Origin of the sequence: Streptomyces sp. NPDC048506 (assembly GCF_040651315.1) — a bacterium.
In the GTDB taxonomy this organism is placed as follows: Bacteria; Actinomycetota; Actinomycetes; order Streptomycetales; family Streptomycetaceae; genus Streptomyces.
Map to the genome: position 1 here is coordinate 1 of NZ_JBEZIX010000053.1, position 57,450 is coordinate 57,450.

Annotated in this window: 47 protein-coding genes, 4 pseudogenes and 1 riboswitch (1 of these 52 only partly in view); of the genes and pseudogenes, 24 read left to right on the forward strand and 27 right to left on the reverse strand. The window is 70.2% G+C overall.

All coding sequences use genetic code 11. The annotated features are described in order from the left end of the window. The first annotated feature begins 357 nt into the window (after nt 1-357). Both AB0C96_RS33725 and AB0C96_RS33730 read left to right on the forward strand, forming a co-directional pair. On the forward strand, nt 358-1,239 hold the full coding sequence (locus AB0C96_RS33725; protein ID WP_362922819.1) for an LLM class F420-dependent oxidoreductase: 882 nt from the start codon (nt 358-360) through the stop codon (nt 1,237-1,239). A 126-nt stretch (nt 1,240-1,365) separates the two neighbouring features. After that, nucleotides 1,366-1,995, forward strand: a pseudogene (locus tag AB0C96_RS33730) (histidine phosphatase family protein); the annotation flags it as partial. Nucleotides 1,996-2,041: 46 nt separating this feature from the next. Here the strand turns inward: AB0C96_RS33730 and AB0C96_RS33735 are convergent. From AB0C96_RS33735 to AB0C96_RS33760, 6 genes and pseudogenes are all read right to left on the reverse strand, one after another. Further along, a complete protein-coding gene (locus AB0C96_RS33735; RefSeq protein WP_362922821.1) occupies nt 2,042-3,403 on the reverse strand; it encodes an aldehyde dehydrogenase family protein in 1,362 nt (453 codons plus the stop codon). Next, nucleotides 3,403-4,461 carry an AMP-binding protein gene (locus AB0C96_RS33740; RefSeq protein WP_362922823.1) on the reverse strand — a complete coding sequence of 353 codons (1,059 nt, stop codon included), beginning with the start codon at nt 4,459-4,461 and terminating at the stop codon, nt 3,403-3,405. Before AB0C96_RS33740 ends, AB0C96_RS33735 begins: the two co-directional genes overlap by 1 nt. Before the next feature lie 99 nt (nt 4,462-4,560). After that, the gene (locus tag AB0C96_RS33745) at nt 4,561-5,673 is read right to left on the reverse strand and encodes an FAD-dependent oxidoreductase (protein ID WP_362922825.1); all 1,113 of its coding nucleotides are present in this window, start codon (nt 5,671-5,673) and stop codon (nt 4,561-4,563) included. After that, nucleotides 5,670-6,638, reverse strand: a complete 969-nt coding sequence (locus AB0C96_RS33750; protein ID WP_362922826.1) for a hypothetical protein — start codon at nt 6,636-6,638, stop codon at nt 5,670-5,672. Before AB0C96_RS33750 ends, AB0C96_RS33745 begins: the two co-directional genes overlap by 4 nt. Before the next feature lie 197 nt (nt 6,639-6,835). Beyond that, the gene (locus tag AB0C96_RS33755) at nt 6,836-7,390 is read right to left on the reverse strand and encodes a hypothetical protein (RefSeq protein ID WP_362922828.1); all 555 of its coding nucleotides are present in this window, start codon (nt 7,388-7,390) and stop codon (nt 6,836-6,838) included. A gap of 772 nt (nt 7,391-8,162) precedes the next feature. Beyond that, nucleotides 8,163-8,444: pseudogene (locus tag AB0C96_RS33760) on the reverse strand (transposase); the annotation flags it as partial. A gap of 1,816 nt (nt 8,445-10,260) precedes the next feature. On the opposite strand from AB0C96_RS33760, the gene AB0C96_RS33765 reads away from it, so the two are divergent. Together AB0C96_RS33765 and infA are read left to right on the forward strand one after the other, a co-directional pair. Beyond that, nucleotides 10,261-11,058, forward strand: coding sequence for a GNAT family N-acetyltransferase (locus AB0C96_RS33765; protein WP_362922830.1), 798 nt, complete (start codon nt 10,261-10,263; stop codon nt 11,056-11,058). Between the two features lie 200 nt (nt 11,059-11,258). Next, nucleotides 11,259-11,483: a translation initiation factor IF-1 gene (gene infA, locus AB0C96_RS33770; RefSeq protein ID WP_362922832.1), complete on the forward strand. Its 225-nt coding sequence runs from the start codon at nt 11,259-11,261 to the stop codon at nt 11,481-11,483. Nucleotides 11,484-11,739: 256 nt separating this feature from the next. Here the strand turns inward: infA and AB0C96_RS33775 are convergent, their stop codons facing one another. Then, on the reverse strand, nt 11,740-12,294 hold the full coding sequence (locus tag AB0C96_RS33775; RefSeq protein WP_362922834.1) for a hypothetical protein: 555 nt from the start codon (nt 12,292-12,294) through the stop codon (nt 11,740-11,742). 204 nt (nt 12,295-12,498) lie between these two features. On the opposite strand from AB0C96_RS33775, the gene AB0C96_RS33780 reads away from it, so the two are divergent. Beyond that, nucleotides 12,499-12,771 carry a hypothetical protein gene (locus AB0C96_RS33780; protein WP_362922904.1) on the forward strand — a complete coding sequence of 91 codons (273 nt, stop codon included), beginning with the start codon at nt 12,499-12,501 and terminating at the stop codon, nt 12,769-12,771. A gap of 827 nt (nt 12,772-13,598) precedes the next feature. Here AB0C96_RS33780 and AB0C96_RS33785 read toward each other — a convergent pair. The 4 genes from AB0C96_RS33785 to AB0C96_RS33800 all read right to left on the reverse strand — a co-directional run bounded on the left by AB0C96_RS33785 (nt 13,599) and on the right by AB0C96_RS33800 (nt 17,537). Then, on the reverse strand, nt 13,599-14,468 hold the full coding sequence (locus AB0C96_RS33785; protein WP_362922836.1) for an MFS transporter: 870 nt from the start codon (nt 14,466-14,468) through the stop codon (nt 13,599-13,601). Nucleotides 14,469-14,763: 295 nt separating this feature from the next. Beyond that, the gene (locus tag AB0C96_RS33790) at nt 14,764-15,339 is read right to left on the reverse strand and encodes a hypothetical protein (protein ID WP_362922838.1); all 576 of its coding nucleotides are present in this window, start codon (nt 15,337-15,339) and stop codon (nt 14,764-14,766) included. A gap of 404 nt (nt 15,340-15,743) precedes the next feature. After that, on the reverse strand, nt 15,744-16,379 hold the full coding sequence (locus tag AB0C96_RS33795) for a GNAT family N-acetyltransferase (protein ID WP_362922840.1): 636 nt from the start codon (nt 16,377-16,379) through the stop codon (nt 15,744-15,746). A 171-nt stretch (nt 16,380-16,550) separates the two neighbouring features. Further along, nucleotides 16,551-17,537 (reverse strand): helix-turn-helix domain-containing protein, encoded by a 987-nt coding sequence (locus AB0C96_RS33800; RefSeq protein WP_362922842.1) that lies wholly within the window; start codon nt 17,535-17,537, stop codon nt 16,551-16,553. Between the two features lie 52 nt (nt 17,538-17,589). Here AB0C96_RS33800 and AB0C96_RS33805 point away from each other — a divergent pair, with 52 nt between their 5' ends. Continuing rightward, a complete protein-coding gene (locus AB0C96_RS33805; RefSeq protein ID WP_362922843.1) occupies nt 17,590-17,985 on the forward strand; it encodes a cupin domain-containing protein in 396 nt (131 codons plus the stop codon). A 165-nt stretch (nt 17,986-18,150) separates the two neighbouring features. Here AB0C96_RS33805 and AB0C96_RS33810 read toward each other — a convergent pair whose 3' ends face one another. Beyond that, nucleotides 18,151-22,719 carry a cation-translocating P-type ATPase gene (locus AB0C96_RS33810; RefSeq protein ID WP_362922845.1) on the reverse strand — a complete coding sequence of 1,523 codons (4,569 nt, stop codon included), beginning with the start codon at nt 22,717-22,719 and terminating at the stop codon, nt 18,151-18,153. 542 nt (nt 22,720-23,261) lie between these two features. On the opposite strand from AB0C96_RS33810, the gene AB0C96_RS33815 reads away from it, so the two are divergent. Beyond that, nucleotides 23,262-24,023, forward strand: a complete 762-nt coding sequence (locus tag AB0C96_RS33815; protein WP_362922846.1) for an SDR family oxidoreductase — start codon at nt 23,262-23,264, stop codon at nt 24,021-24,023. Between the two features lie 73 nt (nt 24,024-24,096). On the opposite strand, the gene AB0C96_RS33820 is transcribed toward AB0C96_RS33815, so the two are convergent. Beyond that, nucleotides 24,097-25,011, reverse strand: coding sequence for an NAD(P)H-binding protein (locus tag AB0C96_RS33820; protein WP_362922847.1), 915 nt, complete (start codon nt 25,009-25,011; stop codon nt 24,097-24,099). A 593-nt stretch (nt 25,012-25,604) separates the two neighbouring features. On the opposite strand from AB0C96_RS33820, the gene AB0C96_RS33825 reads away from it, so the two are divergent. Genes AB0C96_RS33825 through AB0C96_RS33835 form a run of 3 tightly spaced genes read left to right on the forward strand, consistent with a single transcriptional unit; the run spans nt 25,605 to nt 29,088 of the window. Then, the gene (locus AB0C96_RS33825; protein ID WP_362922848.1) at nt 25,605-27,287 is read left to right on the forward strand and encodes an FAD-dependent oxidoreductase; all 1,683 of its coding nucleotides are present in this window, start codon (nt 25,605-25,607) and stop codon (nt 27,285-27,287) included. After that, complete coding sequence (locus tag AB0C96_RS33830) at nt 27,284-28,741, forward strand: ATP-binding protein (RefSeq protein WP_362922849.1); 1,458 nt, start codon at nt 27,284-27,286, stop codon at nt 28,739-28,741. Before AB0C96_RS33825 ends, AB0C96_RS33830 begins: the two co-directional genes overlap by 4 nt. After that, the gene (locus AB0C96_RS33835; RefSeq protein ID WP_362922850.1) at nt 28,738-29,088 is read left to right on the forward strand and encodes a UBP-type zinc finger domain-containing protein; all 351 of its coding nucleotides are present in this window, start codon (nt 28,738-28,740) and stop codon (nt 29,086-29,088) included. The genes AB0C96_RS33830 and AB0C96_RS33835 overlap by 4 nt, the downstream gene beginning before the upstream one ends. 309 nt (nt 29,089-29,397) lie before the next feature. Here AB0C96_RS33835 and AB0C96_RS33840 read toward each other — a convergent pair. The 3 genes and pseudogenes from AB0C96_RS33840 to AB0C96_RS33850 form a co-directional block, all read right to left on the reverse strand. Next, a pseudogene (locus AB0C96_RS33840) lies at nt 29,398-29,535 on the reverse strand (hypothetical protein); the annotation flags it as partial. Between the two features lie 408 nt (nt 29,536-29,943). Beyond that, entirely contained in the window at nt 29,944-30,672 is a 729-nt protein-coding gene (locus tag AB0C96_RS33845) for a DUF6333 family protein (RefSeq protein ID WP_362922851.1), read from the reverse strand. 308 nt (nt 30,673-30,980) lie between these two features. Further along, nucleotides 30,981-31,412 (reverse strand): annotated as a pseudogene (locus AB0C96_RS33850) (helix-turn-helix domain-containing protein); the annotation flags it as partial. Nucleotides 31,413-31,465: 53 nt separating this feature from the next. Between AB0C96_RS33850 and AB0C96_RS33855 the strand changes: the two are divergent. After that, nucleotides 31,466-32,260 (forward strand): SDR family oxidoreductase, encoded by a 795-nt coding sequence (locus tag AB0C96_RS33855; protein ID WP_362922852.1) that lies wholly within the window; start codon nt 31,466-31,468, stop codon nt 32,258-32,260. A gap of 27 nt (nt 32,261-32,287) precedes the next feature. After that, nucleotides 32,288-32,647, forward strand: coding sequence for a nuclear transport factor 2 family protein (locus AB0C96_RS33860; RefSeq protein ID WP_362922853.1), 360 nt, complete (start codon nt 32,288-32,290; stop codon nt 32,645-32,647). Nucleotides 32,648-32,809: 162 nt separating this feature from the next. Here AB0C96_RS33860 and AB0C96_RS33865 read toward each other — a convergent pair whose 3' ends face one another. Next, nucleotides 32,810-33,457: a cysteine hydrolase gene (locus tag AB0C96_RS33865; RefSeq protein ID WP_362922854.1), complete on the reverse strand. Its 648-nt coding sequence runs from the start codon at nt 33,455-33,457 to the stop codon at nt 32,810-32,812. A gap of 209 nt (nt 33,458-33,666) precedes the next feature. Between AB0C96_RS33865 and AB0C96_RS33870 the strand changes: the two genes are divergently transcribed. The 3 genes from AB0C96_RS33870 to AB0C96_RS33880 all read left to right on the forward strand — a co-directional run bounded on the left by AB0C96_RS33870 (nt 33,667) and on the right by AB0C96_RS33880 (nt 37,261). Beyond that, on the forward strand, nt 33,667-34,131 hold the full coding sequence (locus AB0C96_RS33870) for a pyridoxamine 5'-phosphate oxidase family protein (protein WP_362922855.1): 465 nt from the start codon (nt 33,667-33,669) through the stop codon (nt 34,129-34,131). Nucleotides 34,132-34,410: 279 nt separating this feature from the next. Then, entirely contained in the window at nt 34,411-35,871 is a 1,461-nt protein-coding gene (locus tag AB0C96_RS33875; RefSeq protein WP_362922857.1) for an acyl-CoA synthetase, read from the forward strand. Then, nucleotides 35,864-37,261 carry a carboxyl transferase domain-containing protein gene (locus AB0C96_RS33880; RefSeq protein ID WP_362922859.1) on the forward strand — a complete coding sequence of 466 codons (1,398 nt, stop codon included), beginning with the start codon at nt 35,864-35,866 and terminating at the stop codon, nt 37,259-37,261. Before AB0C96_RS33875 ends, AB0C96_RS33880 begins: the two co-directional genes overlap by 8 nt. 3 nt (nt 37,262-37,264) lie before the next feature. On the opposite strand, the gene AB0C96_RS33885 is transcribed toward AB0C96_RS33880, so the two are convergent. Then, nucleotides 37,265-38,173 (reverse strand): LysR family transcriptional regulator, encoded by a 909-nt coding sequence (locus AB0C96_RS33885; protein WP_362922861.1) that lies wholly within the window; start codon nt 38,171-38,173, stop codon nt 37,265-37,267. 74 nt (nt 38,174-38,247) lie between these two features. On the opposite strand from AB0C96_RS33885, the gene AB0C96_RS33890 reads away from it, so the two are divergent. Then, the gene (locus AB0C96_RS33890) at nt 38,248-39,369 is read left to right on the forward strand and encodes a DMT family transporter (RefSeq protein ID WP_362922863.1); all 1,122 of its coding nucleotides are present in this window, start codon (nt 38,248-38,250) and stop codon (nt 39,367-39,369) included. Nucleotides 39,370-39,716: 347 nt separating this feature from the next. Here AB0C96_RS33890 and AB0C96_RS33895 read toward each other — a convergent pair whose 3' ends face one another. Then, nucleotides 39,717-41,048, reverse strand: a complete 1,332-nt coding sequence (locus tag AB0C96_RS33895) for an aminotransferase class I/II-fold pyridoxal phosphate-dependent enzyme (RefSeq protein ID WP_362922865.1) — start codon at nt 41,046-41,048, stop codon at nt 39,717-39,719. A gap of 35 nt (nt 41,049-41,083) precedes the next feature. Between AB0C96_RS33895 and AB0C96_RS33900 the strand changes: the two genes are divergently transcribed. Next, nucleotides 41,084-41,749 (forward strand): pyridoxamine 5'-phosphate oxidase family protein, encoded by a 666-nt coding sequence (locus AB0C96_RS33900; protein ID WP_362922902.1) that lies wholly within the window; start codon nt 41,084-41,086, stop codon nt 41,747-41,749. A gap of 9 nt (nt 41,750-41,758) precedes the next feature. Beyond that, nucleotides 41,759-42,421 (forward strand): FMN-binding negative transcriptional regulator, encoded by a 663-nt coding sequence (locus AB0C96_RS33905; protein ID WP_362922867.1) that lies wholly within the window; start codon nt 41,759-41,761, stop codon nt 42,419-42,421. A gap of 85 nt (nt 42,422-42,506) precedes the next feature. On the opposite strand, the gene AB0C96_RS33910 is transcribed toward AB0C96_RS33905, so the two are convergent. From AB0C96_RS33910 to AB0C96_RS33920, 3 genes are all read right to left on the reverse strand, one after another. After that, complete coding sequence (locus tag AB0C96_RS33910) at nt 42,507-43,487, reverse strand: DMT family transporter (RefSeq protein ID WP_362922868.1); 981 nt, start codon at nt 43,485-43,487, stop codon at nt 42,507-42,509. Nucleotides 43,488-43,665: 178 nt separating this feature from the next. Then, entirely contained in the window at nt 43,666-44,763 is a 1,098-nt protein-coding gene (locus AB0C96_RS33915) for an EamA family transporter (RefSeq protein WP_362922869.1), read from the reverse strand. A gap of 49 nt (nt 44,764-44,812) precedes the next feature. Then, nucleotides 44,813-45,343, reverse strand: a complete 531-nt coding sequence (locus AB0C96_RS33920; RefSeq protein ID WP_362922870.1) for a Clp protease N-terminal domain-containing protein — start codon at nt 45,341-45,343, stop codon at nt 44,813-44,815. 312 nt (nt 45,344-45,655) lie between these two features. Here AB0C96_RS33920 and AB0C96_RS33925 point away from each other — a divergent pair, with 312 nt between their 5' ends. Next, the gene (locus AB0C96_RS33925; protein WP_362922872.1) at nt 45,656-46,084 is read left to right on the forward strand and encodes an SRPBCC family protein; all 429 of its coding nucleotides are present in this window, start codon (nt 45,656-45,658) and stop codon (nt 46,082-46,084) included. 54 nt (nt 46,085-46,138) lie between these two features. Here AB0C96_RS33925 and AB0C96_RS33930 read toward each other — a convergent pair whose 3' ends face one another. After that, nucleotides 46,139-46,765 (reverse strand): PadR family transcriptional regulator, encoded by a 627-nt coding sequence (locus AB0C96_RS33930; protein ID WP_362922874.1) that lies wholly within the window; start codon nt 46,763-46,765, stop codon nt 46,139-46,141. Nucleotides 46,766-46,952: 187 nt separating this feature from the next. Between AB0C96_RS33930 and AB0C96_RS33935 the strand changes: the two genes are divergently transcribed. Further along, nucleotides 46,953-47,774 carry a PhzF family phenazine biosynthesis protein gene (locus tag AB0C96_RS33935; RefSeq protein ID WP_362922875.1) on the forward strand — a complete coding sequence of 274 codons (822 nt, stop codon included), beginning with the start codon at nt 46,953-46,955 and terminating at the stop codon, nt 47,772-47,774. A gap of 100 nt (nt 47,775-47,874) precedes the next feature. Here the strand turns inward: AB0C96_RS33935 and AB0C96_RS33940 are convergent, their stop codons facing one another. Further along, entirely contained in the window at nt 47,875-48,708 is an 834-nt protein-coding gene (locus tag AB0C96_RS33940; protein ID WP_362922877.1) for a type II CAAX endopeptidase family protein, read from the reverse strand. Between the two features lie 204 nt (nt 48,709-48,912). Here AB0C96_RS33940 and AB0C96_RS33945 point away from each other — a divergent pair, with 204 nt between their 5' ends. Next, a complete protein-coding gene (locus AB0C96_RS33945) occupies nt 48,913-49,185 on the forward strand; it encodes a hypothetical protein (protein WP_362922878.1) in 273 nt (90 codons plus the stop codon). A 37-nt stretch (nt 49,186-49,222) separates the two neighbouring features. Here AB0C96_RS33945 and AB0C96_RS33950 read toward each other — a convergent pair whose 3' ends face one another. Further along, nucleotides 49,223-50,779, reverse strand: coding sequence for a glutamate-cysteine ligase family protein (locus AB0C96_RS33950; protein ID WP_362922880.1), 1,557 nt, complete (start codon nt 50,777-50,779; stop codon nt 49,223-49,225). Nucleotides 50,780-51,327: 548 nt separating this feature from the next. Between AB0C96_RS33950 and AB0C96_RS33955 the strand changes: the two genes are divergently transcribed. Both AB0C96_RS33955 and AB0C96_RS33960 read left to right on the forward strand, forming a co-directional pair. Next, the gene (locus AB0C96_RS33955; RefSeq protein ID WP_362922881.1) at nt 51,328-51,915 is read left to right on the forward strand and encodes a hypothetical protein; all 588 of its coding nucleotides are present in this window, start codon (nt 51,328-51,330) and stop codon (nt 51,913-51,915) included. Between the two features lie 341 nt (nt 51,916-52,256). Continuing rightward, the gene (locus AB0C96_RS33960) at nt 52,257-52,445 is read left to right on the forward strand and encodes a DUF5999 family protein (protein ID WP_362922882.1); all 189 of its coding nucleotides are present in this window, start codon (nt 52,257-52,259) and stop codon (nt 52,443-52,445) included. Nucleotides 52,446-52,548: 103 nt separating this feature from the next. Here AB0C96_RS33960 and gcvP read toward each other — a convergent pair whose 3' ends face one another. Beyond that, complete coding sequence (gcvP, locus tag AB0C96_RS33965) at nt 52,549-55,434, reverse strand: aminomethyl-transferring glycine dehydrogenase (protein WP_362922884.1); 2,886 nt, start codon at nt 55,432-55,434, stop codon at nt 52,549-52,551. A gap of 187 nt (nt 55,435-55,621) precedes the next feature. Then, nucleotides 55,622-55,719: riboswitch (glycine riboswitch) on the reverse strand. A gap of 114 nt (nt 55,720-55,833) precedes the next feature. On the opposite strand from gcvP, the gene AB0C96_RS33970 reads away from it, so the two are divergent. Beyond that, entirely contained in the window at nt 55,834-56,238 is a 405-nt protein-coding gene (locus AB0C96_RS33970; protein ID WP_362922886.1) for a PRC-barrel domain-containing protein, read from the forward strand. Here AB0C96_RS33970 and AB0C96_RS33975 read toward each other — a convergent pair. Beyond that, nucleotides 56,127-57,450, reverse strand: the 3' portion of a protein-coding gene (locus AB0C96_RS33975; protein WP_362922888.1) for a DNA polymerase IV. Its footprint extends 149 nt past the window's final position; only the last 1,324 of its 1,473 coding nucleotides appear in the window; its start codon lies off the right edge, out of view; the stop codon is at nt 56,127-56,129. The two genes, AB0C96_RS33970 and AB0C96_RS33975, sit on opposite strands and share 112 nt — an antisense overlap.

Sequence of the window (57,450 nt, forward strand, 5' to 3'; positions counted from 1 at the left end):
CGCGCCGGCCCCCCCGGCCCGCGGGTACGGGGTCCCCGGCACGACGATCGCATCTGGTGCCGGACACTCGTGGAAGCCGAACGTGGGGTGGGCAACCAGCCGGCCGCACACCACGGTGCCCGCCACCTGCGACAAGATCGCCTTTCCGGCCTCTCGGCTGGGACATGATCTTCGCAGACCCGTTCCCACCAGGGGCTTCACGCATATGTGACGCCCGGTCACCATCTCGACCACCCGCACGCGGTCACGCACCGCAACCATGGCCTTGCCCAGAAGACCTCAATGGATAACTGCTTGAGATGATGTCGTCCCACCCAGCGGAATGACGGGAGAATCATCGCGTGATATACAGTCATAATGTCTTTAACACGCCCCTTCCGCTTCGGTGTCAACATGTTCGTTCCCGGATCGCGACGAGAGTGGATCGCGAAGTGCCGCAGAGCCGAGGAACTCGGTTTCGATGTAGTCGGAGTGGCCGATCATCTGGGGTTCTCCGCACCGTTTCCAGCAATGGTGCTCGCAGCCGAAACGACCGAACGGGTACGGCTGTCTACGTTCGTGTTGAACACGCCGTTCTACAACCCCGTCCTCCTCGCGCGTGACGTGGCGAGCACCGACCAATTCGTCGACGGGCGTATGGAACTCGGGCTCGGCGCAGGCTATGTGAAGGCCGAGTTCGACACCGCGGAGATACCGTTCCCCAGCGGCGGAAAGCGGGTTGAACAGCTGCAACAGACTGTCACCACGTTGCGCCGTCTGTTTGCGGACACGGAATATCAGCCGCGTCCAGCCCAACCGTCCGGGCCACCACTGCTGATTGGGGGCTGGGGCGACCGGCTGCTGCGGCTGGCCGCCACGCACGCCGACATCATCGCCTTCACCGGAGGCTGGGCCAACACCACCGGTGATGTACTCCATGTGGCCGGAGTCGCGCAGACAGAAGAACGGGTCGCCTATGTGCGCGGCCTACTCGGTGACCGCGCCGACGATGTGGAGTTCAATATCATGGTGCAGCAGGTGATTCCGCCCGCCGAACGCAGCACGATACCTGACAGGTTCGATCCGGTGCTGCCCGACGCTGCGGACGGCCCCGAGGACCTGCCCAGCGTGTTGATCGGAACCCCGGCGGAGATGGCGCAACAAATCAAGGAACGCCGCGAACGCTACGGCTTCACCTACTTCACGGTCATGGAATACAACATGGAGAACTTCGCGCCGGTCATGGCCGCACTGCGCTGAACTACACAATTCGCCACAATGCCGCCGACGACGGTGGCCGGGATCGAAAGGGGTGACCCGATTCGCATCGGCGCCAGAACTAGTCGTGGAACGGCCGGCGTGAATCCCGCGCTCGCCGACCAGGAAAGCCCCACGACCCTCATGCTGCTACGCCACGGTGAGACGGCATTGACACCGGAGAAGCGGTTGTCCGGCAGCGGCGGCTCCGATCCGGCGTTGTCGGACGCCGGGCAACGGCAGGCCGAGGCCGCCGCGAGGATGCTCGTGGCACGCGGCGCGGTGCAGGCGGTGGTGTCCTCACCGCTGCGCCGAGCCCGGCAGACGGCCGAGACCGCGGCACGACGGCTGGGCCTGGAAGTCCACGTCGACGAAGGGCTCACTGAGGCGGATTTCGGCGCCTGGGAGGGACTTACGTTCGCCGAGGTGGGCGAGCGCTACCCGGACGAGCTGGCAGCGTGGCGCGCCTCCCCGGCGGCGGTGCCGGGCGGAACCGGGGAGACGTTCACCGCGGTTGCACGCCGGGCCGCGCTCTCGCGGGACCGGCTCCTGGCGCGGTACAAGGGACAGACGGTGTTGGTCGTTTCGCACGTCGGGGTGTTGCGGACGCTGGTTCGGCTGGCGCTGGGCGCACCGCCCGCTTCGCTGTTCCGGATGGAGCTGTCGGCTGCCTCATTGTCGGCCGTGGCCTATTGCGGGGATGGGAATGCGTCGGTGCAATTGCTGAACGACACGTCGCACCTGGCGGACCACCGCTGACCTCGGCAGCCGACGAGGGCGCTGCCCGGCACAGCGCCCTCGTGGGTCAGCGTCGAATCGTCTTGGTGCGCATGAGGAATTCGGCGAGGTAGCCGTCGTGCGGCAGTCCGTGCTCCATCCACGGTGTCGGATGGTCACCGACGTAGACGTTGGCGATGGTCGGCTCGGCAACCAATTCGTCGATCAGGTTCTCGTCGGTGGTGACGGCAGTGAGGACGAGGGTGTCGCGCAGCGGCCGGATCCCGGCGTCGCGGTCCCACGGTGCGACCCACGCACAGGGGAAGCCCAATTCCATCCCGAGCTGTTCGGCGAACGGGCTGTCGAGCTGGTGCACCGCCGGCCGGAGCACCGCGGAACCATCGCCGAGATCGTCGACGATACCGTCACCGCCGAGCCACGCCTTGGTGCCCGCTGCCCGCTGCCGCAGATACCCGTCCCACCGACGGGCGGGACCGACGGGCATCACGGGCAGGACTGCGCGTTCGTCCGTCGCGGGAAGGCTGGGCAGCGCGGCGAGGCGTTCGGCGATCGCCTCGGCCACGGGGGAAGGGTCGCCCTCGACCAGTACGCCGGTGGCGTTGACGCAACCGACGCCCCCACCACTGCTGATCGACTCCACGATGGTGTCGACGATCGGCTCCCACTCGGTTTCGGCAGTGATGAGTATCTTGGAGCGCCCGGGGCCCTGCGGCAGAATGCGTCCATCGCCCGCATATTTGCCCACGACATCCGCACCGCCGTACACCATTCCGAAGTCGGCGTACCGGAGGATGTCGTCGGCCACGTTGTGGTCGGTGGGCAGCAACGCGATTCCCTCGTCGCCGAAACCGGCCTCGCGCAGGGCAGTCACCAGCCGATGTGGGGTGAACGGCTCGCGACGGGAGGGACGCACGGCAACGCGATAGCCGAGCGCGAGAGCATCGAACCAACCCTGGTGCACCGCAGGATGATTGCCCGCCGCATGGACGGCGAACACCTCACCGCGCCGGGTCCACACCGCCGCACCGCCCTCGGCCCGCGGATCGCGCCACGAGCCGACCGCGGCGGCCGGCCGCGCGTTCTCCACGGTCTGGTGGATCCGCTCGGCGGCCCGCGCGATTTCGTCGGTGGCCTTGCGCACCGCCGTGATCGGTATCCCGGTGGCCGCGCTGACGGTGCGCTGATACTCCTCCGGCGTGAGTCCCCCGATCGACTGCGTGGCGAAAGCCCGGCCCGCCCGCGCGAACGCCGCGATCCGTGTGTCGACGGGTAGCGCCGGCGCTCGACGCAGGGCCTTTATCGCGCGGGTGATGTAGAGCGAGGGTACGAGACTCAGTGTCGCGACCGGGTTTCCGGCAAGATCTCGAATGGTCTCCTGGCGCCGGGACCGATAGGGGCCGCCGGGGCCGAGAACGTCCAGGGACAACATCAGTACACGCCCTCGATCACCTTCGTATCGCCGAAGGACGCCACGGGTGCGACGTCGGCGACCGAATCACCGAAGCCGCCATCCCCCGGTGCGATCCGGGTTGCGTAGTCCCGCTCGATGTTGTTGACCAGCAAGGCACTTCGGCTCATGTGATGCACAACGATCTGCCCGCGCTCGCCGTACGGAACAACCCGGCCGGTGTCGGGGTCGATCACCCGGAACGTGGTGTACGGAGCGAAGGAGTCGAACACGCACGGCTCGTCGTCACCGAGGCCGGGCCGCTCCACCGATGTCCCCAGCATCATCGTGCCGCCGTACCCGCCAACCATCTTGGCGTTTGCGAACACCTCGTCGCGCAGCAGATCTCGGGTGTCGGCGTCCAGATGTGTACCGCCCCAGATGATCGCGCGAACCTTCCGGTTCACCAACTCGACCAGATCGTCGTGCTGCGCGAGGCGCTCCAGCATCGGCGGGGTACCGAAGAGTACGCCCACGTCCTGGCCGGCCAGAATGTAGCCGACCTGTTCGATGATGTGATCGGTGTAGGCGTCGGCCATGTCCGTCCGGCCCTGCGCGAGCATCTTCTTCACCCATCGCGGGTCCAGATCGATGCTGAAGTTCAGCCCGCCCCGAGCCATCGCGGTGTCGACCGCCATCGCCCCGACATTGTGCGGCCCGCTGGGCACCGCACTGACCCAGTCGACATTGCGAGGTACGCCGTGAGCATCCAGTCGCTCGCTGAACCATGCGACGCTGCTCCGCTGCCACTCCGCGGTGTACGCCACTCGCTTGGGCTGCCCTGTGGTACCGCCGCTTTCGTAGACGGCCGCCCCGTGCTCGTCACCGTAGCCACGAGGAATCAGGTCACGGACGCCGACATCGCGCAGCTCGTCCACCACATTGGGAAACAAGCCGAGATCATCGAAATCCCGGACATCGATCAGCGGATCGAAGTCGAGGGTCTCGGCCCGTTTCAGCCAGAACGGCGACCCGGTCTCCGGACTGAAGTGCCACCGCATCATCTCCCGAACGAACTCTCCGCCAGTGTGCTCGACCATGGATTTCCCTCTCGAAAGAATTGAACAATGCCAAGGAAACCGGCGCGCAACGTCGGCTCACCGTTCGCGCCCATCTCTCCGCCGCACGCCGGCGCGTTCCTACCCGCTCTCGGCCGAACCACTGGGGCAGCGCGCGGTGGAGAGGCCGGCCGTGTCGATCCAGGATTCCTTGCCGAGCACGAGATTTCGGATGATCTCTCCGGCGGCAGGTGCTTGGCACAGTCCCTGACCGGAGAATCCAGCCGCGTAGAAGAACGGGCGGGAGTGATCGCGGCCGATGAAAGCCATCCCGTCCGGACTGACATCGAGGTCTCCGCTCCACCCTTTCTCGAGGCCGTTGCCGGCGAGGGCCGGGAAGGTCGTGCCGAGGTGGCGTGACACCCTTTGTAGCCAGGTCTGTCGGGTTTCGTCCGGAGCGGGGCGGCCCATCCCGACGAGGATGCGGTCTCCCCAGCTTCGAATCCGCAGGCTGGACGGGTGCATGGTCATCGGCAGAGCGTTGCGCGGGGCATTACCAGGGGTGTCGGTCAGCAGCATTTCGACGGGGTATGTGGTCACAGGAATGCGCACGTCGGCCATGGCGGCGACCGTTCCCGCCCAGGGGCCTGCCGCGCAGACGATGGTGTCGGCGCGGATGCTGCCCGCAGGCGTGTGGACCCGCCCATCCGGGTCGATGCCGGTGACGGGTGTTTCCGTGCACAGGATGGCGCCGGCCTGCTGGGCGGCTGTGGCATAGCCGCGCACGATCGCGGCGGGATCGCAGGCGTAGGCTTCGGGCGACCAGGCTGCCGCCAGGATGGTTCGCTCGTCGACCAGCGGGTTGAGCCGCGCTGCTTCAGCAGCGGTCACGAGTTCGACGTCCACTCCGGCTGCCTGCTGGGCAGCTTGGGTGTCTCGGAAGTCCTGCACCTGGTGTTCGTCGGTGAACAGCACGAGTAAGCCGATACGCCTCAAGCCGAGGTCGTTTCCGGTCCGTTCGGCGAAGGCGTGGTAAGCCGCCAGGCTCCGGACGGCAAGGCTGCTGATGAGAGCGTTGCCGGGGAAGTAGGTGCGGACAACGCCCGCAGTGGTCCCGGACGATCCCGATCCGAGCGCGCCACGCTCCAGCAGGACCGTACCGACGCCTGCCTCGGCGAGCTGGCACGCTATTGAGTTGCCGATGACGCCCCCGCCGATGACGACGGTGTCCGTGCGTTCGGGGAGTTGGCTCACGACTGGCGGACCAATTCATTCGGGCGCAGTTGGCGCAGGTGATCTGCGGTGTCCCACGGGTACAGGTGCAGATTCCAACCGCCCAAACAGTTGACGTAGAGGGCCAGTTGGCCCACCACACTCAGGAAATCGTCGCGATCGAGCTGGTCGAGGCAGGTCAGGAAGCGCTGGGTGAAACTCCAAAGCTGCTCCAGGCCGCAGTAGCCCAGAAACTCGGCCGGAATACCGACCAGCAGGCGCGTCATGTGACGCAATGAATCCATCGGCATGTCCTGGACCGCGGCTCGGACCAGACCACCGTAGGTGGCATACCCCAGCGGGCGGGTCTCACCGTTGACGAACAACAGTGTGGGCAACACCGTCTCAAAACTGCCTGCCCCGGAAGGGATCACCCCATCGTGGAGATCGGCGAGCTCCGGTGGTGCGGACAGCCAAGCGCGCTCGGTCGCGGTGTACACGTCGTGGATGAGACGGTTCGCGTCGGGATCTGCGGCGGTCAATTGCGGAATACGGTGGCCGCCTTCGGCTCCCGCCTTGCGGACCTCTACCAGGATCGGCTTCTTCGTCGAATAGACCGAATCCCAGATCGCCTGCCCGACCTCCAGTAGTGCGGGCATATCTTCCTGCCGGATCTGGCCCACCGGGGATGCCGGCATCGGTTCGGTTAACGTGCCGTACTTGATGCCCAAATGCTGTAGCGCGGAGCAGAACACGGTCCCATCGGGCGCCTCGCGTCGATCTGCGATCCGAGTGGACGCGGACAGGTGCAGCAGCGACGGGATCGGTGCCGCGTGATAGAGATGCTGTCCCGCCACCAGCGCGTGTCCCTGAAGACTCTGGTAGGGCAGCGCCTCCCACAGCGCGTCGGCAAGTTCAGTGTTGCGGCCGTCGAGTTCCGCGGTAACGGTGATACCCAGGTCGGGCCAGGCTATCTCGATATGCCGACCGGAAAACGTTTCAGTCAAGATTTTCTCCTTGTTCAGTGAGATGTCGCCGCTGCTATTTCTCTGGGAAAGAGTCACGGACGGAGTCGCTTTCCTACGTCATCATGGCGATGGTCGTCTCGACGACCTCGGCATCGCCCCCGGCATCCCGTACCACTTCTATAGGCACGGCACGCGCATCCGATGCTTGACCATTTGGTTGGGTGTGTTCAATCCGCTCACCTCGGCTGACAGCAATGGGAGAGCCGCGACACCGGGTCGCCAGCGATGACTAATGGGGTTCGGTGAGCAGATCTGAAGGGCCGCTCTGCGGGGGCTCGCAGGCGTGCAAGGGCGATGGTGGCCGGCTTCTCCCAGCCGTTGCGGCTGCCCTGGGGGCGCTCGATCGGGGTGTGGACGGCGCCGTCGGCGTGGGCGGCGGTCAGGTCGTGCGTGGAGCCGGCCCGGGCCACGCCGAGGAAGACCAACTCCCCCTGGGTGGTGGCCAGCGCCTGCACGTTCATGCCGTGTTCGCGGCGTTTGGCCTGGCAGAGCGGATCCGGGTTGGCCTCGGTCGCCGGGCTGGTGCGGCGCCAGGCGGACATCAAGGCGCCGTCCCGCAGCAGCCGCCGCTCTTCCCCGGAGGAGGCGAGGGCGTCGGCCAGGTTGGGGGCCAGCGCGGCGAGGGTGTCGATGCCCTCGTTGACGTGGCGGCGGGCGGTCTCGGTGCCGATCCCGAAGTGACATCCGAGCTGTTCAAAGGTGTCGCCCTTGGCGAGGAAGACCAGCAGCACGAGCGCCTGGGCCCACGGTGCCAGGGCCCGCCGGATACCGCCCGCGTCATCCCTTCGGGCGGCGGTCAGGTTCTCTCGTCAGGAAACCAGGTCGGAGGGTACATCGAGCGTGGCGCGACGGGTGCGTCGGCGAAACTCCTTGTGTTGCACGGTGATTGACTCTCCATGCGACATCGAGGCGCTTCGTTGCGTTACGAGTCCTACCCTCATCCGAACCGGGCACGATGAGATTCGCTCAATCACATGCCGGGAATTCATCTGGCTTGCGACACGCTTCATTGGCCGTTTACGCCGCTCGGGAATGGGCGTGGGATTTCCCAGCCCTGCATAAATGACGGACTCTGCACAATTCTCGGCAAAACCCTCAAGAATATTGTCGTGCATACCAGCATCGCAAGCCACGTCAAAATGCCCGTAATCCAGATTGCCCGGGCATATCTTTACGCGATCACCCCTCCGACGCATCGAGGGAGGAGTAAGCGATTCAAAAGCTACACGGTCACGGGCGAGCCCCCTAGTGAAACCGTGTAACCCGTAATAGTAAGCATCGTTATAGATATGTGCACTGACAGTAACTGGATAGCTAACTTGCAGCTGCCGACCTAACCGGTATAACAAGGATCCCTCCGAGGTCTTCCGAGGTCTTCCTAAACGATCTCTCAATTAGAGAATACATGCCAGGACCAGCTGGTCAACCCTTCGCATCGGATTCGCCCCAAGGTGCTCATGCAGCGATGGTGGACGGCTGATGCAGTATTAGACCGTGTCCTATGGATGCCACCGGGCCAAACACGTCGGGCTCGGCCCGCAGCATGGCGACATCGGCGAGGCAGTCCCTGCCCAGAGCCGTCGCGAGCGCGACATCCAGCAGGACCTTGCCCAGGTCGTGCACTGTCCGCGGCTTGCGCGACGGCGCCATTGCCGCCGATATCGCGCTGTCCAGGCCGGACTTGCGGACCGTCTCGACCAGCAGCACCGCCCCGGCCTGCGAGACCGCCCCTCTGCCGCCGCCCTCGACGCGAACCCGCGGGTACTACCCGATACGCCTGCTCACCTGGAGAGTGCTTCTTTCCGTGCAGCCAACAGGACCCTGAAAAAGTCTCATCGTTGCAGGTCAGCAGCGCTCTCCGTCTATTTGGTCAAGGCATGGGCGAGCACGCCCATGAAAGCGCGAGGCCAGACAGAGAACCTTGTCCTGGCGACGGTTCCTGTCGTGATGCTGATACCGACGCTTACCGCCGCCCAGAACCGGCCGTCACCAGGAAGCGTCGGGCGAAACCCTCGCATTTCTACCAAGGGTTGATCCGGACTCAGGGCGGACCGGGCTCGCAAATGATCGAGCGCTTCACCGATTCGGGCAGCAGACGCCCAACCGTCCCCGCAAGTAGCAGTTCACCTCACCGTTTACCTCCAAAGGCCCTCCAAGAACGGGGCCATCCAGGGTGGGTACGTATCGCCGTGCCTAACTGGGCACGTTCGCGTGTACGCCGACAGACAGGCGTTTATATCGGGGTCAACTGCAAAAATCGAGCCTGCTCAACGTCTCGGGCGTGCGAAGCTCCCGCCCTCCGATCCAAGGCACACGGCCAACGACGTGACACACCATCACATTGAACTGACGCCACATCAGCAAAATCAGCATTGAGTCAGCATCGCCCCTGCCAGAGGTGGTGACAGATGGCGGCACATATACCTGCACCACTCCGCCCTGCACCACCTCTGAACTGCAATAGTGCTGGCCAACCCGCTATACCCGCACCATCGCCCCAATCCCGGTGCCAGTGGAAGCCGAAGAGATACCGCGATCGGCATCCAGCCAGGTCGGCGTGCCGGTACGCACCCGGCCATCGACAGTCCCCTCTTTCGCTGCCCGCCACCCTGCCTGCGGCCTGGCGACTGGTAACCCCCTGAACGCTGTCGACAGCCCCGGCCCAGCAATCGGGTAGCTGACGCCAAGGTCCGAACCATGCACGGTCCAACACTCTCCCGACGGCATTCACCACCACCGTTTCAGCAGCTCAACACCGCCATGAGCGCTGCACCACCAGCAGACCAAGAACCTGCCGGCGAGCCCCCTCCCAGTCCGCCTGGTGCAGTCACACAGCGTGCCTGTAGCAACCCGTCGAACGAACCGGCTACCGAGGCGGCCCTCCCCCGCAAGGTGGGCGTACCTTGGGGAGAATCTGGGGAGTGTGGCACCTCTGCGGAGCGCGTGGGGAGAATCGACCGCGAAACGCAGCGCGGCCCTGAAAGGCGCCGAAACAGTCATCTGCGCAGGCCAGACAGCGGGAATGGCAGCATCGCCGCAGGTCAGAGCCTGCTGGTAGAGGACTTCAAGGCGTTCTCCGCGGTCTGTACCCACACGGCTGCCTGGTCGGCGAAGTCGCCGACGGCACATCGACTGCAAGACACCTCGGTCTGGCGGCCTCATAGGTCAGGAGCACCACGCGGGCCCTGACTCGGTCCCCGGGGAGCAGATCCATGCCTTTGACGGGCCCGGAGTGCTGCCTGATCGACTGGGAGGACCGCTCTTCTTCTGCTCGAAGTTCGCAGGTCCGCCTGCGCGCCCGGAGGACCCTCGGCTGGTACGCGTCACGCCAAGTCTCCCCGAACCACCGCTGGACATGGGGGGGGGTGGGGTCCACGTGACGCGGCTGTGACGGACGGGATCGATGATCCCCGGCCGGCTTTAATGGGTTGGGCCGGCCGCCCACCGCTGGTACCGTCTGGGCAGCCGTGAGAGAACGCGAGGAGGTGAGACCCATGAAGGCTGTATCCATGTGGGTGCTCCCCCTTTTCGTCACGGTGGGCGATTGACGTAGGTCTCGCCGGGAGCGCCTGAGACAAGGCACTCCTGAAAGGCAACACCTATGGACTTTGTGCATTCCCCTTCGGACACGAGCAACCACGCGGTCGTGGTCACGCGGGTTTCGGACATGCAGTGGCATGCCATGGAGGACGCCCGGGCGGTCGGCCGCGGCGACGCTTCGCGCCGACCCGACGGGCGGCTCTTCATCAGCATCGACGCCTGGCACGGCGCGGTCTTCGACCGTATCGCCGACGCGATGCTGGCGGACCTGCCCACACCGCTGTACACCGTCGTCGACGAGACCGACCACGATGCGAGGTCCGCCTGGGAGCGGACGGGCTTCGCCGCCGCACGCCGCGAGTGGGGCTATCTCGTGCCCACCGACCCGCAGGTCACCGGGCTCGGCTCGGTGCGGCCCCCGTCGGGCGTGACGATCGTGCCCTCCGGTAAGGCGGTCCAGGGCCCGCTGCGCGCCCTGGACCGCATCATCCGCGACGAGGTGGAGGCCACCGTCGGATGGCAGACGATGCCGGCCGAGGTGCTGCCCCGCCCGGCGGGGACCACCCTGCTCGACCCGTCGAAGTACACGGTGGCGCGGCACTGCGACAAGTACGTGGGACTGGTCCGGGTGGCACCGCTGACCCGGCAGCCACGGATCGGGCTGATCGCCGTCCGGGCCGAGAGGCACCGCCGCGGCATTGCCCGGGCGCTGCTGGCTCACGCGCTGGGTTCGCTGCACCGCTCCGGGACCGCTTCGGCATGGGCCGAGGTGAACGAGTCCAACGCGGCGGCCACCGCCCTGTTCGAAGGCATCGGTGCCCGGCGCGCGGCCGGCACCCTGGAGCTGGTCCGCCGCTGACGCTCCGCCACACCACACCGAGCGGCCAGGCCGCGCCCGAGGCAGGCGCGGTGACGGCCGCTCCGACAGGCGGGCACCGGATCGCCGTCGTCCACGAGTTGGCTGCGTACGGCCGCCGGTCGGACGGCACCGTGCCCGACCCGGCACCGCATTCGTTTCGTACCGAATACACCGTCACAGAACGTGAGAAGTGAGAGACCATGACAAAAGCAGCAGGGGGCGTAGAAGTCGAAGGCACCGTCATCGAGTGCCTGCGCAATGCCACCTTCAAGGTGGAGCTCCAGAACGGGCACACGGTGCTCGCCCACATCAGCGGGAAGATCCGGAAGAACTACATCAAGATCCTCCCGTACGACCGGGTGCTCGTGGAACTCAGCCCCTACGACCTCACCCGCGGCCGGATCCGCTACCGGTACCGGGCGTAACGGAAGGAGCCGGTCGGAAGGAGCCGGTCGGGACGACCCGTAGGGACGAGCCACGCGCTGGACGCCCGGCCCAGCACGGCCGGGTCTCCAGCCTGCTGTCGAGACCACCCGTGCGACCATCAGAAGCCGCGGGCCTCGCCGGCCCGACTCCCCCGCCATCCCTCGTTCCGCCCCTCCTCGCCCGCCGCCGGACTGACACTGCCCGCATGGCTCGGTCCGCCTGCCGCTCCGGCTGTGGCTGTGGCTTGGCAAGACGCTAGGCCAGCCCCGCGTACGTCACGGTCCTCCCTGGACAGAGTTCGCGCGCGAGGCGCTCGGCCAACTCCTCGCCTCGACGGTCCAGTTCCCTGCGCCGGGCGTCGTCCCTGTCCTCGTCACGCTCCTTCAAGTACAACTCCATGTTGGCGTCGAAGTCCGCCGACCACCCGTACAGGTCATCGATCAGCCCGTCCGGCAACCCGAGAGCGGCGGCCGGATCGTCCGGGGCGAAGTCCCCGAACCCTTCCGCACGGAGCGGAAACCACTTGTACTCGCCCTCGACGACGATGTGGAGAGGATGCGGCGGGTCGCCATGCGCGTCGAGGGTCCAGTGCAGGCGCTGGCACCCCCAGCACACGAACTTCGCCGCGTGGTGCTGCTCGTCCCAGTAGCGCACCACCCAAGCAGGCCCGAGGTGCTTCGCCACCGCCTGGGCGAGCGTCAAGCCCTGCTTGACATGCTTGCGCAGCCGGGGGCGGGAGGCGAACCCACCAGGCGGGCAGGATGTGAACCAGGAGACCAGGCCGCACGCCAAGTCCTCGGGGAGATCCACGTCGGGATCATCGACAGGAACGCTGCTCGTGAAGTCGCTGCCATCCGCGGACAACCCGGCATGCAGCTCGTACAAGGGAGACCGGTCGCCTGGGGCACGCACGAGGAGATGGCGGCGCTCGTCATCATGGTTCACGCTGGTTCGCTCCTACGATGAAACTGTTGTCGCCCACCATGATGGCCTCGCCGGTTCACCGGCTCGCCTGTGCAGCGCGCGCCCCAACGCGCCGGCATCTCCATCGAGACCCGGGCGCGCTTCGGGTTCACCGCCGCTCCCGGAATGACGGACCCGGAACTACGGACGACGGACGACGGACGGATCCGGCTGATCACCCAGCACCTTCCCCCGGCCCACGCCGCGCGGCTCTTCGATGCCCAGGCCGCCGGCGCCACCGAACAGCCGTCGGGTGTCGAGGCTGGCCCAGGCACCCAGGCGCCCAGGCGCCCAGGCGCCCAGCCATCACCGACGGCAGCGTGAAGAGCGGGCCCGCGACCAGGCCGTTGCCACCCGACAAGGTGCACGTCAAAGGGGGATCGGTCACCCTCGGCTGACCGCGCGGACACCAAGCCGCCGGCTGGGGCCAGAGCCGAGTGGTACGACAACAATCGGATGGGCGCAGCGAGTGCTGTGCCCGTCCGTGACGTGAATTTGTCGAGATGCGTCTTCTGCTTGGCCGCTGCGACGACCTCGCAACGTCGGTTGAACAGAGCATCGATGGCTCTGCGCCCCTTGCCGCCCGGCTTCGGGCATGAAGTGGGCCAATGGTGCACTCGGGTATGGGAACTCTCGGAATGCCTGCCTCATGTCCTGTGCCGTCGAAGGTCAAGCGTTGTCACTGAAGGATGATGCTCAGTAGGTTTGCGCCATTATGAGGACGCGAATTCTGAGGTTCGGCTTGTACGCAGACGAGCAGGGGCTGGCTTGGGTCGGGGAACTCGTCGACCGCACTGTAGGTTCACGGAGCGCCCGGATCGTCAAGGTGGACGTTGCACACACCTATCCTGATAGCGATCTGACGACCGCCGAAATGTACGATTTTCTGGCGGACCAGTGGGCCTTCGAACATCCTGGTCGGAACAGCGGCGCGCGGCAAGCGGTTGAGCTGCACATCCACCTGGTGTGCTCCCTCCGGGCATGGCGAGCGATCCGTAAGGCAGTGATCAGGGCTTTGTGTCCGGAAGGAATGGCGCCCCACACTTGCCGTGTTCCATGGTGCGCTGCCTGAGCCGGTGCACGGTTCTCGGCGAAGGTCCGAAGCACCGCGATTCCCCCTCAGCCTTTGATGGCACAGGACATCTCATGAGCTACACCTTCCGCTGATCTCGGCTGCGTGGCGCCCCAGTCTCCGGAGTTTGCGCCGACCCGCCGTGTCGGCGTCCGGCTGGTGGCTTGGGGGGTCCCTCAGGAGACGGCAGGGGAAGCCCTGTCCCGATGGAGGGAAGCGTCAGGACTATGGTGACGGCCGCGATCTGCCACACCGCGCCGAAACCCAGGACCTCCGAGGTGCCGACGAGTGCGGAGACCGGACCGGCGGCGGCCAGCGCGATGGGGCCGAGCGCGAATGCCCCCAAGGAGGCATAGGCGTTGACACGGGCGAGCGTGCCCGGCGGAACCTGGCGCTGTGTGGCGGTTGCGTAGAGAGTGCCGCAGATCGCCGATCCTGCGCCGGCGATCAGCGTGGTGCCGCAGACCCACGGCAGCGACCGGCCGGTGGCGAGGGCCGCAGAGGGCAGTGACCAGCCAACGGTGGCCACCGTGGCAACGAGCAGCGGCCGGCGCGGTCGGCGGCCGAGCATGACCAGGCCGCCGACCATGGCACCGCCCCCGTAGAGGGCCATGGCCAGACCCCACGCGGATGCCCCGCCGAGCCGCCGCTCGGCGATGACGGGGCCAAGAAACAGGAATGGCCCCCAGACGAAGAGGTTGAAGAGGCACACGTGTGCGGTGGTTACCCACAGCCAGGTGCGGGACCTGAACTCCGCCCATCCTTCTGCGAGTTCCCCGATGAACGATGCGCCCATAACGCTGGACGTCGTCGCGCGGGGCAACAGCAGCAGTACGACGATGCTCACCGCGTAGCTGGCGGCATCCAGCGCGAGAACTGAGGACGCGTCCAGCGCGGCAGTCAGCAGGCCCGCGAGCTGGATGGCACCGCCGCGGAGCGGCTGGTGCACCTGGCAGATCAGGTCCAGGACTGGGCGGTGGAGGCGCTATGGTCCGAGGGCGTATCGGCGGTCTGGCCACAGTGCCCGACGCACCCGGACACGCATCCGCTGACGGCGACAGTCCGCACGGACACGGCGGTGTGGGCATGCCCGAAGGGGGGACCGACGGTGGCGCGGATCGGGGAACTGGAGAGCCGATAGAGCGGGCGGGGCCTGAGTACGACGGGCACCAGTACGTGGGCATCGAGCTGCACCGCAGGCGGTCCGTGACCGGGTGTCAGACCGAGGAGGGTGCCCATCCGGCTCACGCATCGAAATCGTGATCCCCGTACTCGACGTAGCCCCGGTCGATCAGCTCGTCCTCCAACTCGTCCCCGTCGAGGTCATCAAGTTCGTCAAGGTCTTCGAGCGGGCCGTCGCCAAGCATGACGTAGTCGCCGACCTGCGCGATCTCACCCTCGAGCGGCGGGACGGGGATGCCGTCCCAGTCCACAGTGACCTCGATCCTGTCGTCGAAGTCGCCGAAGAACATCCCGTCGGCAAGCGCCATCCTCACCTTCTCCGGATCATCCGCGCCAACGGCGTACCCGGTCGGCTTGCCCGATCCGCGGAAGGTGATGTCCGGGTAGCCGTCGACTCGGATCGTGACGAACGGATGGAGATCGATCGAGCGCGCTCTTTCGCCCCGCTGATACACGTCCAGGTACAGATCGGCACCGTGGCTGTAGTTGAACAGCAGCCACACATTGATGGACTCTGCGAGTTCGGAGTCCAGAGCGGCCACGGCTTCGTCGAGACTGCCGCAGATGTGGTGCGCGTCCTTCCTGGCCGCGCCAGGGGACACACCGAACCTCACGTCGTAGAAACTCTTGGGCACCATGTTCGGAAGCATAGGCAGGGGGACTGACAACGGCTTCCGCCACAGCGCCGGCACCGTGGCCGTAGCCCGGTCGTTGCCGCTACCCACAACACTCAACTCAACGATCGCGGAGGTCGGCCTCTACGTCTGGAGTACCAGCCGGCGGGGAGCGACACCGCCGAGCAAAACGCAATGGCATAGCGGGAGTTGTCGCCATACACTGCCGGGCATGGCTTGCCGCATCAGTGAGCTGGTCCTCGAATGCGTCGACCCCGAACGCCTCGCCGCATTCTGACCCGGAAGGCAACGAATTCTGCCTCCTGCACACCCGGCTCCAGCCCCTCTGATCTGTTTGAAGGTCGGCCAGTTCGGGGCCTGGACGCTCACGCTGGAGGCACCGTCGCGTACGGCCGACACTCCTGTTTTCAGGGCCGGTAGATGCACTCCGCCAGCGTCGTGTGCTTCTTCCAACCCAGCGTCTCGTACAGCGCGCGCCCGGCGTCGGTCGCGCCGAGAACGCCGAGGACCGCGCCCTCCTCCAGGGCGTGGTCGGCGAGCGTACGCATCACGAAGTCGCCCAGCCCGCGCCGCCGATGGGCCTCCTCGGTCACCACCCGGTCCACGACGACGGCTTGCCCGAGGGCCGCCATCTGCCCCTTGGCCGCCAGCTCGCCCGCCGCATCCACCACCCGAGCGTAGGTGACGGCTCCAATGGTCTCCACGGTCGCGGTGTACCCCTGGGGCGCGACCGGGTATGTGGCCATCAGGTCAACGGCCATCAGATGTCCGGTCTCCTCCCAGGCCACCACCCACCCCTGGGGCAGCCAGGACTCGATCTCCTCCGGCTCAGCGGGCATCTTCATCCAGGTCCGCGGCACGGTCACCGATGCGGCGGCGCTGCGGACCAACGGCTCCTCGGCATCGGGCAGGACATGGCGTGCCACTTCGTCGGGGTTGTCGGCCACCTCGATGTAGAACCCCCAGGGCTTCTTGACCGGCGGGGGCGTCCGCCGGGACTCGGCCCAGCCCGCCGCCCAGGTCCTGACCATGTCCGCAACCATCAAGCCCTCCCGAAGCTGCGGCCGCATCAACGGCCGTGTAATAGGCATTGTTCGTGATCACATATTACGTCGCCATGCGGTCTGCGGCTTCTGTTTTGTCGGGGTGCAGATCCTGAAGGGCAGTCATGGGCCAAGAGGACGCTGGTCGAGGTGTGCTCCAGTTGTCCGTCCCTACCCTGGCCCGAACCGGCGTCTGTACATTGACGGAGTGATGCCCGTCTCGCGGCGCATCAGCGTGCGCAGGTTGGCAGCGGTGCCGAGCCCGCTGCGCCGTGCGACGACCTCGAAGCGGTTCTCGCCTCGTTCGATCAGCCGGCATGCCAGGGCAAGCCGTTCCGCCGTGAGCCACATCAAGGGGGTCGTTCCCAGTTGTGCCCGAAAGCGGCGATACAGCGTCGCCGGGCTGACCGCCGCCCGCGCCGCGAGGTCCGGCACCGTGAGAGGTGTGTCCAGCCGTTCCTGCGCCCAGGCCAGCACGGGTGCCAGGGATTCGTCCGGCTGGACGGGCATGGGCCTCTCCACGAACTGCCGCTGTCCGCCGTTCCGGTGCGCTGCGAAGACCAGTCGCCGGCTCACGGAGTTGGCGACTTCTGCGCCGTAGTCGCGGCGGACCACATGCAGTCCGAGGTCGAGTGCGGCCGCGCTCCCCGCAGCGGTGAGGATGTCGCCGTCGTCCACGAACAGCACGTCTGATTCGAGGTGGACAGAGGGGAAGCGTGCCCGGAAGGCATCCGCCCACTGCCAGTGCGCGGTGGCCCTGCGTCCGTCGAGCACTCCGGCCTCGGCCAGGGTGAAGGCACCGCTACAGAAGCCGATCAGGCGCGCACCGCGCGCGTGCGCGCGTCGGACGGCATCCAGCACCGAGGGTCGGCGGGGCATCTCGACATCGGGGCGGTTGGGCACGATCAAGGTGTCCGCGGTATCGGCCGCTTCCAAGCCGGCGACTCCCGTGAGCGTGAAGAATCCGTCCCGCATCGCGGTTCGGGGCTCCGGGGAGCAGAGCCTGAAGTCGTAGAGCTCGCGGCCGATCTCCGGTCTGCGCAGACCGAAGACCTCGGTCGCGCAGCCGAGCTCGAAGGGGTTCGAGTTCTCGTCCACGATCACGACCACCCGGTGTACGTCCGTCGCGTGAGCTTGATGCGAGGATTCTTTCGCCATGTGCAATTCCTAGCACTCACGCCGACCATGCGAAGCGGCACAGGATGAGCCCATGAGCAACCAGCCCATCCCCCTTCGCAAGGCCCTGGCCTCCTTCGACGCGCTGTGGAGCCCCCGCATCGTCACGCGCGTCAACGACTACGACGTGCGTATCGCGAACGTCCGGGGCGAACACATTTGGCACGCCCACGACGACACCGACGAGTTCTTCCTGGTACTCGACGGAGAGCTGCACATCTCCTTGCGTGAGCCCGAAGGCGAGCGCACCGTCGTGTTGCCGCAGGGGACGGTCTTCACCGTCCCGCGAGGTACGGAGCACAAGCCGTCCGCCCCGTTCGGCGCCGCGATCCTCATGTTCGAGCCGACCGGGACACCGACCGTGGGCGATCGCCACGACGAGATCCCCGACCATGTCGACGCAACGACTGGACACACCCTCAACGCTTGAGCTGCCGGGCTGCGACCCGGATCATCCGGTGCGGCCGTCCGGGCATGAGAGCAGGGCCTCCTGCACAGCTCGTGGGTATCGATTCCACCCGAGCAGCAGGAGGCCGCGCAGCCGGCTCCCGCTCCTCCAGCAGACCCACGATCGACGCCATGCCGGCACCGCTGCTCAGTTCCGCGGCAGCAGCCGTGAGGTGAGTGCCGCTCCGACGGTGGCGGCGGTGGCCGAGCCGGCGACGACCATCCAGGCGAACGGGCCGAGCGGGGTGCAGCCGAAGAACTGGCTGACCAGCGGGGTTTCGACGAGGGTGAGGAGAGCGAGGGCGGAGACGGCGCTGGTGCCGAGGACGAGGGGACTGTGCCAGCGGGTGAGCAGTGTCTGGCCGAGCTGGGCGCCGACCAGTGCGGTCAGGCCCATCGTGGAGGCGCGGCGGGTGCCGACGGGGACGAGCCGGGTGAGCCGGCCGATCTGCCAGGCGCTCAGTGCGGCGAGCGCGGTGGCGCCACCGCGTACGGCCAGTGAGCGGGCCATGCCCGAGCCGGCGAATCCGCGAGCGGGGCCGGCGCCCAGTGGCCGGACGCCCTGCGGGTCGCCTTTGGCGGGAGTGAGGGCCACGGCGAGCGACGGGAGCATGTCGGTCAGCATGTTCACCAGCAGGAGTTGACGAGTGCTCAGCGGTGTCCGGCCGCTGAGGGCAGTGGCCAGGACGGTGAAGGCGACTTCGCCCGCGTTGCCGCCGACCAGGATGGCGGCCGCGTCACGCACGCTGTCCCACAGGGCTCGGCCCTCGCGCAGCGCGTCCAGGATGAGCCCGGTCTCGGCGGCGGTGAGGACGAGGTCGGCGGCGGTGCGGGCGGAGCCGGAGCCGCGTCCGGCGACCGCGATACCGACGTCCGCGCGGCGGATCGCGGCGGCGTCGTTCGCACCGTCGCCGGCCATCGCGACCACCCGGCCCGCCTTGCGCAGGTCCTTGATGATCCGCACCTTCTGCGCGGGTGACACGCGGGCGAAGACGGCGGCTTCGGCGACTGCGGCGATGCGGTCGGCGGCGGGCAGCGCGTCCAGTTCGGCGCCGGTGAGGACCCGCTCGGCATACGGGATGCCGAGCTCGGCGGCGATGGCCGTGGCGGTGTCCGGGTGGTCGCCGGTGATCATGACGACCCGGATCCCGGACTCGCCCAGCCGCTGCACGGTGTCGTCCGCGCCCGACCGCGGAGTGTCGGCGATGCCGACGAATCCGAGCAGCGTCAACTCGCCCACCTGCTCGGCGATCCGGCCGCGCAGCACGCTCGTGTCGGGTGCTGTCCGCTCGGCGACGGCCAGCACCCGCAGGCCCTGGGCGGCCAGCCGGCCCACGGTTTGCTCGGCGGCCGAGCGCCGTGGGCCGGTCAGCGGCTGTCCCTCCCGGCCACCGTGGTCGGTGCCCTGTACCCGGGTGCAGCGGGCGAGTACGACTTCCGGGGCGCCCTTCACCGCCAGCACCGCCGTATCACCGTCCCGTCCGAGCGATGCGGCGTACCCACGGCTGGTCTCGAAGGGCAACTCTTCGACCAGCGTCCAACCGGTGTCCTCGCCCGCTTCGTGGGCGGCCGCCACGACGGCCCGGTCCGTGGCGTGCGAGAGCGGCGGGGCATTGCGCTCGGACGGCGGGCAGGCTCGGGCTGCCGTGCGCAGCACGCGTTCACCGGCTTCGTTGCCGGGTGTCAGCGGTCCAGCCGGTCCGGCCAGCTGGCTGACCCGCAGTCGGCCCTCGGTGAGCGTGCCGGTCTTGTCGAAGCACACGGTGTCCACCCGGCCGAGCGCCTCCAGCGCCCGGGTGGAGCGGACCAGCACCCCGACACGGGACAGCCGGCGGGCCGCGGCCAGTTGCGAGACCGTGGCGACCAGTGGGAGTCCCTCGGGCACGGCGGCCACCGCCACCGCGACCCCCGACTCCAGAGCCTGGCGCAACGGCAGCCCGCGCAGCACGCCCAGGCCGGTCACCACGGCACCGGCGACGCCGGTGGCCGGCAGGGCGATCCGGGTGAGTTCGGCGAGCCGGGCCTGCATCCCGGATGCCGCGTCGGCCTGTCCGGCGACGGCGGCGGCCCGCCCGGCCTCGGTGGCCGCGCCGATGGCCACGACGACGGCGATGCCGCTTCCGGCCAGCACGGTGGTGCCCTCGTAGACCATGCAGCGACGTTCGGCCGGATCGGCTCCCGGCACCGCCTCGGCGGTCTTCTCCACCGGCACCGGCTCACCGGTGAGCGCCGCCTCGTCGACCTCCAGAGCATCGGTGAACAGCAGCCGGGCGTCGGCCGGCACGACGTCGTTGGCGCGCAGCGCGATCAGGTCACCGGTCCGCAGCGACTCGCGGGGGGTCGGTTCGCTCGGCGCGTGGCGAAGATGTGCGAGCGGTTCCTTGCCGCACTGCTGCTCGTCCGGGCGCAGCCGGCGGGCCTTCGCCTGCTGACCGATCATCAGCTCCCCGAGAGCCCGTTCTGCCCGCATCCGCTGCGCTCCGCTGATCACGGCGTTGCCGGCCATCACACCGACGACCAGCAGCGCGTCCACACTGGATCCGACGATGGCCGATGCGGCGGCGCCGAGGGCGAGCACCGGAGTCAGGGGATCGTCGAGCTCGTGCTGTGCGGCGGCGGCCAGCCGCACCGCGCCCCGGACGGGAGTGATCAGGGCACGGTCGAGCAGCGGATTGGCCCCGCACCGCACCACGATCCGGTGAACGAGACGGTGTACGTGGTTCCGTACGGCGGTCGCGGTCCCACGGTCGTCGAGCTCTGTCGGCATGCCGCCGTGGTGCAACCGACGGTAGACCTCGTCCGCACCGAGGGCGTGCCAGGCGTCACGGACCACGGGCGGCGGCAGTGGCCGGTGGTCCAGTCGGCGGGCGGTGAGGGCGTTGACCAGCATGGCGGTCAGGCAGGCGGCGTGCGCCGGTGGGAGGTCGAGCCAAGGAGTCATCGCGCCGATCGCCCTCCCGCCGCGGCGGCGTCTTCGGCTGGCGACGAGCAGTGCGCCGAGCGCCGAGCCGCTGAGCGAGAGACGAGCGGCGCGCCCGCTGGCCCGGTGTGCGGCGGGCACCGCGCCCAGCAGCCGCCACACCTCGGCGAGGCCCGGCCCGCACACCAGATCCGCGCACCAGTTGGTCGCCCCTGGCCGGCGCAGTACGTTCACGCCGACATCGGCCGCGTCCAGGGCCCGCTGCCGGTCAGGGGCGATCACCAGCACGCCCTGGCCGTCCCGCTGCAAGGCACGGACCTGCTCGGTGAGTTGGTCCGCCTCGGGCGCGGACTCATCGCCCCAGGCGAGCAGCTCGGCCACGCTGGCATGTTGGGTGAGGACCACCGTGGCCGCGGCCTCGTGCGCCGCCGCGAGCACCGCTTCTGCCAGCGGGTCGAGAGAGGTACCCACCCGGACCCTGCCACCGCGCCGCCCCGCACGGTCCACCAGGTCCAGCGTCAGTCCGGCCGGATGAGACGGCCCGCGGCCCGACGGTGCGTCGTGCGCCCGCACCAGCCACCAACCACCGCTCCCCGGCCACGGCCCCTCGCCCCGAAGACCCGCCTTGGCGCAGGCGCCCAACACGCCACTCGCGAGCCTCCAGACCGTCGCATCGTCGTAGGCGTCGCTGGTCGAAACGGCGGAGAGCAGCCGCAGCTCTCCGCCGCACAGCACGGAGGAGTCGATAACCACCGCGTCAATACGGTCCAGACGACGCAATGCCACCGGATTGAGCACCACCACGCCGTGCCGGGCGAGGTCATGGCCGAGCACCGTGGCGAACGCCTCACGCCCCAATCCGGCTGCTTTCGGCACAGTCGCCAGAATCGCGTCCCCAGCCGCGACGGGGTCACCGGTTCTCAGCAGGACTGCGGCTCCGCCCAGCAGCTGCCCGAGCGCGGTCCGGTCGGCGGCCTTCTCCACCGGTCCCGGCGGCAGCGGGCAGGGCCGCTGGCTGCGCCCCGCGCACTCCTGCGGCTGCTGCGCCTCACCGCCCGGCACGACCAGCCCCGGCTCCCGCAGATTCCAGGCTCGCCGACGTGCCAGGATCTCGTAGAGCTGGAAGCCCCGGTATACCGCGTCCACCGCGAGCGGAGTCGCGCCAGAGGCCGGCCCCTGCACTGCCGCATGCACGAGGGCGAGCAGCACATCCGTACGCGTGCGCCCGATCCGCCGTTCCAACAGCTGCCGGGCTTGCGGCAGCGCGTCTGCCAGAGCCACCGCGGCACGCACCGGGCTGGGAACGACCGGCAGCGCGGTCAGCCGGCCGAGCAGCGCCGCACCCACGCCCAGACAGTCCGCGGCAAGCGCCACCGCCGCGGCCGAGGCGGCCAGATCGTCATCCGGGTGCCGCCCGTCCGCATCCTCGACGGCCCGGCGCGCATCGTGCGCCTCCTCCACCGCCTCGATGGTCTCCACCAAGCGCTCAAGGCCGACCGAGCCCTCGGCGTACGCAACGAGCACATGCCCGGTGACCGCGTTCACCTCCGCCCAGTGCACACCCTCGATCCGGTGCAGTGCCCCGGTGAGCGCGCGCACATAGTGGTGGTGCCGTTCGCCGTTTCCCGACAGGCCGTGGGCCTGGATGTGGGCCCGACCGGCACGTGTCCACACCCGCCGCGGACGCTCACCATGTGCCAGATCCCGCAAAGCCCCCGCGGCGCGGACCACAAGCTGCAACTGGCCCTCGACCGCACCCCGCAGAGCGGACCAGCTCGTACGTCCAAGAGAGGACAAGGAGCATGGCTCCTGGACGTCAGCCGGGCGAACCAGCCCGGGAACCGCAGTCGACAACGGCAGCGCAGAGGCCGCCGCACCGGCGCTCACCGAGATGATCCCGACAGCCCGCTCACCCGCCCGAACCGCAATCCGCGCCGTGGCGGCGGCGCCGGACACCGCGCCCCCCACAGCCAGCGCAGACGCCAAGCGGGCTGCCGCGACCGGAAGCCCCAGCACCGCGCCCCCTGCGCCCACGGCCGGAACCCTCACATCGCCTCAGCCCTCTCCCGGGGCACTGCCGGACACAGCGCCCACCGCCTTGACACGTACCGCGACAGGCCGGTTGCCATGGCCGCCGAACGGGTCGGGAGACGACAGGCGCATGTGAGCCTCACCTCCTCCCCGCCTCCGCCTCCTCCCCGCCTCCGCCTCGGCCGCCGAAGCAGCCGACAGGTGATCAGTGGCCTGAAGCGCGACCATGGGAGCGGAGACCGAGGTCCGGAGGTACGGATGACGAGCAACCAACGGCCCCGTTCCATCCGGAACGGCGGTGTTCGGTCATGACTGCTGCGCCCAGCGATCCCGGCACTCCGGCGAGCCTCGGTCTCGCTGGCCAGACCGTCGTGGTGATCGGCGCCAGCGCGGGTATCGGCCTGGAAACCGCCCGCCAAGTACGGGCAGGCGGCGGCAGGCTCATCCTGGTCGGCCGCGATCCGGAACGGCTGCAACGAGTTGCTCACGAACTTCATCCGCTCAGTACGGCGGCGTTCGATGCGACCGACGCCGACCGCCTCCGGCAGTTCTTCCAGGATCTGACCGGGCCCGTGGACCATGTGATGGTGACGGCCGGCAGCCCTTCCTACCGGCCCTTGTCGGACATGGATCTCGACGCCGCCCGTCGGGAGTTCGCACAGCGGCTCACCCTGACACTCGGCGTCGCCCTCTACAGCCGCGACAAGGTTCGCCCCGGAGGCACACTGCTGTTCATGAGCGGCACCGGCGGCCGCCGCCCCGGTGTCGGCATGACCGTCGTGTCCGCCCTCACGGCCGCGCTGTCCGCCCTCACCAGCAATCTGGCGCTCGAGCTGGCGCCGATCCGGGTGAACGTCATCGCTGCGGGCTTCGTCGACACACCCCTGTCCGCCTCGCTGCTGGGCGATCAGCTGGAGGCCCGGCGCCAGGAGCTCCGTGCCACGCTTCCCATCCGACGGGTGGTCGAACCGGCCGACGTCGCCGCGTTGGCCGTCCACCTCATGTGCAACGACGCCCTCACGGGCGGCACATACGACATCGACGGCGGACAGCAGCTCCTGCCCCATTGAGGCCCCGGGCATGTACGGGGACGACGCAGCCACCACCGCCGACCCCGTTGAGCGGTCGCGCAGCCAGGTCCGACTAGGTTTGCAGGGCCGGCGTTTTCTTGATGAAGCCGTCAAACCCCAACGGGGGCCGCCCGAGCAACTCGGCAACGTCGTTCGTGGCTCGGTCGTACCGGTTCTCGCCATGCAGTCGAGCCATGGTGGCGATGTGTTCAAGGACGTGTGGCGGCAGGTCCTGGCTCTTGAGGTCGTGTTCCAGCCACTCCTCGTACGGCACGTCGACGTAGGTCACGGCACGGCCCAGAGCAGTGGAGAACTCGGCCGCGATGGCGGCCATGTCACGGGAGTGTGTCCCGGTCAGTTCGTAGACCCGACGGGTGGGAGGAACCGGGCCGAGCAGCAGATGTGCGATGGCCTCTGCTACATCCGCCGCGGCGACCGGCGAGGTCCGGGCGGAGCCGAAGGGGAGGCGGATTGTGCCGTCTCGCAGGATCGAGGCGACGGCGATCCGGGCGAAGAGCGGATTCTCCATGAATACCGTGGGCCGGACGTGGACGACCGGCGCCCCTGACCAGTCGAGGACGTGCTCGGCAAGCCAGTGCAGTCGCTGCTGCCGGGATTCGGCATCGCTGGTGAGGTCCATCTGCGAGACCGTCATCTGCGAGATGCTCACCAGCAGTTCGAGGTCGTCGCTTTCCCGGATGGCCGCCGCGACCGTCGTTGCGGCCTCCAGGTACGCGGGCGACACGCTCATCCCGAAGTAGGCGCGGTGGCAACCCGCCAGCGCCTCAAGCACGTCGGCGCCACGGGTGAGGTCGCCGACCACCACGTCCACGCCGGTCATGGCCCGCAAGGCCGAGGCCCGTTCGTCGTCGTGGTGCACAAGAGCCCGGACCGGCACGCCCTGCGCATGCAACCGGTCGAGGACGGTTCGTCCGACTCCGCCGACGCCGCCACCGACGCCGGTGACAAGGATGGGCTGGGCGTGCACTGCGATCGCCTCCTGCCGTCTGGACCGGGACGCCGGTCCGCTCGGGACGAGCCAACCCTGCGGGCTGCCTGGTGGTCACCCACGCAGCCGGGTGCGGATTGCGGCGAGGTGGCCGTGCCATGAAGGACGTTACTCCCATCTGTCCACGGGGTCGCCGCGGCGCGAAGGCCCTGGGCGCCGACGGTGCGCGCGGCTTCATCGGCCTGCGGGCCCGACTGCGGTGGGGGCTGGTGCGGTGCGAGGCACCTCAGACCCTATCGCACAGATATGCGCTTTAAATCCAACATGCACAAGGGTTACTTAAGGCGAAAAATTGTGCGTTTCCTCAGGCCGCATCGGGGCGGCTCAGCAGCGAGGCCACCCACCGAAGCGAGCACACCCAGCCCGGCCGGCGCCTCACGGATGCGACCTCACATGCCCCGGCAGCTACCGGCACCTACCTGCACCTATATGGCACCTACCAGCAGATCGCCGCACTCCTGACCTTGCGTAGCAGGCCATGACAGCCATCCATAAAATGGGTATGGCTGCCGCACCGGTGTGCCGGACAGGCACATGAACTCGGTGCGGAAGGGCGATCGACCGGGGACGGAATGCCGAGAGAACAGGCTGCCAGTCCGGCGCGGACCGTCATCCTGACCGTGGACGACGACCCGGGCGTATCGCGTGCTGTCGCCCGCGATCTGCGGCGTCGGTACGGTGAGTCGTACCGCATCGTACGCGCGGAGTCCGGCGCGTCCGCCCTTGCCGCCCTGCGTGAGCTGAAGCTGCGCGGCACCCCCGTCGCGGTGATCGTGGCCGACTACCGGATGCCGGAGATGAACGGCATCGAGTTCCTCGAGCAGGCTCTCGACATCCATCCCGGCGCGCGACGGGTGCTGCTGACCGCGTACGCGGACACCGGCGCGGCCATCGACGCGATCAATGTCGTCGATCTCGACCACTACCTCCTCAAGCCCTGGGAGCCGCCCGAGGAGAAGCTCTACCCCGTCCTCGACGATCTCCTGCGGGCCTGGCAGGCCACCGACCACCGGCCGGTGACCGTCACCAAGGTCGTCGGACACCGCTGGTCGGCGCGTTCCTCGGCCGTGCGGGAGTTCCTGGCCCGGAACCAGGTGCCCTACCGCTGGTACTCGTCCGAGGATCCGGAAGGCCGGCGGCTGCTGTGCGCCGCGGGCCAGGAGGGTCTGCGGCTCCCGCTGGTGATCGCCCCGGACGGCACAGCCCTCGTCGAACCCGAGGACCGGGAACTCGCCGCCCGGGTCGGCCTCGCGACGACACCTGCTACCGACTTCTACGACCTCGTCATCATCGGCGGCGGACCCGCCGGTTTGGGTGCGGCGGTGTACGGGGCCTCCGAGGGCCTGCGGACCGTCCTCGTGGAACGCTCCGCGACCGGGGGCCAAGCGGGCCAGAGCTCGCGCATCGAGAACTACCTCGGCTTTCCGGACGGGGTGTCCGGGGCACAGCTCACCGACCGGGCCCGGCGTCAGGCGTTGAAGTTCGGTGCCGAGATCCTGACCGCGCGCGAGGTCACCGGGCTGGAGGTCAACGGCGCGTCGCGCGTCGTCCGGTTCTCGGACGGCTCCGCTGTCGCCGCGCACGCCGTGATCCTTGCGACCGGCGTGTCGTACCGGCAACTGGATGCACCCCACGTGTCCGAGTTGACCGGCTGCGGAGTGTTCTACGGCTCGGCCCTGACCGAAGCGGCCGCATGCCAAGGCCATGACGTGTACATCGTCGGCGGCGCGAACTCCGCCGGCCAGGCCGCGATATACCTGGCCCGCAGCGCCAAGGCGGTCACCATACTGGTGCGTAGGCCGTCCTTGTCCACCTCGATGTCGCACTACCTCGTCCAGCAGGTCGACGAGACGCCCACGATCTCCGTGCGCACCAACACGGTCGTCGACGCCGCCCACGGATCGCGTCAACTGGAACAGATCACCCTGCGCGACACCACGACCGGCCGCACCGAACTCGTCGACGCCCAGTGGATGTTCGTCTTCATCGGCGCGGCCCCGCTGACCGACTGGCTGGAGGGCACGGTGCTCCGGGACGCCCGCGGGTTCATCCTGACCGGCCCCGACCTGACCACGGACGGGCGTCCGCCGGCCGGCTGGGAGTTGGACCGGCCGCCCTACCACTTGGAAACAAACGTCCCGGGCGTGTTCGTGGCCGGTGACGCCCGCGCCGAGTCCGCCAAGCGTGTCGCTTCCGCGGTGGGCGAGGGAGCCATGGCGGTCATGCTCGCCCACCGATACCTGGAGCAGTTATGAACGGCCGGCCGATGCCATGCAGCCAGGAGGAACTCGGCTCGCTGTTCCTGTTCGAGAAGCTGGCCCCCGACCAGCTCGCCCGGCTCTGCCGCGAAGGCCGGGTGGAGGAGTTCGCACCCGGGCCCGTGTACGAGGAGGGCGACGCGGCAACGTGCTTCTACGTGCTGCTCGAAGGGACCGTCGTTCTCTCGCGCCGGATCGGGGACTACGACGTGGAGATCAACCGGAGTTCCAGCCGCGGGGTGTACGCGGGAGCCTTCCAGGCCTACCTGGGCGACCGCCTGCGGCAGGTGTACAACAGCTCCCTGAGTGTCATCGAGCCCGCACGCTTCTTCGTGCTGCCCGCGGAGACCTTCGCCGCGGTCATGCGCGAGTGGTTTCCGATGGCCGTGCACCTGCTGGAAGGCCTCTTCTTCGGCACCAAGACCGCTCAGGAGGCCATCGGCCAGCGAGAACGGCTCCTGGCTCTCGGATCGCTGTCCGCGGGCCTGACCCATGAGCTGAACAACCCCGCCGCCGCGGCCGTGCGCGCCACCTCCGCGCTCCGCGAGCGGGTCGCCGGAATGCGCCACAAGCTCGGCGTCATCGCGGCACGCTCGTACCGGCGCGACACCCTGGAGACGCTCGTCGACGTCCAGGAGCGCACGGCCGAACGCGTGGCCAAGGCCACCACCCTGAGCCCGCTGGAAGCCTCGGACCGGGAGGACGCCCTCTCCGACTGGCTGGACGACCACGGCATCGGCGACGGCTGGCAGCTCGCGCCGACCTTCGTACAGGCCGGCCTCGACACCGACTGGCTGGACCAGGTCGCCGCGGCCGTGGACAGCGACACCCTTGAGGACGCCATGCGATGGCTCAACTACACCGTGGAAACCGAGCTGTTGATGAACGAGATCGAGGAGTCGACCACCCGCGTCTCGACCCTCGTCACGGCAGCCAAGCAGTACTCGCAACTCGATCGAGCGCCGTACCAGGTCACCGACGTCCATGAACTGCTGGACAGCACCCTGCTGATGGTCTCCGCGAAGATCGGCCCCCACATCACCGTCGTCAAGGACTACGACCGCGGCCTGCCGAAGATCCCCGCCTACCCCGGCGAGCTCAATCAGGTATGGACGAATCTGATCGACAACGCCGCCGCAGCGATGAACAGTACGGACGCCGACGGCACGTTGACAGTGCGCACCGCGCGCGAAGGTGACCATCTGCTCGTCGAATTCCGCGACACCGGTCCAGGAGTCCCCGCGGAGATCCGCGACCGCATCTTCGATCCCTTCTTCACCACCAAACCGGTGGGCGAGGGCACCGGTCTCGGTCTGGACATCTCCTGGCGCATCATCGTCAACAAACACAACGGGGACCTGAGGTTCCGTTCCGTCCCCGGCGACACCCGCTTCCAGGTCCGCCTGCCGTTGGCCTCCGCCGACCCCCGTTCCCCACAGGAGCCGTCATGAGTTCTCCGAACGGAATCGACCCCTCGGTCCCGCCCAGCGGAACCGGCTGCGCCGAATGCGACGCCAGTGGCGGCTGGTGGTTCCATCTGCGACGCTGCGCACAGTGCGGCCACATCGGCTGTTGCGACGACTCGCCCGCCAAGCACGCGACGGCCCACGCCCGGGACAGCCGGCACCCGGTGATCCGCAGCTTCGAACCGGGCGAAACCTGGTTCTACGACTACGAGACCTCGCAGGTGTACGGCTCGGGCCCGCCCCTGGCTCCCCCTGAGAGTCACCCGGCCGACCAGCCCACCCCCGGCCCCGCGGGACGAGTCCCGAAGGACTGGGCCGAGCGTCTGGGATAGGCAGATCCCGAACTCTCGCACGCCTGGTGCTCGGCGAGGCTGACGTTGACCGAGGCGGGTGAGGACGGGCGCGTGCGGGCCGGGGAGCGCAACGTGCGAGTGCATCAGCAGATGCACGAAGGCATTGACACGGCCGACTTCGTGACCACGATCAACGTCCTGCGCCGCATGGTCGCCAATCTGGGTGGTGAGGGCAACCTGCCCGACTGAGCAACCGCCGCAGGACCGAGAAACAAGCTCAGTTCTGGTGCAGTTCGTTGCGGCCGGGCCCCCGGAGAGCTTGTCGGTGCCCGGGCCGCCCCACAGGACGTCGTCACCGCTGTTGCCCCACGACGTGTCGTTACCCGCCTCGCCGTACAGCTTGTCGTTGCCCTTGCCGCCGTAGAGGACGTCGGCCCCGCCACTGCCGTGCAGGACATCGTTGCCGTCGTCGGTGGGGAAGGCCATGCGGAGCACCCCGCGTCGCTGGGCTGTGGCGCGATGCCCACGACCGGCCACCGGGGAGCGAGTTGCGGCGAATCCTTCAGTAGGTCGTCGGTCGAGCCGGCGCGGCCCTCGACCTGACGCTCGTTGATGCCGACGGCGTCGAGCCGGACATGGGCGGTGCCGTGAACGGCCACCGCACCGGAGACGAGACGTACTGTCCGCTGGACGCCGCAGAACTGGGCACTGATCGCCAAGGCCGACAACGCCATCTACGGACCGGCCTGACCACCACGAACCAGCGAGACCTCGGTGCACAGTCACCGACTTCCCCTGGCATCGATCATCTGGACGGTTCCGCCCGTCCACAGGAAACGGGTAAGGCCATGTCGATATGTCAACCCGGCCGTGTGTAGGTGTCGTTGAAGGGCGTCAGTCGCTGATGAAGTAGAGGGACTCCATGTGGCTGGTGGCGTGCTCGCTGTGCCGCACTCGCAGCGCCGAGGCGTCCAGGTCGCGCCTGCCCCACGGGTCGGCTTCCCCGAGGCACGCGCTTGCGAGCGCGCCCCAGTCGTTCTGGTTCGGCTCGTCGTCCAGGTCGAAGTACACCTCAAGATCGTCGAGGACTTCCGCGGTGATGCCGAGGGCGGCCATCACGGCCTGGGGGTCACCGGAGACGACGAACGGTTCGTCGCCGGGCCAGCCGCAGGCGTGGAACATGGTGCCGTCCGGGAGCCATACGAGGTCTTCGGTGTGCTCGGCACCGCAGTGGACTTCCACCCGGCCCACGATCCGCGCGTCGGGGAACCGCTTGCGCAGGCGGGTGGCCTCGGCGAGAAGCGGCATGTCGTTGCCGTCGTCCGCGAACGCCGGATCGGAGATCGACATGAGGTTGCCCCACACCCCGACGTGCACGACATCCAGATCGGCCCGGGTGGTGACCGTGTGGGTGTCGCTCCGCTTGCGGGGGCCGAGGTCTTCGATCACGTCGTCGATCGTGTCCAGCGAGCGGGCCAACGCGGCCGCCAGGCCGGGATCGTTGGGCGGGAGTTCCGCCGCGTCCACGGTGAACGGCGGGTGGAGGACGGTCAGTTCGTAACATAGCCCGCTGCCGGTGGTCATACGGTCGGCCGGGAGCGTCCAGAACGTGCTATCGGGCATGGGGTTACAGTAAGGGGATCGTCCTTGCCGCCCGCTCGGGTGCCATTGGCGGGCAGGGTGCGTCCTCCGGTGACGCCAGGAACCGGTGAAGCAGGCTCCTTGGCTTGCGCCGGCGGACGACACGGACGTCTGCCCGGGTGCAGAGGGTGACGGCGCCGAACCGGCAGCAGCGGCTCGCTGTTCGCCCACAGCTCATCGCCAACAACTCATGGCCGACAAGCCAGGGTTGTGCATCCGGCTTCCTCACACACCGGCAACGGACCCATCCGCTCAAGGGCACGGCTCGCCGCCTGTCTGCGAGACAGACGTCAGGTGGCGACTGCACCGTCAGGCGTGATGGCCGTGATTCGGTCATAGCGGGCGTGCATGGCGCGGCTGGCGGCGGGGCCGGCGGTGAACACGTAGGCGTGGCTGTCGTCGAGGCGGCGGCCGGTCTTGGCGTCGACGACCACAGGTTCGACTTCGTCGCCGCTGGCGGCGTCGACCAGGATCATGCTGCGTTGCTCGGGGGTGAGGCGGGAGTTGCCCCAGGCCGCCAGAGTGATGATCACCGGACGCAGAGAGCGGCCCAGGCTGGTCAGGACGTACTCGTAGCGCACCGGGTTGGTCTGGTAGGGGCGGCGCTCCAGGAGGCCGTCGGCGACCAGGGTCTTGAGGCGTGCGGTGAGCATGCTGGTGGAGATGCCGAGGTTCTCCTGGAACTGGTCGAAGCGGGTGTAGCCGTCGAAGGCGTCGTGGAGGAAATGGCGGGTGCGGTGCTCCTGCCTGCCCGTACCCGGGAACGGAGCTCGCCATGACCACGCCCGTCAGAGCAGTCAGCGAATCCCTGAAGGGCCGGCGGGCCCTGGTCACCGGCGGCACGAAAGGGGTCGGCGCGGCTGTCGCCCGACGTCTGGCCCGGGCCGGCGCCACCGTTCTGGTGACCGCGCGCAACCGACCGGACGACGTCTCTCCCTCGGACATGATCACCGCGGACCTGGCCACCCCCGAACGGGCCGCCACCGTGGTCGAGGAAGCCCTCCGCCGCCTCGGCGGTGTCGACATACTGGTCGACAACCTGGGCGGCTCGGAAGCGCCCTCGGGCGGATACGCGGTCCTCGACGAGGACGACTGGGCGAGGGAGCTGAACGTCAACCTCCTCGCCGCCGTCCGCCTGGATCGCGGCCTGCTGCCCGCCATGATCGAAGCCGGCCGTGGCGTCATCATCCACCTCTCCTCGATCCAGCGCCGCATGCCCCTGTGGAACGGCACCCTCGCCTACGCCGCCGCCAAGGCCGCGCTGACCACCTACAGCAAGGGCCTGGCCAACGAGGTCGCACCGCACGGCGTCCGCGTCAACACCGTCGCCCCAGGCTTCGTCCAGACCAACGCCGCTGACAACCTTGTCGCCCGCATCGCCGAGAACACCGGTACCACCCGCGAAGCGGCGCTGAAACAGCTCATGGACTCCCTCGGCGGCATCCCACTGGGCCGCCCCAACCGCCCCGAAGAAGTCGCCGAACTCGTCACCTTCCTCGCCTCCGACCGCGCCTCCGCCATCGTCGGCGCCGAGCACGTCATCGACGGCGGCACCATCCCCACCGTGTGAACTCCTCCACCACCGTCAGGAACCGCCATGCACACCGACCAGCCCCAGGACATCGCCCCCGACGCCCTGCCCGAGCTGCTCACTCGCTGTCTGGACGCCCACCGCGCTCATGACACCGCCACCGCACTCAGCACCTTCCATCCGGACGCCACCGTGACCGACGAGGGCAAGACCCGCCGGGGAGCCCCGGCGATCGAGACCTGGCTGAGCCGTTCCGCCAGCGAGTACACGTACACGATCGAACTCACCGGCGCACAGAAGGTCGACACGGACCACTACATCGCCACACACCACCTTGAGGGCAACTTCCCGGGCGGGGTAGTGGACCTGCACTACCGCTTTGCCCTCAACGACGGCCTCATCGAGGACCTCGTCATCGAACCCTGACCGGCACCCGCGCGTGCCCCAGTTGGCACCACAGCGGGCCCGCGACCAGGTCGTCGTCCGCCAAGGTGGTCGTCAAGGGTGGCTCCGTCACTCTCGGTTGACGGGGGCCCGCCCGACCCGACTCCTGGCCGCACAGGTGCGCGCCGGGACCGCGGCGCCCGTTCAGCGGCCGCGACGGGGCCGCTTCCAGCTGCTCAGCACGTCACCGGTGGTGGTGACGGTGGCGACCAGGGCAAGGGTGTTGCGGACCATCGCCGAGGTGTACTCGGCCGGCACGCCGGCGATGGCGTCCGCGGGCACCACGGCGGTGTACCCCAGATTGACCGCGTCGAAGACGGCGTTGGGGATCGCCACGTTCGCCGACACCCCGGTGACGACGAGGGTGCGGCACCCGACGTTGCGCAGCAGCGCGTCCACGCCGGTGCCGGCGATCGGCGAGAGGCCGTGCAACCTGCGCACCACCAGGTCCTCCTCCGCCACCGGTATCGGCTCCGCGATGCGCACCGCGGTGGACCCGACGAACTGCTGGACGGGCAGCCGTTCGGCAGCCCTGAACAGGCGGGCGTTGCGGCTCGCGCCGCGGCCGTCGGGGCGGCGTTCGGCGACCGCGTGCAGCACCTGGACACCGGCGTCGTGTGCGGCCGCCACCAGGCGGGCGATGTTCGCCAGCGCTCCCGATGCGCGGGCGATCGCGGCCAGTTCGGGCAGTGCGCTGTCCGGGCCGACCACGCCGCGCTGGCACTCCACGGTGAGCAGCACCGTGGAGGCGGGGTCCAGTTGCTCGTCGAGCCGTCGGGCGTCCGGTGGCATGGCGATTCCCCTCTGGTGGTCTGCTTTCCCGCACGGTGGTCCCCGGTGGGCCGCGTCACGACGGTCGCCGCCGGGGCGGGCGAGGGTATCCGGCATTGCGTCCCGCAGGAAGAGCACCCATGATTTCTGACGCACAGTCAGATACGGCTGGACGACGTCGGGCGTCGGGGTCGGACACGGGTGCACGACGGTAGCGGAGGCGATGACGGATGGCCGGGACACAGCGGCGCGGGCGCCGGATCATGATGACGCGGGCCGAGCGGGACGGGTTCCTCACCGAGCAGCGGACCTGCCGGATCGCCACGGTCGGCGGCGACGGCGCACCGCACGTCGGGGCGCTGTGGTTCGCCTGGGACGGGGCGGCCCTGTGGCTGTACTCGATCACCCGCAGCAAGCGGTGGGCCCAGCTGCGCAAGGACCCGCGGATCGCGGTGGTCGTCGACGACGGGCACGAGTACGGCGAACTGCGCGGGGTAGAGCTGGCGGGCCGCGCGGAGCGGGTCGGCGAGGCGCCGCGCACCGGCGAGGCGTGCGCCGAACTGGACGCTCCGGAGCGGCTGTTCGCGCAGAAGTACTTCGGGATGTCCGCGATGCCGCACGACGGTCGGCACGCCTGGCTGCGGCTCGCGCCGGAGACCGTCGTGTCGTGGGACTTCCGGAAGATTCCGGGGTGAGCGCGATCCCGGGGCACGATCCCGTGGCACCGGCCGGGGCACCGGCACCGATCGCCGCGCCGGGACGGCATGGCGCACGGCGGCCTCATCGCGCACGGCGGTCGCACCACGCATAGTGACGGCCGGTCGTACCGTGCACAGTGCTCGCATGGCGCGCGGTGATCGCACTGTCAGTGGTCTCTGCGAGAGTGGTGTCAGCCCGCCCCGCACCGCGCAGGTGCGGGAGCGGGACGGCTCGGCCGCGCCGGGCCGGGCGCCGACGAGGACGAAGGAGATCCGGTGACCGTGCTCTTCCCCGCACTGCGCGACGCATCGACCGCACCCGCGCTGCGCTTCGGCGACCGTGCGCTGAGCTACCGCCAACTGGCGTCGGTGGCCGGGGCGCTGGCCCAGCGGATCGGCGGCGCGTCGCGGATCGCCGTCTGGGCGACGCCCACGTTGGAGACCTCGGTCGCGGTGGTGGCCGCGCTGCTCGCCGGGGTGGCCGCGGTACCGGTGAATCCGAAGATCGGCGAGCGCGAGCTGGCGCACATCGTGGGCGACAGCGCGCCCTCCCTCGTCCTGGCGGAGCCGGGCGCCGGCCTGCCGGGGCCGCTCGCCGCCCTGCCCCGTGTCGACGTCGACGCCGGCGAGCCGTCGGAGCGGACCGAGCCGGCCCCGTTGCCGCACGAGCCGGGCGACGAGGCACCGGCCCTGATCGTCTACACCTCCGGCACGACGGGCCCGCCCAAGGGCGTCGTACTCCCCCGCCGGGCCCTCGCGCGCACCCTGGACGCCCTCCAGGACGCCTGGCAGTGGACGGCCGACGACGTCCTCGTCCACGCCCTCCCGCTGTTCCATGTGCACGGCCTGATCCTGGGCGTCCTCGGGCCGCTGCGGCGCGGCGGCAGCGTGCACCACCTGGGTCGCTTCAGCACCGATGCGGTCGCCCGGGAGCTGTCGGCGGACGGGACGATGCTGTTCGGCGTACCGACGATGTACCACCGCCTGGCCGCCGCGGTCGGCCACGATCCGGCGCTCGCCAAGGCGCTGGCCGGTGCCCGGCTGCTGGTGTCCGGATCGGCCGCGCTGCCGCTGACGGACCACGAGCGGATCGCGGCGGCCACCGGCCGTCGGGTGATCGAGCGGTACGGCATGACGGAGACGCTGATGAACACCAGCGTGCGGGCGGACGGTCCGGACGCCCTGGGCACGGTCGGGGTGCCGCTGCCGGGCGTGCAGGTCCGGCTGGTCGACGACGCGGGCCGGAGCATCGAGACGGACGACGGCGAGACCGTGGGTGAGATCCAGGTCCGCGGCCCGAACCTCTTCACCGAGTACCTGAACCGCCCCGACGCCACCGCCTCGGCCTTCGACGGCGGCTGGTTCCGCACCGGCGACATGGCGGTCCGCGACGCCTCGGGGAACTACCGCATCGTGGGCCGCAAGGCCACCGACCTGATCAAGAGCGGCGGTTACAAGATCGGCGCGGGCGAGATCGAGAACGCGCTGCTGGCGCACCCCGGGGTTGCCGAGGCGGCGGTGACCGGCGCCCCGGACGACGACCTCGGCGAGCGGATCGTGGCCTGGGTCGTGCCGGAGAGCGGCCCGGACGCCGGCCCGCCACCGTCCGCCGAGGAGCTCGCCGACCACGTCGCGCGGCAGCTCGCGCCGCACAAACGCCCCCGCACGGTGCACTTCCTGGACGCGCTGCCGCGCAACGACATGGGCAAGGTCCTCAAGCGAGAACTCCGTGCGTGACGCCGACCTGCCGTGCAGCCGGCTGACGGCCCGCCAGGCCCTGGCCGCGGTCACGGACGCGTACAGCGAGCTGCCGGCCGTGCCCGTCGGCGGGCACGGCCGGCAGGGTCCGGCCGTTCCGCCGTCCGCACCGGACGGCCCGCTCGGCTGGCGCGGCTACGACGCGTCGCGGGCGCGCGCCCGCGCGCGAACCGGCGAGGACGAGTCGGTGGTCGCGGCCCTGGCCACGCTCGGGGGCACGGAGGCGGTGGTGCTCTCCTTCGAGTTCCGGTTCCTGGGCGGTTCGCTGGGTGAGCGCACCGGCGACCGGCTGGAGGCCGCCTACACCGAGGCCAGGGAGCGGCGGCTGCCGCTCGTCGCGCTGATCGCCACCGGCGGCAGCCGGATGCAGGAGGGCATGCGGGCGCTGGCCCAACTCCAGCGGGTGGCCCGGCAGTCGGCGCTCAACCGTGCCGCGGGGCTGCCGCAGATCGCCGTCCTGCGCGATCCGACGACCGGCGGTGGCTGGGCCACGCTCGGCGCGTCCGCCGATGTGGTCCTCGCGCTCCCGGGGGCACAGGTCGGGTTCGCCGGCTCACGAGTACGCCCGCCGGACGCCGATCCGTACGCCTACTCCGCCGAGGGTCAGCTGGCGGCGGGCCAGGTCGACGCGGTCGTCCCACCCGACCTGCTGCGCGCCACGCTCCAGCGGTGGCTGCGGCTGCTGTGCCCGGCACGGGAGCCCGGGGGTGCCCCCGAGCCGGCGCCGCCGCCGGCCGCGCTCGGCGCCCCGGGGCTGCCGGAGACCGGCTGGGGTGCGGTGGTGCGGGCGCGCGAGGAGCGCAGACCGCGGGCAGACGCGTATCTGGAGGCGTACTTCGACGACCGGGAGGAGGTCAGCGGCGACCGCTGCGGCGGCGTCGACCCCGGGGTGCGGTGCGGCTTCGGCCGTCGCGACGGCCGGACGATCGCCTTCGCGGCGCAGTGCGGCACGGCCACCCGGCCGGCCGGCTTCCGTACCGCCGCCCGCCTCGTCCGACTCGCGGACCGGCTCGGCATCCCGGTCCTCACCCTCGTGGACACCCCGGGTGCGGCGAATGACGCGGCCGCCGAGCGGGCCGGCGCCGGCGCGGCGATCGCGGACGCCTTCACGGCACTCGCCACCGTCCGGGTGCCGGTGACGTCCCTGCTCATCGGCGAGGGCGGGTCCGGCGGCGCGCTGGCCCTGGCCGCACCGGGCCGGCTCTGGGCGACCCCCGACAGCTACTTCTCCGTGATCGCCCCGGAGCTGGCCGCCGCCATCCTCAAACGCGACCGGGAACAGGTCCGGGACACCGCCGACCAACTCCGCATCCGTCCCCAGGACTTGCTGGAGCTGGGCGTCATCCGCGGGATCGTCGACCCGACCTGAGCCTCAGCCGTCCTCCAGCTTCCTGCCGGCCGTGCGGAGGGCACCCACCGCGGCGCGGATCGAGGGTCTGCGGTCCGCGTCCGCGCGCCAGATGGCGTAGACATGGCGGCGCATCGTATGGCGTACGGGCACCACGCTCACCCCCTGCGGCACCGGCCCGCGGCCGAGCCGCGGAGCCACCGCGACGCCCAGTCCGGCCGCGATCAGGGCGAGCTGGGTACCGTGCTCCTCCGCCATGTGCGCGATGCGCGGCTCGATCCCCTTGCTGCGCAGCGTGAACATCAGCCATTCGTTGCAGAACTCCCCCTGCGGCCAGGAGATCCACTCGTCGTCCGCGAACTCCTCCAGTTCCACGGACCGTCGTGCGGCCAGCGGGTGGGCCGACGGCATCGCCACATCGGCCGGATCGTCCAGCAGCGGGGCCTTCGCCAGCCCGTCGGGCAGGGACAGCGGGCGGTTGTACCAGTCCAGGACGACGGCCAGATCGATGTCGCCGCGCACCACTCCGCGCACCGAGGCGTCCGGGTCCATCTCGGTCAGCCGCGCGCGCAGCTGGGGGTGCTCGACGCGGAGCGCGGCGAGGGCGGACGGGAAGAGCCCCCGGGCGGCGGTGGGGAACGCACCGAGGCGCAGCTCGCCCACCGCCTGGCCACGGTGCGCCTCCAGCTCGGCCTGCGCCAGCTCGACCTGGGAGAGGATGCGCACCGCATGGTCGGCGAGCAGCCGACCGGCATCGGTCAGCCGCACCCCGCGCCCGTTCTTCGCCAACAGTTGCTGTCCGGTCTCCCGCTCCAGCTTGGCGATCTGCTGCGAGACCGCCGAGGTCGTCACGTGCAGTCCGTCGGCGGCCGCGCTCACCGATCCATGGCGGGCGACAGCGCTCAACGTCCGTAGGCGATCAAGGTTCAACATATAAGCAATACTAAGCGATACCTCCCACGAAAATTCGCTTGTGCTACGAAGTTGTAGACAGCATCGTGGTCGCCATGAGCACCGCCACCGGCGCACCCACCGCCTCCGCACAGCCCACGGGCACCCCCGCCGCGCCCCTCGCCGCCGCGCCCCCGCAGACCACCGCCCCGGCTGCCGCCACCGACCCGGCCTCTCCCGCGCTCCCCAACTCGCGCCCCTCGCGCGCCTCGACAGCCCCGGCAACCACGCCGGCTCCGGACGGTGGATCCGCCCGCCGCCGGGCCTTCGGCTGGCAGCTGCGCTTCGCGGTGCTATCGCTGATCTGGGGCTTCAGCTTCCTCTTCATCAAGGTGGGCACCCAGAGCTTCGCGCCGTTGCAGGTGACGCTGGGCCGGGTGACGTTCGGCACGCTGGTGCTGCTGACCATCCTCGCGATCAAGCGCGAGCGGCTTCCCCGCTCTGCCCGCACCTGGGGTCACCTCGCGGTCGCCGCGTTCTTCCTCAACGCGCTGCCGTTCTCCCTCTTCGCCTACTCCGAGCTGACCATTCCGTCCACGCTGGCCGGCATCTGCAACGCCACCTCCCCGCTGTGGGGCATGGCGCTCTCGGTCGTCGCGCTCTCCGAGGACCGCCCCACTCGGCGCCGGGTGGCCGGACTCGGCATCGGGTTCCTGGGCGTGCTGACCGTCCTCGGGGCCTGGCAGGGCTTCTCCGGTACGGATCTGTCCGGTACCGCGATGGCGCTCGGTGCGTCCCTGAGCTACCCCGTCGGCTGGATCTACGTCCGCCGCACGCTGGCCGGCGCGCAGCAGTCGCACCTGTCCATGTCCAGCACCCAGTTGCTCCTGGCAACCGCCCAACTGGCCTTGGTGACACCGCTGTTCACCACCGCCCCGACCGACTTCCCGGTCGTCCCGCTGCTCGCCGTCTTCGCGCTCGGCGCACTGGGCACCGGTTTCGCCTTCCTCCTTCAGTACGGGCTGGTCGCCGAGATCGGTCCGACGACCGCGCAGATGGTCACGTACTTCGTCCCCGTGATCGCCACCGCCGCCGGAGTGGCCCTCCTGGGCGAGCAGTTGAGCTGGAACACCCCGGTCGGGGCCCTGATCGTGCTGGCCGGCGCGGCGCTCACCCAGAGCAGGCCCCGCCGGTCGTCCCCCCGGCGGGGCACGGACACCGACGGACGCACCGACTGAGACAGATGCACCGGTCGACGCGCCCACCAGTGCGCGGATCGACGTTCGCGACCCCGCCCCACCGGGGTGCGCACCCGGCCCCCGGTCCGACGACGTGGGGGCCCACTTACTGACGCAGCGGCCAACCGCCCGATTCCGCAGGGCAGTTCCACGCCCCGTGCCGAGCTGAGGAGCATCGCGGGGAGCGCGAGAGGACGGCGTGGACGGGGCGAACGGGGCGAGGAGCCTTGCCGGGCTGCCGAGCGAACCGAGGAGCAGGCCGGGGTCCTCCAGGCCCCGCCGCGCACCACGGCCGATCACCACCACACGGCAGACTCCGTCCCCGCGGCTCATCGACCGCCCGGCCCTCATTCGTACCGCCGCGCCTCCCCCACCCCCGTTGCCGCGGCGACCGCATCGGCCACCGGGACGATGTCGTCGTCGGCCAGCCCGGAGACGGTGATGCGGATGCCGGGCGGGGAGTGCAGGCGGAAGCGGGCGCCGGGGGCAACGGCCCAGCCGGAGTGCAGGAGTCGGGCCACCGCGCCGGTCTCGTCCGGGACCGGCACCCAGACGTTCATCCCGCTGCGCCCCCGCGCGCACACCCCGCGCTCCGCCAGTGCACGTATCAGCGCGTCCCGCCGTCGCCCGTACGCTCCGGCCACCTCTGTCGGGTCGATCGCGGAGGTGCGCCACAGATGGACGACCGCGTCCTGGAGCAGATGGCTGATCCAGCCGGGGCCGAGGCGCTGCCGGCCCCGCACCCGGTCGACGGTCACCGCGTCGCCGGTGAGCACCGCGAGGCGCAGGTCCGGGCCGTAGGCCTTGGCGGTCGAACGGACCAGAGCCCAGTGGTCGGTGGTACCGGAGAGGGGGTGCAGCGGAAGGTCGACGATGCCGTGGCCGTGGTCGTCCTCGATGAGCAGCGTGCCGGGATGGTCGGACAGGAGCGTGCGGAGCTCCGCGGCGCGGGCGGCGGTGACGGCTGCCCCGGTCGGATTCTGCGCCCGGTCGGTGATGACCGCGGCACGGGCACCGTCCCGGAGGGCGCGCGCCAACTGCTCGGGCAGCGGGCCGTCGTCGTCCACTCCCACCGCCACCGGACGCAGTCCGAGCGCCGGGACGAGGTCCAGCAGACTGCCCCACCCCGGGTCCTCCACCGCCACCGTGTCCCCGGGCCGCAGGTGGGCGGCGAGCACGCGCTCGATCGCGTCCAGTGAGCCACTGGTGACGGCGATGGGGCCGTCCGCCACACCGTCGGCGGCGAACGCGGAGCGGGCCAGCGCCGCCAGGTCGTGGTCGACGGCCGGAGTGCCGTACAGCGCGGGGCGTTCCACGCTGCGCGCCACGGCCTCGGCCAACGCCCGTTCCAGCGGGGGCAACAGGGACGTGTCGGGGTTGCCGTCGGAGGCGTCCCGCACCCCCAGGGGCACCTCCACCCGCAGCGCCTCGCGCGAGGTGCTCGCAGGACGGGGACGTACCCGACTGCCGCGCCGGCCCGCGGTTTCGATCACCCCTCGGTCCCGGAGCGTGCGGTACGCAGCCGCAACCGTATTGGGATTCACCTCCAGATAGACGGCCAACTCCCTGAGCGGGGGCAGGACTTCGCCTGGTTGGAGCTCGCCCGCACCGATGGCTCGCTCGACGCTGGCGGCAATGTCCGATGCGCGCCGCCCTTCGATCCGATACTCTCCTAGCACAAACTCGATTATGCACTAGTGCAATGGAGATCGCAATGGCCAGCGCCGCGTCGTACGAACCGACCGCCCGCACGACCCCGACCCGCGCCCGCGAGCGCGCCGCCTACGACCACGACACCGTGCATGCGATCCTCGACACGGCCTACGTCTGCCACCTGGGCTTCGTCCGCGACGGCTCCCCGGTCGTCCTGCCGACGCTCTACGGCCGCGTCGGCGACCGCCTCTACCTGCACGGTTCGACGGGGTCCCGCCCCCTGCGGATGGCCGGTGACGCGCCCGACCCGGGCCTGGAGGTGTGCGTGTCGGTCACCCACGTCGACGGCCTCGTCCTGGCCAGGTCCGCGTTCCACCACTCCATGAACTACCGCTGTGTGGTGGTGCACGGCACCGCGTATCAGGTGACCGACCCGGAGGAGAAGAAGGCCGCCCTCGACGCGCTGGTCGACCACGTCCTGCCCGGGCGCGCCGCGGACTCCCGCCCCGGCAACACCAAGGAGCTGGCCGCCACCGCGGTGATCCGGCTCGACCTGCGCGAGGTCTCCGCCAAGATCCGCACCGGTGGCCCCAACGACGAGCCGGAGGACCTCGCGCTGCCGTACTGGAGCGGCGTGCTTCCCGTCGCCCCGGCGTACGGCGCGCCCATACCGGCCGACGACCTCGCCCCCGGCACGCCCGAGCCGGCATACCTCCCGGCCCGCTGAGGAGACCCCGTGCTGATCCACCCCTGGGACGCCCCCACCGACGACGTCGAGTGGCAACGCTGGCTCGCCGCGCACGACTTCGGGCAGCTGGCGGCGAACGGTATGCCGGGAGAGCCGCCGATGGTACAGCCGCTGCACTTCGCGTACGACCCGGACCGCGGGGAGGCGGTCACCCATCTCGCCCGCCCCAACCCCATCTGGGGCGCGCTGGCCGACCGCCCCACGGTCCTGCTGAGCGTGGTGGACGACTACGTCTTCATCCCCGGCCCGTGGCAGGCGACCGAGGAGCAGCCGCCCGAGCACGGCGTCCCCACCAGCTTCTACGCCGCCGTCCAACTGACCTGCACCGCCCATGTCGTGGACGACCCGGAGGCCAAGGCGGCGCTGCTGCAACGGCAGATGGGCCACTTCCAGCCGGACGGCGGCTCGGCCCCGGTGACCGCGGACCGGGCTCCCTACGGACGGCTGCTGTCCGGCATCCGCGGACTGCGCCTCGAAGTGCGGGAGGTGCGGGCCAAGTTCAAGTACGGGGGCAAGCGGAGCGAGTCCGTCCAGCAGCGCATCTCGGAGCGTCTCGCCGAGCGGAACGCGCCCGGGGACACATCGGCCCGCACCCACCAGCAGCGCCGCCTCGCGGCGCGTGCGGCCGGCACGGGGACGGGCACGCCCTGACCGTCCGGCGCCGGGGCGGCCCTCCGCTCCCGGCCTGTGGTCCGGCGGTTGCCCGGCCGGCGCGCGACCGGCCGGGCATCCGCGCTCAGCCCGCCACCGGTGCCGCGGTCCGCGCCGCGGCCACCGCCCCGCGCGCCTCCGTCACCGCGAGCGCGGCGACGGCCGTCAGCAGCACGCCGGTTCCGACGGCCGTCGCCACCGTCAGCCGCTCCCCCAGGAACAGCACCGCGATCGCCGCGGCCGACACCGGCTCGATCAGCGAGATCACGGAGGCGGTGGCGGCGCGCACGACGGCCAGCCCCGCGAAGTACAACCCGTAGGCCAGCGCCGTCGGCACCGCCGCGATGTAGCCCATCAGCCACAGAGTCCGGCCCAGGTCATGCGCCTGGGGCCACAGCCCCTCCAGCGCCGCGAGCGGCAGCAGGCACACCATCGCGACCGCGAACGCACTGATCGTCGAGGCGTACGGATCGCTGCCGCCACCCCTGCCCAGCCGCCGGGTGGCCAGCGTCATCGCCGCGCAGCCGGCCGCCGACAGCAGGGCGTAGCCGACCCCCGCGGGACGGACGGTCGCGCTGCCGCCACCGCCCAGGACCAGTACCGCCAAGCCGGCCAACGCCCCGGCAACCGCCAGGACGCCGCCGACGCCGAGTCGCTCCCCCATCGTCACGCGCGCCCCGATGGCGATGAGGACGGGCCCCGCCCCCATGGTGACGACGGTGCCCACGGCCAGCCCGGTGGAGACGACGGCGGCGAAGTAGGCGGCCTGGAAGACGGCGAGGGCGATCCCGGTCACGGCGATCCGGGTCAGGCGCCGCCGGATCGGCTCGTTCGGGGCGGGGGTGATCGGGGCGCCGGACCGGCGGCGCAGCAGCGCCCGGAGGGCGAGGAGCAGGACCAGGCCGCCCACGGAGCGCCAGAAGGTCAGCGCGAACGGGCCCAGTCCGCCGCCCCGGTGGAGGAGGGCGGCGGCCGCGCCCGCGGTGCCCCAGGCGGTCGCGGCGAACGTCACGTACAACAGCCCCCGGCCCACGGGCAGGGCGGAGGAGGAGGGTATGGCATGCATGGGAAAGGTGCTCCGGGAAATCCAGGACGGCGCGGTGCGCCGTGGAATGGTCGCGTGGTCCCGTGTGCAGGCAGCGACGACCGGCTCGGGAACCAGCCCGAACCGGGATTTCCTCAGAGGCCGCCGCCCGCCTTACGCGGCGGGAGGGGGAAGCACGAACGCATGCATGATCGGCACCCTACGTCGGGCGCGTTACGGCCGACAAGTCGTCCCCGGACCCGGTGGCCGCGGGCGCCCCCGCCACCACCAGCGTCTCCGTCGTCGCCGGCTTGGCCGACTGCGCGATGAAGGCACCGACCAGCACCACGACGCCGCCGACGAGTTGCGGCGCGGACAGGTGCTCCCCGAGCAGTACCCAGGCCAGCACGGTCGCGATGACCGCCTCCAGACACGCCACCACCCCGGCCACCTGGGGCGAGAGCCGTCGGATCGACACCACTCCGGTGAGGTAGGCGATCACCGTCGAGACGAGCACGATCCAGGCGAGCAGTGCCACGGCGGGCACCGGGATGCCGTTCATCTCCGCGCTGCCGCCCAGCACAGACCAGTCCGTGTGCCAGGGGCGGGCGATCAGGGTGAGCACGAGCGCGCCGATCAGCAGGCCGTAGGCGATCACCCCGAGCGGGTCCACCGCTTCCTCGCCGTCGGTCCCGTGGTCGGAGAGCACGAAGTAGCCGACCTGGCAGCAGGCCGCGCCGAGCGCGAGGGCCAGGCCGAGGGCGTCGAAGCTCAGCCCGGACCAGACCTCGACGACACAGGCCAGACCACCGACCGCCAGCGCCACGCCGACCGCGGCGGCGCGGGTGACCGGCCGTTTCTGGACGAAGCGGACCCAGCCCAGGACGAGGGCGGGCGCCAGGTATTCGACGAGCAGCGCGACACCTACCGGGATGCGCGAGAGCGCGGCGAAGTAGCAGGCCTGTACGCCGGCGACGGCGAGCAGTCCGTAGCCCAGGAGCAGGGCGGGCCGACGGCGCACCAGCGCACGGTGGCGCCAGGCGACCGGCAGCATGACCAGCGCGGCGCCGACCACCCGCAGCCAGGTGACGTGCAGCGGTTCGAGGCCGGCGGCTATCAGGGGTTTGGCGGCGACGCCCGATCCGCCGAAGGCGAAGGCGGACAGCAGGGCGATCCCGAGACCGGCGCCGCGCCCCTTGGGGGCACCGTCGCGGCTCGTCCCGGGCGCGGTGGGCGCGTGCTGGGCCGCCCGGGCCGCCGATGGTGCCTGGCCCGGGCCGGTCGACGGACCCGCCGGGCTCCCTGAACTCGCGTGCATCGGGTCATGATGACACCCACCGTCAGCAGCGGAACCCCCCAGTCCCCTGTCAGTCCTGGCCGGAGCGCTCCCCGTCCAGTCGGGCGGCGAGCCGGGCGGTGTCGACGGACGCCCGACGCAGGACCTCGACGGCCCGCGATTCGGGGTCGTCCACCAGAGCCGCGAGCAGATCGAGGCAGCCCGCGCGGGTCGCGTAACGGGCGTGTGCACGGTCGAGGGCGCCGTCCAAGGCGGCGGCCGCGGCCGGGGACCATCCGGGGACCCCGCCGTCGATCACCACCGGGACCGCACCCGAATCCTCGACGGTGCCGTGCCACTGGAGCCCGTAGCCGATGCTGCGCTGGACGAGGTAGCCGAGCAGCCGCGCGACCTGGGGGCCGCCGTCGAAGGCGTCGCGTACGGCGGGGTCCGATTCGAGGAGGCCGTGCAGCAGATGGGCGGTGTCGACCTGCCGGTCGCCGTCGCGGGTGGCCCGCCTGCGAGCGGCGGAGACCACCGAGGCGAGCTCGACCGTGAGCTGGGCGTCGAGGTCATCCTGAGCGGGGCCGTCGCCACCGCTGTACGCAGTACGGTTTTGCACAGCCTCCACCCCACCAGCCACTGAGCGCCGGAACATCCCCGGCGGGAAGCATTTGCGCATCCGACGCTGGTTGGGCATGCCGACAGGAGATCTCATCCTCAGGGAGGAGATACGACGGAGGTAATACGGAGGAACCGTGAAGATCGACTGGGCGGCGCTCGATTACCGACGACCGCCACCGGAACACCGTCACCCCCGACCGGGCCGATCTGACGATCCATCAGAATTCCCGGGCCGCCGGTATTGAACCTTCACCCCCGCACGGCTACGTTCCGCGGCACCAGCCAGGACCGCCACCGGAGGGGTGATCGCATGGCCGACGTCACCGCACAGGCCCGCATCGAGGCACCGGCCGAGAGGGTCTGGGACCGACTCACCGACTTCGCGTCGTACGGGCAGTGGAACGTCACGCACACCGCCTTCCCCAAGGGCGGCCCGAAGACGCTGGAAGTGGGCGCGGCCTACGAGGAGAACATGAAGCTGATGGGCTTCCCCGCCGAGGTCACCTGGACCGTGCAGGAACTGGAGCCGGGCCGGCTGCTCGACATCAAGGGCAAGGGCCCCATGGGCGTCAACCTCGGCATGCGCTATGCGCTCACACCGGAGGACGGGGCGACGACCGTCCGCGTCGACGGGGCGTTCACCGGCGCCGCGGTCTCCCTGATGGCCGGCAAGCTCAAGGACTCGGCGACCGCCGCGCTCAACGAGTCACTGCGCAAGCTCGCCGGTCTGGTCTCCTGAACCTCCTCCGGGAGCCTCCCCGTCCACCGACTCCCGGAGCGCGTCCACCACCCCTCAGTCCTCTTCGGCGAGGATCAGATACAGCTCCTTGCGGGCCTTGTTGACCACCGCCATGGCCTTCTCCCGCTGCTCGGGAGTGCCGGTGGCCCAGACCTGCCGGAACGCCTCGACCAGACCGCCGCCCGCCTTGCGTATTTCGTTCATCGCCTCCCAGTCGACGCCACGACCGGCGTTCTCCCAGGGGGCGTCCGAACCGCTGTCGGCCTCCGCGCACCCGGCATCGGTCAGCGAGAAGAGCTTCTTGCCACCCTCGCTGGCGCTGGTGATCAGCCCCTCGTCCTCAAGGAGTTGCAGGGTCGGGTAGACCGAGCCCGGGCTGGGCTTCCACGCCCCACCGCTGCGCTCGGCGATCTCCTGGATCATTTCGTAGCCGTGCATCGGGCGGTCCTTGAGCAGCGCCAGTATCGAGGCGCGCACATCGCCGCGGCGCGCCCGGCCGCGCGGTCCGCCCCGCCCCCGGCCACCACCGAAGGGCGGACCTCCGAACGGCGGGCCGAACGGACCGAAGGCGGAACGCCGCCGCTCCCAGCCGCCGGCGAACTCCCCCCGGCCGCCGGGCCGCCCGGGCCCGCAGTGCTCATGTCGATGCTCATGTCCGTGCTCGCGCCCTTGGGAACGCATGATGACGTCCTCCCTCTCCGCTTGATCGATCGCGATCCTTTCGCGATGCCTCAACGATATATCGGGACTGTTCGTCGAAGCAAGACCCGAGCTGCATCGACCGGCGACCGCCGCGGCGCGCCACCCTGTCCAATTTCCGGGAATTGGCCTTGGCCTGCGGACCTCTGGCCCCTCTACGCTCACGGCCATGAGGATTCGTATCGTCGACGCCTTCAGTACGCGTCCTTTCACCGGCAACCCCGTGGGAGTCGTCCTCCTCGACTCCGATGCCTTCCCCGACACCGCCTGGCTCCAGCAGGTCGCCGCCGAGGTCAACCTCTCCGAGACGGCCTTCGCGCACCCGCTGCCCGCAGGCGGCGACGCGGACTGGGCGCTGCGCTGGCTCACCCCGACCGCCGAGGTGAACATGTGCGGGCACGCCACTTTGGCTACCGCACACGTCCTGCACACCACCGGGACGGCCACCGGGACGGTCCGCTTCCGCACCCGCAGCGGAGTGCTGACCACGACCGCCGGCGACGACGGGGCGATCTCCATGGACTTTCCGACCGCGCCGCTGACACCCGTGGAAGTGCCGCCGGTCGTCACGGCCGCCCTGGGCACCGAGATCCGCTCGGCCCACGACACCGGCCCCGACGTGGGCGATCTACTGGTCGAGTTGACCGACGAGAAGTCCGTGCGCGCCCTGTCCCCGGACCTCAAGGCGCTGGCCGGACGCGGCGGCCGCGGGGTGATCGCCACGGCTCGCGCCGACGCCGCCGACGGCGACTACGACTTCGTCTCGCGGTGCTTCTTCCCGGCGGTGGGCATCGACGAGGACCCGGTAACGGGCAGCGCGCACACCGCGCTCGCCCCCTTCTGGTCGGCGCGGCTGGGCCGTACCGCACTGGTCGGCCTACAGGGCGCCGCCCGTACCGGCTTCGTACGGACCGAACTGCGCGGCGACCGCACGCTGTTGACCGGCTCGGCGGTCACCGTCATCGACGGGGAACTGCTGACCACCGTCTGAACCCGCACGCCGCCCAGCCCCCCGGCCCCACTCCGAAGGGAGAGGGAGAGGGAGCGGGGGGGGGCGGCGGCGCGGAGAGCCGGGGGGGGTGAACCGTCCGTCACCCCGTGGGCAGCCACCCCACCCGGCCCGCCAACAGGGCGTAGCCGAGGAACGCCACGATGTCGATCATGGCGTGGGCGGCGACCAGCGGGCCGACCCGACCCCACCGCCGGTAGAGCAGGACGAAGATCACGCCCATCACCATGTTGCCGAAGAAGCCACCGATGCCCTGGTAGAGGTGGTAGGCACCGCGCAGTACCGAACTGGCCGCCAGCGCCGCCATCGGCGTCCAACCCAACTGCCCCAGCCTGCGCAGCAGATACCCGACGACGATGACCTCTTCCAGGACGGCGTTCTGCACCGCGGAGGCGACCAGCACCGGGATCTTCCACCACACCTCGGGCAGCGCCTCTGGGACGACCGTCAGGTTTCCGCCGGCCGCCCGCGCGCCCAGGTAGAGCAGCAGTCCGCTGCCGCCGATGACGGCCGCGACCGCCACCCCACGGCTCAGGTCGAAACCGGGCCGCCGCCGGTCGAAGCCGATCGCCCGGAGCCCGGGCCCCCGCTGCCCGGGAGGCGCCTCGCGCAGCAACAGGTGCGCGACCAGCACCACCGGCACGAGCGCGGAGGCGATCCCGAACAGTTGCCAGGCCAGATCCAGCCACGGCCGACCGGGCGCATGAGAGGCGTTGAGCGTCGCCGCCTGGTGCTTGAGGCCGCCCGGTTTGGTCACCGAACCGATGAAGCTGATCAGCGCCGACAGTGCGCTGGCGCCCAGCGAGAGGGCCAGCACGATCAGCGTCTCGCTCCGCAGGATGCTCCGGGGCGGCTCCCCCGCACCGGCCCCGGCCCCGGCACCAGGACCGTGCCCTGGAACGTCCGCATCGGCCACGGGACTTGTATCCGACTGCACGCTTCCTCCACTTCCGCATTACCGCCTCGTCGCCACCACCGCCCCGCCAGGGTCTCGACAGCAGGTACGAAGAACGCGCGCGACAGGCCGGGGACGGGCGCCCTCCACGTGGCGCGTCTCCCCTCCCCCGTCGCCCCGGGACCCCATCCCGATCGCGCTCCGAGAAGGCGAGGCGCCACCGCAATGGGACGACACAGCTTGCCCCACGGCTCCGCAGCGCAGCGTACGGGGGCCCGGTCCGGGGCACGCCGCCGTACCGTCGCGATCGCCACCGGCCCGGTCCTGGCCGTCGCCGCGGGCTCGGTCGTGGTGCTGCGCCGCGATCTGCTCTCCTTCGGCGAGCGCTGCGACGGCACGCCGGTGCGGATCGCGGTGGAGGTGGCCGGCATCCGTGCGGACGACGCCCCGGCGGCGAGGGCCACGATCCGCACCGACTGCGGCACCGGCGTCAGCTGAGCGTGCCCGCCGGCACCGGCCGGCGGGCGCGCGTCCGTCACACCCCGTCGGTCGCCGCCGCCTGCCGCGGTCCCGGGACGGCCCGTCGCGGTCCGACGGACCAGGCCACCGGCCAGGTGTGCACCGGCTCCCCGTGGTGCATCAGCTCGCTGTAGCGCCGGGTCATCGCGGCGAGCGCGGTGTCCCGGTCCAGGCCCTGGCGGCGGGCGTGGTGGAACGCGGCGGCCTGCCAGGAGGCGCCGTTCACCCGGCGCCGGCAGCGTTCCTCGACGATGGCCAGGTAGTGGTCGCGGTCGGCCGCTTCCACCCCCCAGGCGTCCAGCCCGCGGGCGGCGAGCGGGAGCAGTTCCTGGCGCACCAGCCGTACCACCGGGACCTCGGCGAGCCCACCGGTCCGCCCGGAGCGCGGCCACTGGAGGGTGGCGTCGATGCCGTGCCGGCAGGCGGTGTCGAAGTTGCGTGCGGCGGCGGCGAACGGGAGTCGTGTCCAGACCGGGCGCGGCTCTTCGGCCAGTGTCCTTACCAGGCCGTAGTAGAAGGCGGTGTTGGCGATGACGTCGGCGACGGTGGGGCCGGCGGGCAGCACCCGGTTCTCGACCCTCAGGTGCGCGACGCCGTCGGCGACCGCGTAGACAGGACGGTTCCAGCGGTAGATCGTGCCGTTGTGCAGTACCAGTTCGGCGAGGTCCGGCACGCCGCCCTCGGCCAGCACCCGGAGCGGCTCCTGGGGGCCGCACAGCGGCAACAGCGGCGGGTAGTAGCGCAGGTTCTCCTCGAAGAGGTCGTAGGCGGAGTCGATCCACCGCTCGCCGAACCAGGTACGGGGGCGTACCCCCTGCGCCTGTAGCTCGGGTGCGCGGGTGTCGGTGGCCTGCTGGAAGACCGGCGGCCGCGATTCCCGCCACAGCTCGCGGCCGAACAGGAACGGCGAGTTGGCGCCCATCGCCACCTGCACCGCGGCGATGGCCTGGGCCGCGTTCCAGACGGCGGCGAAGCGGCCGGGCGTCACCTGGAGATGCAGCTGTACGGAGGTGCAGGCGGCCTCCGGCGCTATCGACGGCGACCGGGCCAGCAGGTGCTCGACGCCCTGGATGTCGAGTGCGAAGTCCTCGCCGCGGGCCGCCCGCATCTGCTCGTTGAGCAGGGCGTAGCGGTCGTTCTCGGAGAGGCTGGCGGCGGTCAGGTCGGTGGCGTTCAAGGTCGGCAGGATGCCGATCATCACGATCCGGGCGGCGACCTCGCGGGCCTTCCTTTCGGCGTAGCCGAGTCCGGCACGGAGTTCCTCGGCGAGCTGGTCCAGGACGCGTCCGGACAATTGGTGCGGCAGGATGTTGACTTCCAGATTGCACTGGGCCAGTTCGGTCTGGAAATCACGGCTGGCGATGCGTTCGAGAACCTGGGAGTTCATCATGCGGGGCAGCCCGTCGGCACCGGCGAGATTGAGTTCGATCTCCAGGCCCATGAGATTCTTCGGCCGATCGAACCGCTGCTCCGCCAGCAGCCTCTGCAATGCCTCGAGACACTCGTGGAGCTTTCTTCGATAACGCTCCCGGTCGGCCAGGTCGATCCCGTCCGCGGCGACCTTCTCCCCCATCGAAGGGTCCTTCCTTGAGTGAACGGCCTGCGACCACGGACTGCACGCCGGGGCTCGCGCTACGGTCGATGATGCCCCGGCAATCTGATCGATAACGCCTCAGGGGCATGCCGGTGGCGATAGGCTCGAAGTTGCGCAGCGCCCGGCACCTTCCAAGGGCATATCTCAGTGGCGATGGTCGTTCGCATTTCGCTCGTGAGAAACACCGATGAGATCCGGCCTACCGCATCGCGAATGAATTACGAGGTGGCACGGCGAATGCCCCGCACAAAGGGGCGTAAAACACCTCGGCCAGGGGTCTGGATTCCGCCTTGCCGAAAATCCACAAGCCCGGTAGTCGAAACACTTTCAGAACATACGTCGTATAAACTCCGGTTACGAGGCAGAGAGTTGACGCCCAGCGTCGCGTGTACCCATTCGGCGCGGGGGCGGGCCCTGACCCCACGCCGGGCCGCAGCCCCGGCCGGCCATGCTCTGGCCCGCACGCAGACAGCGCCGTTTGCACCTGCCGCGCTCCACCGTGTCTCCGACGTGAGAGGCGACCCACCATGCCGCTGCACACTTCCGCTGCCCCTGCGCCCGCCCTGCGCAGCGTTCTCGCCGCCCTCGGCTCGCCCACCGTCCTCCGAGCCGCCCCCGTCTCCGCGCTGCGCACGCACCAGGGCCCGCTCAGCCCCGACCACCCGCTGCCCGTGCACGTGTGGGACGACGTGAGCCAGGCCGGCGGCACGCCGCACACCCGGCTGGCGGGCTGGAGCTTCCTGGTCCGCGGCGGGGAGGGGGCCGTGGCGACCGCCGAGGCGATGCTCACCGCGGACGGCTGGACCTTCGCCCGCTTCTGCGGCGGCCCCTACGTCGCCGCGACCGAGCAGGCGCTGGCACAGGCCGACGCGCTCACCGCGCCCTACCAGCCGCGACTGCTCTCCGTCCCTGAGCTGTACATGCTCACGCTATGGCTCCACCACGACCTCGCCGCGGACGGCGCCGAGGGGCTGCCCGCGCCCGCCGACCTGCTGGTCCCGCTGGCCCCCGCGCCCCCGGGGATCGCCGCGCACCGCCCGCACCGCGTCGCCGACCTGCTCCCGCGGCTCACCCTGCGCCTGTCGCCCACCCCGCTGCTGCGCGAACCCGCCTGACCGGCGCCCGCGCCCTGCCGCACGCCGGCGCGCGCCGCCCCGCAAGAGCGTGCCCCACGGCTCCTTCCGGCCGCGGGGCGCTCTGCCGCGCTCACCCGCGCGGGCTAGCCCACCGATACCACTCCCAACCCCCTTGGAGAGGAGTGCAATTGGAAGCAACCGCCCGCACGGGTGACGCGTCGATATCGAGTGAGTACCGCTGCTGCGAAATCCCTGCGGAATCCCGTCCGTAGGGCAACACTGGAACCGACCGATGAAACGGGGGAGCGGCCATGACCACCTCATCGAGCTCGTCGCGCCGCACAACGACGTTCACCACACCGCAGCGAAAGACAACTTCCATGTGTCAGCACCAACCACCTTGCCCCTCCGCGGACTCCACCGACCGGGAGGCCGCACACCTTGTGGCGCACCACCCCGAGCAGGGCTGGAGCCTGCTCTGCAACGGCGTCCTGCTCTTCGAGGACACCGGTGAGCTGCTGCCGGACGGGCAGGTCATCGCCCCGCACCGGGTCACCGCAGCGGCCTGACCCGCGAGCGCCCGGCACGTACAACAGGGCCCCCGGCAGAACTGCCGAGGGCCCTTGATGTTGCCCTGACGGGCCGGTGACGATCAGCCGTCGTACTCGACCGTCAGCCGTCGTACTCGTCCAGCGGCGGGCAGGAGCAGACGAGGTTGCGGTCACCGAAGGCACCGTCGATCCGGCGCACCGGCGGCCAGTACTTCTCCGCCGCGGCGACGCCGGCCGGGAAGACCGCCTCCTCGCGGCTGTACGAGTGGGCCCAGTCTCCGCCGAGCGCGGCCGCGGTGTGCGGGGCGTTGCGCAGCGGGTTGTCGTCCTTGTCCCACTCCCCCGAGCCGACCTTCTCGATCTCCGCGCGGATGGCGATCATCGCGTCGCAGAACCGGTCCAGCTCGGCGAGGTCCTCGCTCTCGGTCGGCTCGATCATCAGCGTGCCGGCCACCGGGAACGACATCGTCGGCGCGTGGAAGCCGTAGTCGATCAGCCGCTTGGCGACGTCGTCGATGCTCACGCCGGTCGCCTTGGTCAGCGGCCGGACGTCGATGATGCACTCGTGCGCGACCAGGCCGCCGGGGCCGGTGTAGAGCACCGGGTAGTGCGGCTCCAGACGCTTGGCGACGTAGTTGGCACTGAGGACCGCGACCTGGGTGGCGCGCTTGAGCCCCTCACCGCCCATCAGGCGGACATACGCCCAGGAGATCGGCAGGATGCCGGCCGACCCCCACGGGGCCGCCGAGATCGGCCCGACGCCCGTCTCGGGACCCGCGGTGGGCTGGAGCGGGTGGTTGGGCAGGTACGGCGCCAGGTGGGCGCGGACGGCGACCGGGCCGACACCGGGGCCACCGCCGCCGTGCGGGATGCAGAACGTCTTGTGCAGGTTCAGGTGCGAGACGTCGCCGCCGAACGTGCCGGGCTCGGCGAGACCGACCAGCGCGTTGAGGTTGGCGCCGTCGACGTAGACCTGGCCGCCGGCCTCGTGCACCGCCGCGCAGATCTGGGTGATGTGCTCCTCGAACACGCCGTGCGTGGAGGGGTAGGTGACCATCAGGACCGCGAGCTCGTCACGGTGCTTCTCGATCTTGGCGTGCAGGTCGTCGGTGTCGACCTCGCCGTCCTCGCCGGTCTTGACGACGACGACCTTCATACCGGCCATGACCGCACTGGCGGCGTTGGTGCCGTGCGCCGAGGACGGGATCAGGCAGACCGTGCGCTGCTCGTCGCCGTTGGCGCGGTGGTAGGCGCGGACGGCCAGCAGGCCGGCCAGCTCGCCCTGCGATCCGGCGTTCGGCTGTATGGAGACCTTGTCGTAGCCGGTGATCGCGGCCAGCCGCTCCTCCAGCTCCTGGATCAACGTGAGGTAGCCCTGGGCCTGGTCGGCCGGTGCGAAGGGGTGCAGCTGGCCGAATTCGGGCCAGGTGACCGGCTCCATCTCGGTGGTGGCGTTCAGCTTCATCGTGCAGGAGCCGAGCGGGATCATGCCGCGGTCCAGCGCGTAGTCCTTGTCAGCGAGGGTGCGCAGGTAGCGCAGCATCGCGGTCTCGGAGCGGTGCTGGTGGAAGACCGGGTGGGCGAGGTACTCGTCGGTCCGCAGCAGCGACTGCGGCAACGTTTCCGCAGCGCTGGCGTCCAGCTGCTCGACATCGCCCTGTACGCCGAAGGCGCCCCAGACACCGGCCAGCTGAGCCCGCGCGGTGGTCTCGTCGCAGGCGATGCCGACCAGGTCGGCGTCGATCAGGCGGAGGTTGACACCGGCTTCACGGGCGGCGGCGACGACCTCGGCGGCCCGGCCGGGCACCCGCGCGGTGAGCGTGTCGAAGTACGCGTCGTGGACGATCTCCACACCGCCGGCGCGCAGGCCCTCGGCGAGGACCGCGGCGTAGCGGTGGGTGCGCCGGGCGATGGTCCGCAGGCCCTCCGGGCCGTGGTACACCGCGTACATCCCGGCCATCACGGCGAGCAGCACCTGGGCGGTGCAGATGTTGCTGGTGGCCTTCTCGCGACGGATGTGCTGCTCACGGGTCTGGAGCGCCAGGCGGTAGGCCTTGTTGCCGTCGGCGTCGACGGAGACGCCCACCAGACGGCCGGGCAGGCTGCGGGCGAACTGCTCGCGCACGGCCATGAAGCCGGCGTGCGGCCCGCCGAAGCCCATCGGGACGCCGAAGCGCTGGCTGGTGCCGACCGCGATGTCCGCGCCGAGCTCGCCGGGCGAGGTCAGCAGCGCCAGGGCGAGCAGATCGGCCGCGACGGTGACGATCGCGCCCAGCTCATGGGCCTGCTCGATCAGCGCGCGGGGGTCCCGGACCGCACCGGAGGCGCCCGGGTACTGCACCAGCACGCCGAAGACACCGCGCTCGGCGATCTCGGCGGGGATGCCGTCGGACAGGTCCGCGACGACGACCTCGACACCGGTCGGCTCGGCACGGGTCTCGATCACGGCGATGGTCTGCGGCAGACAGTCGGCGTCGATCAGGAAGACGCCCTGCTTGACCTTGCCGACCCGGCGGGAGAGCGCCATCGCCTCGGCCGCGGCGGTGCCCTCGTCCAGCAGGGAGGCACCGGAGGTGGGCAGACCGGTCAGGTCGGCGACCACGGTCTGGAAGTTCAGCAGCGCTTCCAGCCGGCCCTGCGAGATCTCCGGCTGGTACGGCGTGTACGCGGTGTACCACGCCGGGTTCTCCATGACGTTGCGCAGGATCACCGGCGGGGTGAACGTGCCGTAGTACCCCAGGCCGATCATGGACGACAGCACCTGGTTGCGCTCCGCCAGGCCGCGCAGTTCCCGGAGGACCTCGGCCTCGGTGCGCGCCTGCGGCAGGCCGAGGGCCTCCACGCTCTTGATCACGTCGGGTACGGCAGTGGCGGTGAGCTCGTCCAGCGACCCGAAGCCGACGTGCGCGAGCATCTTGGCCTGCGCCTCGTGGTCAGGGCCGATGTGCCGGTGCTCGAAGGGGATGCCGCGTTCCAGCTCGGTCAAGGAGATGCGATTGGTGGTCATCTGCGGGGGCCTCCTGGTCGGTACGACCTACGAGGGGCACCACGGCGCGGGTGCCCGGACGGCCTCCCCCTCTGTCATCTCAACCTGAGAGCTTCACCGGCCCGCGGAAGGCGGTCCGGCTTTCACCGTCGGTGAGGAGGGGTCCCGGTGATGCCTGTCCGCGGCCCGCCCTGCTTTCCAGAGTGACCTCGTCCATGCGGTACGTGTGCCTGAGAGATTCCGGGGAGGATTTGCTCCTTCGGCGCCCTGGTCGCGAACGACAAAGGACTCTCCCGCATGGGGTCAGCGGCCATTGGCCAGCCTACCAGCGCACCACTCGAAGGAGCCTTCGAGTGGCCGGGGCATGAAATGTGCCGTTTGGTAGTTGTCACAGGGCAGTTGCGACCAATTGGAGGGACCGTGCAAACCGACATCGATCCCCGGAGCCTGATCGGCCGCAAAGCATTCGACCGGAACGGGGCGAAAATAGGCACGATCGACGAGGTGTACTTGGACGATGCGACAGGCGAGCCGGAGTGGGCGGCCGTCCGCACCGGTCTCTTCAGCCGCGATGCGTTCGTACCCTTGGAGCCCAGCAAGATGGTCGGTGAGAGCCTGCACATCCCCTACGACCGCAAACTGATCAAGGACGCCCCGGACTTCGGCGTGGGCCGCCACCTCTCGCCCGAACAGGAACTCCAGCTGTACCACCACTACCGGCTGGACATCTCCGCACCGGACACGGGCTCGCTGCCCTCCGACGACGCGGACGGCTCCGGCTCCGGCGACAAGGACTTCGGCAAGATCGCCGGATCGGAGGACTGAGCCGCTTCCGGCCCCCCGCCCACCAGTGGAAGGGGCTCCCCGGGCCGAAGCGCCGGGTCGTCGACGGCGAAGGTCCGCACCCTCCCCGGTGCGGACCACGGCGTCTCGAAGCGTACGGTCACCCTCCCCACCCCGCTCCCCTGGACCCACCCGGCGCCGAACTCCTCGTGCACCACGTCCACGCCCGGATGCCAGCGCCGCGGCCGCCCGCCCTCGACCTCCTCCCCGACGGTCTCGTCGCCGGCCGTCTCGGCCGCCGCCCTGGCCAGCTCGGCGGCCTCGCGCTCCGTCGCGATCTGGGCGAAGAGGTCCTCCTGTGTGAAGTCGGCCAGCCCGCTGACCCCCACGCCCAGCAGGCGCACCCCGCCCGTGGTGTCGACCGTCTCCAGCAGCCGTACCGCGGCCTCCCGTATGACCGCGGGGTCGTCCGTGGGCCCGCGGAGCGTCTCGGAGCGCGTCAGCGTCGAGAAGTCGTAGTTACGGACCTTGATCACCACCGTGCGTCCGGAGCGCCCGGCCGCACGCAGCCGCTGGACGCAGCGGTCGGCCAGCCGCAGCACCTCGGTCCGCACCCGCGTCCGGTCGGTCAGGTCGACCTCGAAGGTGTCCTCGACCGAGATGGACTTCGCGTCCCGCTCGGCCACCACCGGGCGGTCGTCCTGTCCCAGCGCCATGGCGTACAGCCCGGCGCCGTGCGCCTTCCCGAGCAGCCGCACCAACTCGGCCTCCCCGGCCTCCGCGGTCTCCGCGACGGTGTGAATCCCGGCCCGGCGCAGCGTCTCGGCGGTCGCGGGCCCCACACCCGGCAGCGTCCGCACCGTCATCGGCCCCAGCAGCTCCCGCTCCGTGCCGGGCTCGATGACCACCAGGCCGTTCGGCTTGGCCGCCTCGGAGGCGATCTTCGCGAGCATCTTGGCGCCCGCCAGCCCCACCGAGCCGGTCAGTCCCGTCGCCTCCCGGATGTCACGCCGCAGCCGCTCCCCCACGGCCCGTACCGCGGCTGTCTCGGGCGGTACGCCGCCCGCTTCCAGGTCCACGAACGCCTCGTCCAGGCTGAGCGGCTCCACCAACGGCGACAGCGTGTGCAGCAGTTCCATCACCGTCTCACTCACATGGCGGTACAGGGTGAAACGGGGACTGAGATAGGCGGCGTTGGGGCACAGCCTGCGCGCCTGGGCCGTGGGCATCGCCGAGCGGACCCCGAAGACCCGG

Bases quoted from the DNA above. Each gene is read 5' to 3' on its own strand.
- infA (WP_362922832.1), top strand. From the start codon at position 11,259: ATGACAAAAGCAGCAGGGGGCGTAGAAGTCGAAGGCACCGTCATCGAG.
- AB0C96_RS33900 (WP_362922902.1), top strand. From the start codon at position 41,084: ATGGCCAGCGCCGCGTCGTACGAACCGACCGCCCGCACGACCCCGACC.
- AB0C96_RS33835 (WP_362922850.1), top strand. From the start codon at position 28,738: ATGAGTTCTCCGAACGGAATCGACCCCTCGGTCCCGCCCAGCGGAACC.
- AB0C96_RS33815 (WP_362922846.1), top strand. From the start codon at position 23,262: ATGACTGCTGCGCCCAGCGATCCCGGCACTCCGGCGAGCCTCGGTCTC.
- AB0C96_RS33915 (WP_362922869.1), bottom strand. From the start codon at position 44,763: ATGCACGCGAGTTCAGGGAGCCCGGCGGGTCCGTCGACCGGCCCGGGC.
- AB0C96_RS33955 (WP_362922881.1), top strand. From the start codon at position 51,328: ATGCCGCTGCACACTTCCGCTGCCCCTGCGCCCGCCCTGCGCAGCGTT.
- AB0C96_RS33855 (WP_362922852.1), top strand. From the start codon at position 31,466: ATGACCACGCCCGTCAGAGCAGTCAGCGAATCCCTGAAGGGCCGGCGG.
- AB0C96_RS33805 (WP_362922843.1), top strand. From the start codon at position 17,590: ATGAGCAACCAGCCCATCCCCCTTCGCAAGGCCCTGGCCTCCTTCGAC.
- AB0C96_RS33890 (WP_362922863.1), top strand. From the start codon at position 38,248: ATGAGCACCGCCACCGGCGCACCCACCGCCTCCGCACAGCCCACGGGC.
- AB0C96_RS33795 (WP_362922840.1), bottom strand. From the start codon at position 16,379: ATGGTTGCGGACATGGTCAGGACCTGGGCGGCGGGCTGGGCCGAGTCC.
- AB0C96_RS33845 (WP_362922851.1), bottom strand. From the start codon at position 30,672: ATGCCCGATAGCACGTTCTGGACGCTCCCGGCCGACCGTATGACCACC.
- AB0C96_RS33925 (WP_362922872.1), top strand. From the start codon at position 45,656: ATGGCCGACGTCACCGCACAGGCCCGCATCGAGGCACCGGCCGAGAGG.
- AB0C96_RS33950 (WP_362922880.1), bottom strand. From the start codon at position 50,779: ATGGGGGAGAAGGTCGCCGCGGACGGGATCGACCTGGCCGACCGGGAG.
- AB0C96_RS33860 (WP_362922853.1), top strand. From the start codon at position 32,288: ATGCACACCGACCAGCCCCAGGACATCGCCCCCGACGCCCTGCCCGAG.
- AB0C96_RS33960 (WP_362922882.1), top strand. From the start codon at position 52,257: ATGTGTCAGCACCAACCACCTTGCCCCTCCGCGGACTCCACCGACCGG.
- AB0C96_RS33740 (WP_362922823.1), bottom strand. From the start codon at position 4,461: ATGGTCGAGCACACTGGCGGAGAGTTCGTTCGGGAGATGATGCGGTGG.
- AB0C96_RS33870 (WP_362922855.1), top strand. From the start codon at position 33,667: ATGGCCGGGACACAGCGGCGCGGGCGCCGGATCATGATGACGCGGGCC.
- AB0C96_RS33865 (WP_362922854.1), bottom strand. From the start codon at position 33,457: ATGCCACCGGACGCCCGACGGCTCGACGAGCAACTGGACCCCGCCTCC.
- AB0C96_RS33800 (WP_362922842.1), bottom strand. From the start codon at position 17,537: ATGGCGAAAGAATCCTCGCATCAAGCTCACGCGACGGACGTACACCGG.
- AB0C96_RS33945 (WP_362922878.1), top strand. From the start codon at position 48,913: ATGGGACGACACAGCTTGCCCCACGGCTCCGCAGCGCAGCGTACGGGG.
- AB0C96_RS33830 (WP_362922849.1), top strand. From the start codon at position 27,284: ATGAACGGCCGGCCGATGCCATGCAGCCAGGAGGAACTCGGCTCGCTG.
- gcvP (WP_362922884.1), bottom strand. From the start codon at position 55,434: ATGACCACCAATCGCATCTCCTTGACCGAGCTGGAACGCGGCATCCCC.
- AB0C96_RS33765 (WP_362922830.1), top strand. From the start codon at position 10,261: ATGGACTTTGTGCATTCCCCTTCGGACACGAGCAACCACGCGGTCGTG.
- AB0C96_RS33935 (WP_362922875.1), top strand. From the start codon at position 46,953: ATGAGGATTCGTATCGTCGACGCCTTCAGTACGCGTCCTTTCACCGGC.
- AB0C96_RS33735 (WP_362922821.1), bottom strand. From the start codon at position 3,403: ATGTTGTCCCTGGACGTTCTCGGCCCCGGCGGCCCCTATCGGTCCCGG.
- AB0C96_RS33825 (WP_362922848.1), top strand. From the start codon at position 25,605: ATGCCGAGAGAACAGGCTGCCAGTCCGGCGCGGACCGTCATCCTGACC.
- AB0C96_RS33725 (WP_362922819.1), top strand. From the start codon at position 358: ATGTCTTTAACACGCCCCTTCCGCTTCGGTGTCAACATGTTCGTTCCC.
- AB0C96_RS33790 (WP_362922838.1), bottom strand. From the start codon at position 15,339: ATGGTGCCCAAGAGTTTCTACGACGTGAGGTTCGGTGTGTCCCCTGGC.
- AB0C96_RS33930 (WP_362922874.1), bottom strand. From the start codon at position 46,765: ATGCGTTCCCAAGGGCGCGAGCACGGACATGAGCATCGACATGAGCAC.
- AB0C96_RS33910 (WP_362922868.1), bottom strand. From the start codon at position 43,487: ATGCATGCCATACCCTCCTCCTCCGCCCTGCCCGTGGGCCGGGGGCTG.
- AB0C96_RS33885 (WP_362922861.1), bottom strand. From the start codon at position 38,173: ATGTTGAACCTTGATCGCCTACGGACGTTGAGCGCTGTCGCCCGCCAT.